Origin of the sequence: Streptomyces sp. BI87 (assembly GCF_025957665.1) — a bacterium.
In the GTDB taxonomy this organism is placed as follows: Bacteria; Actinomycetota; Actinomycetes; order Streptomycetales; family Streptomycetaceae; genus Streptomyces; species Streptomyces albidoflavus.
Genome location: NZ_CP110079.1, coordinates 6,433,317 through 6,487,410, shown reverse-complemented (window position 1 = coordinate 6,487,410; position 54,094 = coordinate 6,433,317). Strand labels below are relative to the sequence as shown.

The following is a 54,094-nucleotide window of genomic DNA, read 5'->3' as shown; positions in this document are numbered from 1 at the left end:
CTCGGCGATCTCGGCGGCCTCCGCGAAGAGGGCGTGGGCGCGGTCGTAGGCGCCGGTGTTGCGGTGCATCTGGGCGATGCCTTCCAGGGCCCAGACGGTGTGGCGGGCCTCGCCGCGCCGGCGGGCCTCGGCCAGCAGTTGTTCGTGGAGTTCCTCGACGGCCGCGTAGTCGCCCTGGATGCGGCCGGTCTCGGCGAGTCCGGCGAGGGAGTAGCCGCGGACGACGACGTCGCCGCCGCGCTCGCCCCACTCGGCGGCGAGGGCCAGCAGCCGGTAGGCGAGGCGGAAGGCGCCGCGCTGGCGGGCCAGGGTGCCGCCGCTCCACAGGGCCCAGGCCATGGCTCCGGCGTGGCCTGCCGCGCGGGCCGTGCGGTAGCTGGCCTTCCACGCCCGGTCGGCCTCGGCGGTCCTGCCGAGCCGCCGGCTGGCCTCCGCGACGGCCAGGTGGCAGCGGGCCGTCTCCTTCAGGTCCCCGGCCGCCTCGGCGGCGCGCAACTCCTCGACGCCACGGGCGAGCACGTCGGTCAGGGACGCGTTCACCGACAGGGCGCCGAGCGCCCCCTGGTACTCGGGCGCCGACGCCTTGCCCGCCCCGCCCGCCTCCGGGGTCGCCACCTGCTCCGCCAGACCTGCCATCAGGTCCACCTCCGGTCCACTCGCTGCCGATCTTGACACTGGCCAAGACGCCTGCGGGCGTGGGCGGTTCCGGCAACGGAGCGATCTCCTCCGCCATGGGGGCGGGGGCGTCCTCCTCAAGTGCTACGCGGGTGGTCCGGGTGGCACCGGAGGTGTACGGGCCGGGGGCGGAGGTACCTCGGCCCCGCTCACCCGGTGGCACCATCCGGCCGTGCCGCCGTGGGGCCCGCGTGGTCGACTGACCGGAATACGGTGGCGTGGCGCGCGCCCCGGTGCGGCTGAGGAGGGCGGGCATGGACGGGGCCGGGCGGGTCGCGGTGGTGACGGGGGCCGCGCGCGGTGTGGGGGCGGCGACGGCGCGGCGGCTGGCGGAGCGAGGGCTCCGGGTCGCGTTGCTCGGGCGGGAGCTGGCGACGCTGGAGGCGGTGGCGCGGTCGCTGCCCACCGAGTCCTGCTCGCTGGAGGTCGACGTGACCGACGAGGCGGCTCTGCGGGGCGCCGCCCGCAGCGTGGCCGAGCGGATGGGGCCGGCCTCGGTGGTGGTGGCCAATGCGGGCATCGCGGCGGCGGGGCCCTTCGCCACCACGGAGGCCGCGCTGTGGGACCGGGTGATCGCCGTCAACCTCCTGGGCAGCGCGGCCACCGCCCGCGCCTTCCTGCCGCAGCTCGTACGGACCCGGGGGTACCTGCTCCAGGTGGCGTCGACAGCGGCGTTCGGGTCGGCGCCGCTGATGAGCGCGTACTGCGCGTCGAAGGCGGGCGTCGAGTCGTACGCGCAGGCGCTGCGGACGGAGATGGAGCCCGAGGGGGTCGGGGTGGGGATCGCCTATCTGCACTGGACGGGCACCGGGATGATCGAGGGGCTGGAGGCCCATCCCGTGCTGCGGGAGCTGCGCGCGCACCAGCCGGGTCCGGGGAGCAGGGTGCACTCGCCCGAGCAGGTCGCCGGGTGGCTGGTGCGGGGGATCGAGCGGCGGGCGGCGAGCGTGTACGCGCCGTGGTGGCTGCGGCTGATCCAGCCTGTGCGGCCGGTGCTGCCGATGGTCGTCTCGCGCGTCTCCCGGCGGAGTCTGCGGGGGCTGTCGGCGGAGGAGCTGCGGGAGATGACCGGGGTGCTCGGGCCGGGCGGCCGGGCCGACTGGGAGGCGCGGGGGCCGGCGGGGCCGGTGGTCCCGGTCCGGCCGCCGCAGAGTTGAGCGGGCACGCGGGGGCCCGGTCCATACTCCTGGGTGAGATGGCGGCCCCGGGACGTGCCCGGAGGGCCGGCGGCAGGGGCGAAGGGGCGGGCCGGTGACGACGGGTGACCTTGCGGAACCGGCGGAACCCGCGGGTGGCGGCCGGGGACGGCGCGTGGCGGGGATCGTGGTGGCGGTGCTGGGCGGGCTCGTGGTGCTGGCGCTCGCCGCGACGGCGGTGCTGAGTGTGCGGATCGACGGCGACAGCATGGAGCCGACCCTGCACGACGGCGAACGGGTGCTGCCGCTGCCGGTGCGGTCGGGCGAGGTCGGCCGCTTCGACGTGGTCCTGATGCGGACCCCGGGACGGGACGTCCTGCTGGTCAAGCGGGTGGTGGCGCTCCCCGGCGACCAGGTGCGGATCGCGCCCGGGCCCCAGCAGGGCCACCAGCGGGTCCTGGTGCGGCGGGCGGGCGCCGAACGGTGGTACGAGTTCACGGTGCCGGGCGCGGCCGACGCCGGTCTGGTGACCCCGTGCTGCGCCGCCGACGGCAGGCGCTCGACGGTCCCGGCCGCGCGGACGGTGCCGAAGGGGAAGTTCTTCTTCCTCGGTGACCACGCCGACCGCTCGGACGACGCGCGGACCTACGGCTGGGCCGACCTGGACGCCGTCTCCGGCCGGGTGTGGATGCGGACGTGGCCGCTCTCGTCGGCGGGTCCTGTCGACGCCGGGGTGCGGCTGCGCCCCTCGCGCGAGGTGTGAGCGCGCCAGGTCAGCTGGTGGGTCCGGCGATCCGGGCGACGCATTCGGCGATGCGGCGGGCCGACTCCTGCGGGGTGGTGTCGGCCTGCATGACGTGGCTGGCGGTGAGGCGGACGGCCGCCTCGACGGCCAGGCCGCGGGAGGCGGGGTCGATCCCGGGCCAGGTCTCGGCGACGTAGGCGTCGGCGGCGCCCTCGGCGGTGACGAAGGCCGCCTCGGAGCTGGTGGTGAGGTAGCGCAGCAGGCCGCTGTCGATGCCGCCGGTGAGCATGGCGCGGACCAGTGGGTTGCGGGCGGCCAGGGTGAGGGTGAACTCCACGGCCTCGGCGACCGCCGCGCGCAGGTCGTCGCGGTGCTGGTCGAGGCGCTGTTCGATGCCGAGCATGCACCGCTCCACCTCGCGCTGGAACAGCGCCTCGCCCACGGCGTCCTTGGAGCCGAGTTCGTTGTAGACGGTCTGCCGGCTGACACCGACGGCGACGGCGAGCTGCGACATCCGCAGCCGCTCGAACCCCTTCTCTGCGACCAGTTCGTACGCGGCGTCCAGCAGCCGCTCGCGCAGCAGGGACCGCACCGTCTCCCGAAACCTCACCATCAGCCGATCCTACGACTCCTGCCGGCGCGCGGCGGCATCCCCCAACTACCGGGCGCACTAAGGCTGTTCGCGATCAAGGCGAGGGCGTCGGCCGCCGGAACCATCCCGTGCAACGGTATTGACACCTACTGACAAGGTGTCCAATTCTCAGACACGTAGCGCACGAATGTCATGTGCCGTGCACACCGGGGCGCGCCGGGCCTTTCCGCGCCTGCCCCGCCACGGCCACAGCCCGGTCCGCGCGGAGCGCGGCTGACGGACGGAGAGCACATGCGAGACGCATCCGGAGGCGTCACCCGCTGGCGCAGATCGGTGGTCCTGGCCGCGCCGGCGGGCCTGGCGGTGGCGGGGATGGCCGCGGCGATGCTCCAGGGCGCGCTGGCGGCCAACCTCTCCCTGACCAACGTCCCGTTCACACTGTCCTCGAAGACGGTCGCCGCGCCGGGCGGGATCGCGGCCGCGCTGACCACGGTGGACACCGGCAAGAACACCACCGCGACGTCCGTGGGCATCCCGAAGGCCGGACTCGACGGCATCTGCGTGCACGCCGCGCAGAAGATCGGGCTGCCGGTCGTCGGCGACCTCGGCACCTGGTCGCTGAACATCTCCTCACCGGAGGCGAAAACGCCGCTCACCACCGGCGATCTGGCCTCCGGCAAGGGGCTCCAGGCCAACAAGCTGGTGCTCGACGCACAGGCGGTGAAGGCCGCCCAGGCGAAGCTGAACGCCTCCGAGTCCAGTCCCAACGTCATCGGCGCGGCGGCCGACAGCCCCACCATGCGCGGGGCCGGCATCAAGGACGGCGTCCCCGGCCAGTTCGGCCTGGACGCCACCGGCGGCCTCACCGACATCCGGCACCTGCACGCCGACGCCAACGGCGCGACGCTCTCCGGAACCATCACCCTGCCCGACCTCACCATCGGCCTGGCGCACGGCGACAAGAGCTGCTGAGCCGCACGCCGCCACCCTCCGCATCCCGGCTCAGGCACTGCGAGGTCATCCATGACACCCGAAACCCCGGCCACCGCGAAGTCGCCCGGCCCGGCCGCCCGCGCCCGTACCACCTTCCGCACCTGGCGACGGTCACGGCCGTTCTGGGGTGCGCTGTGGACGGGGCTCGGCGGCTTCGTCATCCTCTTCCTCCCGCTGGCTCCGCTCGGCCGCATCCTCCAGGTGGGGATCGGCGGGGTGGCGGGGATGGCGGCGGGCGCGCTGCTGATGGCGATGGCCCTGCTGATCCTGCTGATGCCGGGGCAGCGGTACGCGGCGGGGATCGTGGCCGTCGTCGTCGGCGTGGCCTCGTTCCCGCTGACCAATCTCGGCGGGCTGGTGATCGGCATGGTCCTCGCCGTACTGGGCGGGTCGATGGCCTTCGGCTGGCTGCCGGAACGTCCCGAACGCAGGGCGGGACGCCACCTGTTCGCCCGTCGGCGGGAGCCCGGCGGCCGGTCGGCCGAGCCCGCCGCCTGACGGCACCTCTCCCCTCCCCCTCCGGGTGACCGCTCCCGGGCGGACACCCGCGACCGACTGGAGCCTCACCATGAAACTCAGCGACCCCTGGCGCTCCACCGCCTCCCGTCTCGGCCGTCTGCGTACGGCGGGGGCGCGGCAGGCCGCCGCCTGGAACGAGCGGATGCTGGCCGAGGACGCGGACGAGACCCGGCGCGGTACCCGCTGGGGCCGCAGCACGCTGGCCGCCCTCCCCGCGGTGGTCGCCATCGGCGCGCTCGGCAGCGCGCTGGCGGGCGGGGCGCTCGCCGCCGGGTTCAACGTCACCCACCAGCCGTTCACCCTGACCTCCAACGGCGTGGCCGGCGACGGGTTCGGGCTGATCGTCAACACGCCGGCGCTCGGCGGCCCCGACGGGAAGACCCGCACGGACACCGGGATGACGCGGGTCGGCTTCTCCGAGGCGCGGCTGGCGGGGCTGTGCGGCGTGGTCCACCAGAGCTTCGCGGGGCTGCCGTACAGCCTGCTGCTGACGGCGGGCCAGGAGGTGAAGGGCGGCTCGGACGGCGGTTTCACGCCCGACATCGCGGCGAAGAACCTGTACCTCCAGGCGACGGGGCTCAAGTCGCTCGGCACGACCCGGCTGGAGAACACCGTCATCGGCCAGTCCGCCGACCAGGTCGAGGTGGCGGGCGAGCCGCTGGCCGGGGCGCAGCCGGGCGGCTTCGGGCTGGGTTCGGCGGGTGGCGAGGGCGGGGCCTCCATCTCGCTGCGGGGCCTCGACGCCAGGGCGCACGCGGCGGAGATCGCCGGGTCGATGGAGCTGCCCGGGCTGAATCTGCGCGTCGTCCCGGGACCGGCGAGGTCGTGCTGAGCCGGGCGGTGGCGGACGGGGCCGCCACGGAGCGCGTACGGACGGAGGACGGCGGGGCGGGGTCCGCGGCCCGGGGTGCCCGGGTTCTGGCCGGGCTGGGGCGGGGGCGGGCCTGGTTCCGGTCGTTCCGGCGGACCCGGCCGTTCTGGGGCGGGGTGTGGCTGGTGGCGGGCGGGTGGACGGTGCTGAAGTTCTCCCTGGCGCCGATGCGGCTGGTGGTGAGCACCGGGTTCGACGGGATCGCCGGGTACCTGCTGGGCGGCGGGATGATCCTGAGCGGCCTGGTCCCGCTGGCCGCGCCGCAGCAGCGGTACACCTTCGGCATCATCGGGGCGGTCCTCGCGGTGGTCTCGCTGGTCGCCTCCAACCTGGGCGGGTTCCTGCTCGGAATGGTGCTGGGGGTGCTGGGCGGTTCGATGATGGTCGGCTGGGGGCCCAAGCGCCCCGCCCGCCGGGAACGCCGTACCGCCGCCCGTTCCGGTTCCGGTTCCGGGGAGGCGGCGTGAGGCGCCCGCGCCTGAAACGGGCGCTGTGGGTGGTGACGGTGCTGACCGTGGTGGCCGGGTCGGCGGTGGGCCCGGGCCGGGTGGCCGAGGCGGCCGGGTCGCTGTGGCGGGCGGAGCCGGCGCCGCCCGGCAGTGACGCGCCGTTCCTCCCCTCGCCGCAGCCGCTGCGCGTCACGATCGACGAGATGGTGGCCAGGTCGATGCGGGTGAAGAACGACGTGACGATCCGGCTCGCCGACGGCACCACCCGGGTGACGACCCGTTACACCTTCAGCCAGCTGGTGGTGAAGGACCACATGAAGGTGGTCCACCCCGGCAGCGACGGCGGGCCCGAGGTCACCATCGACGTGCCCGACCGGGGGGCGCTCGGCGGCTACGACGGGCTGTTCCAGCCGCAGGAGACGGTGATGTGGGGCGACATCCACCAGGTCTGCCTCAATGTCGTCATCCGCATCTGCGGCGTGCAAGGCCTGCTGAACGCCTTCGGTTCGGTGATCCCGCTGACCGCCGGAGCCTCGGACTTCGACGGGACGATCTACGCCATCCGCGCCACCGGCAACCGCCCTGGCCTCGGCAGCACCAACAACCCGGTGCACCTGCCCGGTTCGATCTCGGTGGCACCGTGAGCGGCCGGCCGGAGCGGCGCGAGGGACGGACCCACTGGCGCCGGACACCGCTGCTGACCGTCCCCGCGGCGGCCGCCGCCGGGGCGCTGCTGTGGCAGCTGGGGACGGGGGCGCTGGCGGTGGACTTCCGCGCTCAGGAGAAGCCGCTCCAGCTGACGACGAGCAGCCTGTACGGGACGGCCTACGCGGCGGCCACCGTGGACCAGCCGGTGACCCGGGCGGACGGGCCGGCGGGGAGCGTGCCGGTGCTGCGGATGGGGTTCCGGGAGGGCCGGGTGAACGGGCTCTGCCTGAGCCGGCAGCAGGAGGTGCTGGGGGTGCCGTACTCGATCGTGCTGGAGCTGGGGGACGACGACCCGGCGACGTGGGAGGTGCGGACCGGGGAGACCGTCATCGACCTGGTCTCGGCGGACGGGGTGCTCGACCTGGACGGTGTGGTCGACATCAATGTGAACGGGTCGGCGGCGGGGGCGGACGGGAAGGGCCCCTCGGGCGGTCTCGGCAGCGGGCCGGACCGGTTCGGGCTGCGGGCCGACTACGCCAAGTTCCACTCCATCGACGCCCTGACCCAGGACATCCAGATCCCGGGCTTCCTCACCACGCCGGGCCTGGCGATCCGGGTCGAGCCGGGCACGGTGCGCTGCCCGGAGGCGAGTCCGCCGCGCGGGACGCCGGTGGGGTGACCGGTCTGCTCAGGCGGCGTGCCGCCGGGCCGGCGCGGCCTCGGCGGGAGCGGCCTGAGCCGGTTCGTCCACCGGATCGGGGACCAGCCTCAGATGCCGTACCCGGCGCCGGGGCGGGCCGAGCATCAGCTCCTCGTACCAGCCGAGCGCGAGCAGGGCGCCGAGCAGGACGAGCGGCAGCAGAACGGCGACGAGGGCCACGGTGACTCCCTGGCGGTGTGGGGAGGGGGTACGGGGGCGGGTATCCCGAGGCCGAGGTTTCGAACGCGACGGCGGGTGAAGAAGGCGTGCCGGTCCGGTCACAGAGACGTTTCCCGGCCCGTCGGAAGAGGTCGGCGCGGGTGCTCCCCCCCCCGTACGCGGACCCCGGGTGAGACGCCCTCCGATGGCCGGGTCCGGCCGGGCGTGCTGTCCTCGGGGGCAAGGGCCGGAACCGCACCGTAGGAGCCGGCCATGGCAGAGAGGGAACGGGCGTGAGGCGGACACCATGGCGACCCGCACCGTGACTCGTGCGGGCCCCGCCGCGCCGGAGACCGTGTGGGAGAGGTACGCCCGGCCCGCCCTCTGGTCGCGCTGGGCCCCGCACATCAGGCGGGTGGAGACGGAGGCCGGCCGGATCGCGCCGGGGGTGTGCGGGCGGGTCTTCTCGTACGCCGGGGTACGGGTCCGGTTCACCGTGGAGCAGGTGGACGAGGAGCAGCGGAGGTGGACGTGGCGCGTCGGGCTGGGGCCGCTGGCGCTCCGGCTCTGCCACGAGGTGACGGCCGCGCCCGGGGGCGGCAGCGGCACCCGGCTGACCGTCTCGGGTCCGCTGCCCGTCGTGGTGCTGTACCGGCCGGTGGCGGCGTGGGCGCTCGGGCGGCTGGTGGCCGAGGGGCGCTGAACGGTCCGGGCCCCGGCCTGGACGAAGCGGCTGGCGGTGCCGGACTCCGAGCCCACGGCCCGCCCGAAGACGGCTGTCGTCGACCGGCTGATCGCCCATCGCGAGGTGCGCCTCCGGGAGAAGGCCCTGTGGCGGATGCGCGACGAGACCTCGGGCCGGGCGGAGGAGGTCCCAGGCGCGAACATCGGGGACCTGGACGTCGCCCGGACGCCACGGCCCGGTCAGGGCGAAGGGCGCCCGGCCCAAGGCCCTCCGCCGCGGGCAGGCTCGGTGAGGACTACGTGGTCGAGACCGTGTACGGGGATGCCGGTACCGCCCGGCCCCTGCCCCGCCTGCTGAAGGGCCGCACCCGCGGACGGGTGTCGTCTCCCACCGCCGGCCTGGTCCCGGCAAGATCGTCAGCCCACGCGACGTCTGACGACCTCGCGGTTCCAGTCGAAGGCGTCGTCGTCGTAGAAATTCTTCAGGTAGGCGAGGAGTTCCTGCCAGTCGGCCGTGGTCCGGGCGTTCTCGGGGTTCAGCTCCTCCACCGTGCCGTGGGTGAACACGCCGAGGTCCTCGCCGCGCATGTGCGCGACGCTGGCGGCCGGGCGGGCCGCGAGATGACGGGCCTTGGCGGCGTTGCGCGCCGTGCCGAAGTGCCACCGGCCGTGCAGGAAGTGACCGTCGGCGCCGCTGATCCGCGGTTCGCCCTTCGCGGTCACCGTGGAGAGGGCGAGCGTGCACATGCCGGTGAGGACCCCGGTGAGCTGTGGCGCCGTGATGGTGCGGCCCTCGACGATCGAGCGGAGGTGTGCGGTCGAGCCGGAGAGGGAGGAGTCGAGGAGGGACTGGAGCTGGTCGAGTTCTTCCGGGGTTTCGCGCATACGTCCATCGTCGGCCGTAAACCCGACACCCTCTGTCGCCGTTGATGAAGCAGCGGCGAGGTTGCTCCGCGCGGGTTGCGTCCGGTGCTGCCGTTGGTTGGTCCTGCTGCCAGGCCGCACGACGCGGTGTTCCCTGGTAGTGATCGAGCAGCCATGACGTGCCGCCGTGAGCCGCAGCGCATCGCGGTCTACTCGTCGAGCCGGAACGCTTCGGCGAACGGTGCCGTCCGCCAGCCCTGCCGAGGCCCGCGCGTCACGGGACCTCACGGGATGTCGCGCACCGCACCCTTGGCACCGGCCGCCTCCCCTGGCAGCGTGGGCGCATGACGGATGCCGATGTCCTGGCCGTGACGGGTCCGTGGCGGGTGGCGAACGCGAGGTGCTGGAGACCTTCCTCGAATTCCAGCGGGGTGTCGTGCGGCGCAAGGCCGCCGGGCTGACGGATGAGCAGGCACGGCAGCGCCACGTGCCCTCGTCGACCACGGTGGCCGGGCTGCTGAAACACCTGGCGCTGGTCGAGCACAACTGGTTCGTGCGCATCCTCGGGCAGCGGCCCTCGGCCCTGCCCGAGCCTGAGGTCTCGTTCGCGGTCGGCGAGGAGGAGACGGTCGCCGGACTGGTCGCCGCGTACGAGGCGGCCTGCGCCCGGTCGCGGGAGAGCGCGGCCGGGTACCCGCTCGGCCATGTGGTGCCGCACGAGGAGCTCGGCCAGGTGTCGCTGCGCTGGATTCTCACCCACATGATCGAGGAGACCGCCCGGCACGCCGGGCACGCGGACATCCTCCGGGAACTCACCGACGGCACGACCGGGACCCTCGGCTGAGCCCGAACCGGGCCCGGGGTCGGTGCAGTTCATCCTCCCCCCAGCCCTGCGACGCTCTATCATGACCGCATGATCCCCCTTCCTCCCGAGTTCGTCCGGACCACCGTGGCCCGCGAGAGCGACGCCGGGTCCGCGTGGCTCGCCGGGCTGCCGGGGATCGTGGCGGGACTGCTGGAGCGGTGGGAGTGCGTGCCCGAGGGTGAGGTGCTGCACGGCGGAGTCGGCCTGGTGGTCCCGGTGCGCAGGGCGGCGGGTGGTGCGCCCGGCGTGATCAAGGTGTCGTTCCCCCACCCGGGCAACGTCCACGAACCGGACGCCTTCGCCGTCTGGGGAGGACACGGAGCGGTGCTGCTGCACGAGCGGGACGACGCGCGGTACGCGATGCTGCTGGAGCGCGCCGGAGCGTCGAGCCTCGCCGAGGTCGCCGACGGGGACGAGGTGGCGAGGGTCGCGGGGCTGCTGAGCCGTCGGCTGGCCGTTCCGGCCCCGCCCGGCCTGCCCGGGCTGTGGGAGCACGCCGCCGGCTGGGAGGCGCAGCTGCTCAAGGACGCGGCCGAGGTGCCGCACGCGCTCCCCGGCCACACCCTGGACGCCGCCCTGGCGACGGTGCGCGAGGCGGCACGGTACCGGCAGGCCACCATGGTCCACGGGGACCTGCATCCCCGGAACATCCTGCGCGCCGACCGCGAACCCTGGCTGACCGTCGACCCGAAGGGCCTGGCGGGCGACCCGGCGTACGACGGCGGCACCCTGCTCAAGACACGCACGCCGGCGCTGCTCTCCTCGGCCGCCCCTCTCAAGGACGCCCACCGCGCCCTCGCGGTCTTCGCGGAGGCCGCCGGGCTCGATCGCGACCGGGTGGCGCGCTGGGCTCAACTCCTGCTCGTGCAGGCGCTGTTCTGGGGGCGTCGCCACGGCTTCAGGAGGGCGAGGGGCGGTCCGGAGCGGGACCGGCTGACGGGGTTCGCGGAGTGGCTCGCGGAGCGGCTGGGGAAGCGTACGGGGTAGCCGGGAGCCCGGCGGCCTACAACTCGGCGTCGGTCTCGCGCGTCACATGATCATCCACACCACTCCGTCCCGTTCCTCGCCCGTGAGCTCCTGTTGCTCAGATCCACCGCGGCCACGGCCGTGCTCACCGCGCTCGCGGCCGCCACACTGGTCCCCGTCGCTCCGGCCTCGGCGGCTGTCGGCGCCCCGTACAAGGGCGCCAACACCGCGACCGTCCAGGACGACTTCGACGGTGACGGGTATCGCGACGTCGCGATCGGTGCGCCGTGGGCGCCTTACGGCACGGTGGAGGGGGCGGGGGCGGTCGTCGTCCTCCACGGTTCGGCCTCCTCGGTCGGCCCAGCCCGGTACACCTATGTCACCCAGGCGACGGCGGGAGTTCCCGGGACTCCGGAGGCGCACGACGGGTTCGGGCAGAGCGTCACCTCCGCCGACCTGGACCGGGACGGGTACGCGGACCTGATCGTGGGGGACCCCGCGTGAGGACGCGGCGGGATTCGCGTCGCGGGGCACGGTCTCCGTGGTGTGGGGCGGCCCCGGCGGGCTGTCCGGCGGGGCGAGCATCGCGCCGCCGCCGGGGTACGGCGAGGGCAGGGAGTACTGCCATTTCGGGCGGGAGGTGGCCTCGGGCGACATGGACGGGGACGGCGCGCCCGAACTGGCGGTGGCCTCGCTCTGTGAGGCGGCCGCGTACACGGGGCCCTTCACCCGGGACGGCAAGCCGGTCTCGCGGTACCTGGAGGGGCGCCTCGGGGGCGTGCGGGGTGTGGCCATGGGTGACGTGGACCGTGACGGCCGGGCGGAGCGCTTCTGGCTCCTGGGGTCGACCCGGGACGACTACCGCGGGCCGGTGCGGCTCGACAACGGGCCCCCCGTCCCGGGCAAGCCACTCGCCAACGAGCCCGTGCGGCTGCCGCTGGCCGACGGTCACCGCGGCCGGGTCGGCGATGTGAACGGCGACGGCTTCGGTGACCTGGTCACGGGCATCGCGGAGGACCCCTCGGTGGCGGGATCGCCCGACGCGGCACACCTCGGCGGGGAGATCCAGGTGCTGTACGGCGGCCCTGACGGCATCACCGCCGACCAGCGGCCCACCGTGATCCACCAGGACTCCCCCGGCGTCCCCGGTGCGGCCGAGCGCGGTGACCTGTTCGGCGCCTCACTCAGCCTCGGCGACGCCGACGGGGACGGCATCGCCGACGTGCTCGTGGGCGTGCCCGGCGAGGCGATCGGGAAGCTGGAGTGGGCGGGGGCGGCGGTCCTCCTGCGCGGCGCCAAGAGCGGTCTGAGCGGGGCGGGTTCGGTGGCGTACAACCAGAGCACCACCGGGATCCCGGGGGCGGCCGAGAAGGACGACGCGTTCGGCTCCACCGTGCACCTGGCCGACCTGACCAAGGACGGAAGGGCGGAAGCACTGGTGGGTGTCCCAGCGGAGAACAGTGACGGGTGCGTCTGGAGCGCGCGGGGCTCCGCCGCCGGACCGGTCACCGCCGGCTCCGTCAACCTCTGCGGCAAGAGCTTCGGGATCACCGGCCGCGGCGACCACCCGAAGGCCCACTTCGGTGCCGCGCTGCCGGGTGCCCACCGCAGCGTGTGACCCACTCCCCCGGCCGCGGCGTCCAGGCATCGTGGCCGGGGGCCACCTGCCCTATCTGCCCACGCCGTTGATCATGTTGGCGGTGGAGACCAGGGTGTGGTGGATGGTCGGGGCGGCGGAGGTTCCGGCGAGGAGGAAGCCGAGGAGGACGCAGATGATCGCGTGCGAGGTCTTCAGTCCGCCGCTGCGGATGAAGATCACCGCCAGGATCAGGAGCAGCAGCGCCACGGAAACGGAAATCGCCATCGGAAGTCTCCTCACCGCCACGCCGACTCCGTGGCTGTCGGCGGCCAGTGTGGCGCGCGGTGAGCGGCGGGCGGGTGAACGGCATGGCCGCCGTCCGGGTGACTGACGATCCGTGACGGGTCAGCGCACCGAGGGTGACCGTTGGGCCGGGGGCTCGGCGGCGGTCAAGTCGGTCCGGTGGGAGCCGAGTTCGGACCAGTCGACGGTGCGGTCGCACCAGCGGTCGAGCAGCACCCGGTCGTGTCCGACGGCGAGCAGCGCGGCGCCGGTCTCACGGCGGTACTCCTCGACGACGCCGACCAGCGCGGCGGTGGTGGAGGCGTCGAGCATCGCGGTCATCTCGTCGCAGACGAGGTAGCGCGGGCGGAGGATCAACGCGCGGGCGAGGCAGGCGCGTTGGAGCTGGCCGTCGCTGACCTCGTGGGGGCGGCGACCGAGCAGGTCGCCTCCGAGGCCCACCCTGTCGGCCGTCTCGGCTGCCTTGTCGGCGGCGCCCTCCGGGCGGCCGGTGGCGCGCAGGGGTTCGGCGATGAGGTCGACGAGGCGCAGGCGGGGGTCGGCGGACTGGCGGGGCTGCTGGAAGACGACGCCGAAGGCGGTGCGCTGGGCGCGTGGGGCGCGGTGGCGGTAACCCCGGGCGGGTGCGCCGTCGATGACGACGCGGCCGGAGTCGGGCCGGTGGAGCAGGGCGGCGACGCGGGCGAGGGTGGACTTGCCGCAGCCGCTGGGGCCGAGGAGGCCGACGGCCTCGCCGGGGGCGAGGGTGAGGGTGACGTCGCGGACGACGGGGGCGCGGCGGTCGTATCCGGCGGTGAGGGAGAGGAGTTCAAGCACGGGGGGCCTCCGCGGCCTGGGGCGGGTGGACGAGGTCGGCGGGGGCCGTGTGGGGGTGGTGGCAGGCGAGTCCGCCGGTGAGGGGCGGCTGCGCCGAGCAGGCGGTGTCGGCGTGGGCGCAGCGGGCGGCGAAGGCGCATCCTTCGGGCAGTGCGGCGAGTTCGGGCGGCCGGCCGGGGACGGGGCGGAAGGCGCGTTCGGGGAGGGCGTCGAGGAGGCCGCGCGCGTAGGGGTGGCGGGGGCCGGGGGTGCCGAAGAAGGCAGCCGCGTCGGCGATCTCGACGAGGCGTCCGGCGTACATGACGGCGACCCGGTCGGCGATGCGGGCGGCGGCCGCCAGGTCGTGGGTGATCATCAGCAGGGCGCGGGTGGAGCCGGTGTGGCGGCGGAGTTCGTCGACGGTGCGCTCGACCAGGTCGCGGTCGAGGCCGGTGGTGGGTTCGTCGGCGAGGAGCAGCGGGGCGTCGCCGACGAGGGCCAGCGCGGTGGCGGCGCGCTGGGCGAGACCGCCGGAGAGTTCGTGGGGGTGCCGGTCGAGGTGGCCCGCGGGGAAGGAGACGCGGGCGGCAGCGGCCTCGGTGGCGGTGCGCAGGGCGTCGCGGCCGCGGGTGCCGGTGAGGCGGCGGACGGTCTCGGTGAGGTGGGCGCGGACGGTGCGCACCGGGGTGAGGTGGGCGGCGGGGCTCTGCGGGACGAGGCCGACGCGGCGGCCGCGTACGGTGCGGGCGAGGGTGGCCTCGTCGGCGGCGATCAGGTCGGTGGCGGGGTCGTCGCCGGCCCCGGCGAGCAGGGCGGACCCGGTGGTCTCGGCGTTGCCGGGGAGCAGGCCGAGGAGGGCGGAGGCGAGGACGGACTTGCCGCAGCCGCTCTCCCCGACGAGGGCGAGGCACTCCCCCGCGGCGAGGTCGAAGGAGACGTCGGTGACGGCACGGACGGGGGCGCTCTCGCGCATCCGGAACCGCACGGTGAGGCCGCGTACGGACAGGACGGTCACAGCATCAGCTCCGATCGGCGCCGGGGGTTGAGCCGTTCGCGCCAGGCTCCGGCGAGCCCGGCGATGGCGAGGGTCGGCACGATGATGAACAGGCCCGGGAAGAGGGTGGGCCACCAGTCGCCGGCCAGCAGGGTGCCGCGGGCGCTCTGCACGAGGGTGCCGAGGCTGGCCTGATGGGTGGGCAGGCCCAGGCCCAGGAAGGAGAGGGCCGATTCGTGCCAGATGGCGTGCGGGATCATCAGGACGGCGGCGAGTCCGGCCTGCGGGAGGACGCCGGGGATCAGGTGGCGGCGGGCGAGCCGGAGGCGGGAGGCGCCGCCGGAGACGGCGGCGTCGATGTAGGGGCGGGCGCGCAGGGAGAGGATCTCGGCGCGGACGATGCGGGCGGTGGAGACCCAGTGGGTGAGGCCGACGGAGACGACGACGGGCCACACGCCGGGGCGGAAGAGGGCGACGATGAAGATGCCGAGGAGGAGGTGGGGGACGGAGGAGAAGGCGTCGACGCAGCGCATGACGAGCCGGTCGGTCCAGCCGCCGAGGGCTCCGGCGGCCGCGCCGACGGCGGTGCCGAGGACGGTGGCGACGAGGGCGGCGACGACGCCGACGAGGAGGGAGACTCGCAGGCCGTAGACGCAGCGCAGGAGCAGGTCGCGGCCGACGTCGTCGGTGCCGAAGGGGTGGTCGAGGGAGGGCGGGAGGAGTTTCGCGCCGAGGTCGACGGCCTGTTCGTCGAGTCCGACGATGGGTGGGACGAGGAGGACGGCGAGGACGAAGCCCGCGACGAGGGTGGCGCTGATCCGCAGTTTCCAGGTGCGGGCGGTGCGGGCGACGCGGCCGGGGGCGGTGGGCAGGGCGAGGTCAGCCATCGAAGCCCACTCTCGGGTCGGCGAGGCCGTACAGCAGGTCGGCGACGAGGTTGCCGAGCAGGACGGCGGCGGTGGCGAGGACGGTGGTGGCGGCGAGCAGCGGGAAGTCGACGGCGGTGGCGGCCTGCACGGTGGCGGCGGCGATGCCCGGCCAGCTGAAGACGGTCTCCACCAGCAGGGCGCCGGTGATGAGTTCGGGGACGCGCGAGCCGATGAGGGTGAGGACGGGGAGCAGTCCGGAGCGCAGGGCGTGGCCGAGGAGCACGGTGCGTTCGGCCAGGCCCCGGGCGCGGGCACCGCGTACCGGGTCCTCGTCGAGGGCGTCGCCGACGCCCTGGCGGACGTAGAGGGCGAACCACGGGAGCTGGGAGGCGGCGAGGACGGCGGCGGGGAGGATCACGTGGGTGGTGAGCTGTCCGGCGGTGACGGTGGTGCTGCCGGTGTCGGTGAGGCCGCCGGCCGGGAGCCAGCCGAGCTGGAGGGCGAAGAGCCAGACGGCGAGCAGGCCGAGCCAGAAGGTGGGCGCAGCCTCCAGGGTGTACGCGAGGGAGGTGACGGCCCGGTCGACGAGGGAGCCCCGGCGGCGCGCGGCGAGGACGCCGAGGGTGGTGCCGACGAGCACCGCGGTGACGAAGGCGAGGGCGGCCAGCAGGACCGACCAGCCGATGCGTTCGGCGATGACGTCGGCGACGGGCTGGCGCATCACGGCGGAGTGGCCGAGGTCGCCGGTGAGCGCGCCGGTGATCCACTCCCACCAGCGGACGGCGAGCGGCTGGTCGACGCCGAGGTTGGCGCGGAGCTGGTCGAGGTTCTCCTGCGAGGCGGTGAGGCCGGCGGTCCCGGCGTACGCCTTGACGGGATCGAACGGGGAGGCGTCGGCGACGGCGAAGACGGCGAAGGTGACGGCCAGCAGGACGGGGACGGCGAAGAGCAGCCGCCGCCCCGTCATGCGCGCCATGGGTATCCAGGGCAGGCCGGGCCGGGCCTTGTTCACTTGGCGGGCTTCCAGTCCTCGACGTTCCACCAGGGGCCGGAGGCGAGGCCGTGGTCGTGGGGTTCGACCTGGGTGGTGAGGGTGCCGAAGCGCTTGTCCACGACGTAGACGTGGTCGATGTGGGTGAGGAAGGTGTAGCCGGGGTTCTTCACCAGTTCGCGCTGGACGGTGTCGTAGGCGGCCTGGCGCTCGGCGTGCTGCCCGCTGCGGCGGCCCTTCTCCAGGGCCTTGTCGACGGCCGGGTTGTCGTAGTGCGCCATGTTGTTGAAGCCGTCCCCGGCGAGGGAGGACTTCAGCAGGGTGTACTGGTCGAAGTCGGGGTCGGCCGGGGAGCCGCCGCCGGCGAGGACGGCGTCCTCGGGCATCCGGGGCTGGATGACCTCCCAGGTGCCGGCCTGGACCTTGACCTCGACGCCGAGCTTCTTGGCGTCGGAGGCGTAGGCGAGGGCGTGGTCCTGGCGGAGCTTGTCGCCGGAGAGGTACCAGAGCGGGAAGGCGGCGCGGACACCGTTCTTGGCGCGGACGCCGTCCTTGCCCTTCTTCCAGCCGGCCTCGTCGAGGAGTTCGGCGGCGGCCTTCAGGTCGTGGGCGCGTTCGGTGCCCCCGGTGAACCAGGGGCTGTCGGTGGGGACGGGCCCGTAGGCGGGCTTGCCGGCGCCGTCGAGGATGGAGTCGACCATCGCCTTCCGGTCGACGGCGAGGTCGAGGGCGCGGCGGATGTCGGTGTCGCCGGTGACCTTGTTGCCGGTGGGCAGGGTGACGACGCGGTAGTCGAAGCTCTTGGCGGCGTAGGTGGCGGTGGTCTCGTCCTTGAACGCCTTGGCGAGGTTGGGCGGGAGGATGGCGCCGTCGAGGTCGCCGGAGCGCAGCCGGGTGGCGCGCACGTCGTCGTCCTTGATGATGGCCATGGTGAAGTTCTTGATCTTCGGCGCGCCGCCCCAGTAGTCGGGGTTGGCCTTGAAGGTGAGCTTCTCGCCCTTGGACCAGCTGACCAGTTCGTAGGGGCCGGTGCCGATCGGCTCGGTGGTGAAGTCGCCGGTGTTGACGTCCTGTTCGCCGGCTATGTGGGCGGGGGCGATGGGCAGGACGGTGCGCTCGGCGAAGGGCGCGTAGGGGTACTTGAGGTGGAAGACGACGGTGTGGTCGCCCTTGGCCTCGACGCTCTTGACGGCGTCGAGTTCGGTGCGGCTGGCGTTGTTGGTCTTCGGGTCGAGGATCGTCTCGTAGGTGAAGACCACGTCGCGGGCGGTGAAGGGCTTGCCGTCGGTGAAGGTGACACCCTCGCGGAGCTGGAAGGTGTAGGTGCGGCCGTCCTCGGAGATCTCGGGGAGGGCGGTGGCGAGGGCGGGCTTGAGGTCGAGCTTCTCGTCGTGGGTGAGGAGCCCGTCGAAGATCTTGGAGTTGCCGTCCTTGCCGTAGCCGAGGAGGGGGCTGAGGCTGTCCGGTTCGTAGGCGATGCCGACGACGGCGGTGTCGGTGGCGGAGCCCTTGGCGTCGGTGCCGCCGCCGGGGGCGGAGCAGGAGGTGGCGGCGACGGTGAGGGCCGCGGTCGCCGCGAGGGTTCCGGCCAGACGTACGGGTCGGCGGTCGGTCCTGCTCGTCATGCGCATTCCACCCCAGGTCGTGGACCCTTTTGAAGATCCTCGGTTATTGCGTCCGATGCGCAATTATGCATGAGTGGCACGAGGACCGAAACGCCCGGCCCACCTGGGGTTTTCGGTGGGCCGGGCGGTACGCCGGGAGGCAGGGCGGGTGGGCCGGGTCAGGGGGCGGGCAGCTCCGCGAGGCGGGCGACCTCCTCGCCGTGGCGCCCGGCGCCGCCGAAGGCGACGGAGTCGCCCTTGGCGCGCTTGAGGTAGAGGTGGACCGGGTGTTCCCAGGTCATGCCGATCCCGCCGTGGAGCTGCAACGCCTCCTCGGCGGCGCGGACGGCGACCGGCGAGGCGTACACCTGGGCGACGGCGACGGCGAGTTGGGCCTCGGCGGGGCCGCCCTCGCCGGTGGCGAGGAGGTCGGCGGCGGCGGTCGCGGCGGGGCGGATGCCCGCGACGTCCAGCCAGAGCTGGGCGAGGCGGTGCTTGAGCGCCTGGAACGAACCGAGCGGCCGGTTGAACTGGTGGCGGTCCTTCAGATGCCGGACGGTCTCGGTCAGGCACCATTCGGCGAGGCCCAGCTGCTCGCTCGCCAGCAGTCCGGCGCCGGAGAGCAGCCCGGCCCGTACGGCGGGGGCGGCGTCGGCGGCCGGGGCGAGCAGGGTGCCCCGGGCGCCGTCCAGCTGTACGGCGGCGAGGGGGCGGGTCAGGTCGAGGGCGGTGAGCGGGGTGACCGCGACACCCGGCGCGCCAACCGGGACGGCGTACAGGCCCGAGTCGGCGGCGACCAGCAGCACATCGGCCCCGGCGGCGTCGGCGACCGAGCGGACGGTGCCGTGGAGGGCGCCGCCGTCGGTGGTGATCTCGGGCATCGGGTCGCCCGGGGCGGTGGTGAGCGGGACGGCGAGGACGGCGACGGTCGTCCCGGCGGCCACCTCCGTGAGCAGGGCGGAGACCTCGGCGGTGCGCTCCGGGAGGGCGAGCAGCGTGGCCGGGGTGACGACGGCACCGGTCAGGTAGGGCACGGGTGCCACCGCGCGGCCCACCTCCTCCACCACGACGGCGGCTTCCCGGTGGCCCGCGCCCTGGCCGCCGTCGGCCTCGGGGACGAGCAGCCCGGCCAGGCCCATGGAGCCGGTGAGGGTCTTCCACAGCTCGCGGTCGTACGGGGCTCCGCTCTCGGCGCGGGCCAGCACCCGGTCGGCGGCCGAGTGGGTGGTGAGCAGGGAGCGGACGGCGGCCCGCAGGTCGTCCTCGGTCTCGGTGGCGAGCAGGGAGGGGGTGGCGCTCATCGGGCGAGGTCCTTCCAGGCGACGTCCTTGTCGGTACGCGGTTCGGTGGGCAGCCCGAGGACGCGTTCGGCGACGATGTTCAGCAGCACCTCACTGGTCCCGCCCTCGATGCTGTTGCCCTTGGAACGCAGGTAGCGGTAGCCGGGGCCGCGACCGGTGAAGTTGACCAGTTCGGGGCGGCGCATCGTCCAGTCGTCGTACAACAGGCCCTCTTCGCCGAGGAGTTCCACCTCCAGGCCGCTGATCTGCTGGTTGAGGCGGGCGAAGGAGAGCTTGAGGCCGCTGCCCTCGGGGCCCGGCTGGCCCACGGCGAGCTGCTGGCGCAGGCGTTCGCCGGTGAGGCGGGCCACCTCGGCCTCCACCCAGAGCGTGATCAGCCGCTGGTGCAGGGCGTGGGTGCGCCGTTCCGGGCGCTCGCGCCAGGTGCGGGCGAGCGGCGCGATCATACCGCTCTCGCGTCCGCCGGTGCTGCCGCCGATGGAGACGCGCTCGTTCATCAGCGTGGTGCGGGCGACCTGCCAGCCCTCGCCCACCTCGCCGAGGCGGTGGGAGTCGGGGATGCGGACGCCGGTCAGGAAGACCTCGTTGAACTCGGCCTCGCCGGTGATCTGGCGCAGCGGCCGCACCTCGACGCCGGGGTCGGTCATGTCGCAGAGGAAGTAGGTGATGCCCCGGTGCTTGGGCTGCGCGGGGTCGGTGCGGGCGATGAGGATGGCCCAGCGGGCGAGGTGGGCGCTGGAGGTCCACACCTTCTGGCCGGTCACGGTCCACACGCCGTCGTCACCGAGGACCGCGCGGGTGGAGAGCGCGGCGAGGTCGGAGCCGGCGCCCGGTTCGCTGAAGAGCTGGCACCAGACCTCCTCGCCGAGCCAGAGCGGCCGCAGGAAGCGCCGCTTCTGCTCCTCGGTGCCGTAGGCCAGGATGGTCGGCGCGGCCATGCCCAGGCCGATGCCGATCCGCCGGGGGTCGTTGTCCGGGGCGCCGGCGGCGGCCAGTTCGGCGTCGACCACCGACTGGAGGCTGCGGGCTGCGCCGAGGCCGCCGAGCCCCTCCGGGTAGTGGACCCAGGCCAGTCCCGCGTCGAAGCGGGCGGCGAGGAAGTCGGCCCGGGAGGTGGTGGCCGGCGGGTGCTCGGCGAGCAGGGCGCGGGTACGGGCGCGGAGGTCGTCGGCGTCGGTCATGCGGCCGCTCCTTCCGGGAGGACGACGAGGCGTCCGGTGGTGGTGCCGCCGGCGACGCGCTGGACGGCGTCGGCGGCCCCGGCCAGCGGGACGCGGTCGCTGACCAGGGGCTTGACGGCGCCCTTGGCGGCGAGTTCGGTGAGGGCGGCGTGGCAGGCGCCGATGGAGGCGGGGTCCTTGACCGCGTACAGGCCCCAGTGGAGGCCGAGGATCGAGTAGTTCTTCACCAGGGCGTGGTTGAGGGCGGGGGCGGGGATGGTGCCGCTGGCGAAGCCGACGACGATGATCCGCCCCTCGAAGGCGACGCACTTGGCGGACTTGGTGTAGGCGTCGCCGCCCACCGGGTCGTAGACGACGTCGGCGCCCTTGCCGCCGGTGGCCTCCTTGACGGCGGCGACGAGGTCGGTCTCGCGGCGGTCGATGACCAGGTCGCAGCCGAGTTCCTCCGCGACGCGCACCTTGTCGGGGCCGCCGACCACACCGATGACACGGGCGCCCGCGGCCTTGCCGAGCTGGACGGCGGCGCTGCCGACACCGCCCGCGGCGGCGTGCACCAGGAGCGTCTCCCCTGCCTGGAGGTGCGCCCGGCGGTGCAGGCCGAACCAGCCGGTCTGGTAGCCGATGTGCAGGGCGGCCACCTCGGCGTCGTCGAGGGCGTCGGGGGCGGGCAGCAGCCGGGCCTCGTCGGCGAGGGCGTACTCGGCGAAGCCGCCGTGCGGCAGGGCGGTGGTGGCGAGCACCCGGCGCCCGTCCTCGGTCTCGCCGCAGATCTCCACGCCCGGGGTGAACGGGAGCGGCGGGCGGACCTGGTACTGGCCCCGGCAGAGCAGGGCGTCGGGGAAGTTGACGTCGGCGGCCCGGACCTTGAGGCGGACCTGCCCGGGGCCCGGCTCGGGGCGGGCGGTGTCGGCCAGGGCCATCACCTCGCGGGGCTCACCGTTCCGGTGCACTTGCCATGCCTGCATTGCGGGCCTCCACTGCGGTACGTGTCGCGGGCTTCTGGGTCCGGCACGAGCCTCGCGCCCCGGGCGGGCGGCGCGGTCGGCGCACACCGGACTCCCGCCGCATACTAAGCGGTCGCTTGGCCCAGGGGAACCGTTCTCGCCCACCGATCACCGGCGGGTGCCCCTCATCGCGCGGACTTGGGCCGCGCCCGTACGTGCATGCGCTCCCCCTGCGGGCCGAAGAGGCTGAGCACCTCGGCCGGGTGGTCGCCGATGGCGCCGAACCAGTGCGGCAGACGGGTGTCGAACTCGGCGGCCTCGCCCTCCCCCAGCTCGAAGTCGTGCTCGCCGAGGAGCAGCCGGAGCCGGCCGGAGAGCACGTACAGCCACTCGTACCCCTCGTGGGTGCGCTGTTCCTCGACGGGGTCGCACGCCTCCCCCGGGCGCAGCACCCACTTGAACGCCTGGAGGCCGCCGGGGCGGCGGCTGAGCGGGATGACGGTGCGGTTGCCCTGTTCGATGGGTTCCAGGCGGACCCTCGGGTCACCCGCCGGGGGCGCGCCGACCAGGCGGTCGAGGGGGACGTCGTGGGCGGCGGCGATGGGCAGCAGCAGCTCCAGGCTGGGGCGGCGGTTGCCGGACTCCAGGCGGGAGAGGGTGCTGACGGAGATGCCGGTGGCGGCGGAGAGCCCGGCGAGGGTGGCGCCGCGTTCCTTGCGCAAGGCGCGCAGGCGCGGGCCGACGCCGGCGAGGACGGTGTCGGTGTCGGCCGGGGGCGGGGCGGGCTCGGGCAGGGCGGGGCGGTGTGCGCGGGGGCTCATGGAGCCATGGTGCCGCATCGGCAAGGGGGCGTGCCGGTACGGCAAGCGGGCACGGGCCGCCCGGGGCTCAGCAGGGGAAGAGTTCGAAGGTGACGGCGGGCCTGCCGCCGAAGCGGTCGGCGGCCTGCCGGACGCCCTCGGTGAGGAGGTTGCGGCAGTACTGCTCGGGGTCCTCCTCGGTGAGTGCCTCGACGTAGGTGCGGTGGGCGAGCAGGGACCGGATGCCACGTTCGAGGCCGGGTTCCGCGTCCACGGCGTGGGTGGGCCGGTCGCTGCCGAAGACGCCGACCCAGCGGACCCCGTCCCACGGGACCAGGCCCTCGGCGCCCAGTTCGGGGAAGATCCACCGGTTGCCCGCGTCGGCGGCGGCGTCCAGCGCGGCGCGGCCGACGGCGACGTGGTCGGGGGTGTTGCGGTAGGTGCCGCCCCAGGTGTCGCGGTGGTTGAGGGTGATGACCAGTTCGGGGCGGTGGCGGCGGATCGCGGCGGCGATGTCGCGGCGCAGCGCGGGCCCGTACTCGATCACGCCGTCGCGGTGGTCGAGGAACTCCACGGAGCCCACCCCCACCACCTCGGCCGAGGCGCGCTGCTCGGCCTCGCGCAGCGGGCCGCTGATGGCGGGTTCGAGGCTGTCGATCCCGGCCTCGCCACGCGTCGCCAGGACGTAGGCGACCTCGCGGCCGCCGTCGGTCCAGTGGGCGACGGCGGCCGCGCAGCCGTACTCCAGGTCGTCGGGGTGGGCGACGACCGCGAGGGCGCGCTGCCAGTCCTCGGGCATCGGGGCGAGCTGTTCGGCCATGGGGCCAGCCTAGGGGGCATCTGACGAATCCCGCACGGCGCCCACGGCGCCCGGCACGCACTCTCGACACACCGGGCGAAAGCCCCAGTACGTCCAGTACGAGAGCTTCCTCCCGGCGCGCCCCGTCGGCGCCCGGACTCAGGCCCGGTCGCGGGCGAGGGCGAGGAGGCGGTCCAGGACGCGGGGGCCGCCGGCGCGGACGCCGTCGTGCTCGAACTCGTTGGTGACCCAGGGGCGCAGGCCGCGGATGGCGGCGGCGGTGCGCAGCGAGTCGGCGGTGTCGACGTACATGTCGTCGTGGTAGACGGCGGCCGCGGCGGGCACCTCGTTGGCGGCGAGCCGCTCCGGGTCGTAGAGCGGGGTCCAGTCGGTGCGGGCGGCGAGGAGGCCGGCGGTCTCGCGCAGCGGGCGCAGGGCGGGGTCGGCGGTGAACTGCCAGGGGTGGATGGTCTCGCCGGTGAAGAGGACCGGCTCGTCCCCGGCGAGGGCGCGGGCCGCGTCGAAGCGGGGGAACTCGCCGCGCACCCGCTCGGCCGACCAGGCGGTGGGCCGCTGGTCCTGGGCGTAGATGGCCTCGTGGAGGAGGGCGTAGAGGGGGTTGGCGGCGTAGGAGAGGTGGGCGCGGACCTGTTCCTGGAAGGCGTCGGAGAGGGCGTGGCCGCCGGGGACGCGGACGAAGGCGTCCTCCAGGAGGAAGTGGAGCTGGTGGCTGCCGTCGCCGGAGCCGAGCAGGATGCCGAGCGACTGGAAGGCCTCGGCGGTCAGCAGGTAGCCGCCGGGGAGTTCCACCGGCTGCTCCAGCAGGTGGGCGGCGATGCGGCGGGCGCGCTCCACGTCCTGCGGGTAGCGGGCGTAGTGCGCCTCGTTCTTGCGGGTGACGCGGGGATAGGCGGCGCGGTAGACGTCGTCGGCGTGGGCGTCGAGGGAGGGGAGGCCGCCGGTGAACAGGGCGGTGGCGACGCCTTCGGGGGCGGTGGAGAGGTAGGTGGTGGTGCAGAAGCCGCCGAAGCTCTGGCCGAGGACGGTCCAGGGGGCGCCGCCGGTGAGGCCGGGGCGGATCGCCTCGCAGTCACGGACGATGGAGTCGGCGCGGAAGCGGGCGAGGTAGTCGGCCTGCTCCTCGGGGCCGCCGCGCAGCGGGAGGGTCTGGCGGTTGGCCGGGGTGGAGGCGCCGGTGCCGCGCTGGTCGAGGAGGAGGACCCGGTACTCGGTGAGGGCGCGGCCGAGCCAGTGCGGGCGGCCGACGAGGCGGTGGGCGCCGAAGCCCGGGCCGCCCTGGAGGTAGAGGAGCCAGGGCAGCGGCATGCCCTCGCGTTCGGCGGCGACCACCTCGCGGCCGTACAGCTCGATCCGCTCGCCGTCGGGCTCGTCGTGGTCCAGGGGCACGCTGAAGCGGTGGTCGGTGAGGACGACTCCGGGCTGGCGGTAGGTGGCGGTGCGGGTGTCGGTCACGGTCTCTCCCCTGCGGGTGGTGCGGTGGTGCGGGTGGTGCCCCGGGCCCAGTTCAGCACAGGGCCGCCGGGCGCGGCCGGACGGGTGCCACCGGGCGGCGGGGGCGGTGGGGCGCGGCTAGCGTGAACGCATGATCCGCTTCGAGGACGTCTCCAAGCGCTACCCGGACGGCACCGTGGCGGTCGACGGGCTCTCCTTCGAGGTGCGCCGGGGTGAACTGGTGACGCTGGTGGGCCCGTCGGGGTGCGGCAAGACGACCACGATGATGATGGTCAACCGCCTCACCGAGCCGACCTCGGGCCGCGTCCTGGTCGACGGGGAGGACGTCATGGCCGTCGACCCGGTCCAGCTGCGCCGCCGTATCGGCTACGTCATCCAGCAGGTCGGCCTCTTCCCGCACCGCACGGTGCTGGACAACACGGCGACGGTGCCGACGCTGGCGGGGTGGAAGCGGGGCAGGGCACGGGCCCGCGCGAAGGAGCTGCTGGAGCTGGTGGGGCTGGACCCGGCCGAGTTCGCCGGCCGTTATCCGGCGCAGCTCTCGGGCGGTCAGCGGCAGCGGGTCGGGGTGGCGCGGGCGCTGGCCGCGGACCCGCCGGTGCTGCTGATGGACGAGCCGTTCGGCGCGGTCGACCCGGTGGTGCGCGAGCGGCTGCAGAACGAGTTCACCGCCATCCAGCGCTCGCTGGGCACCACGGTGCTGCTGGTCACCCACGACATCGAGGAGGCGGTCCGCCTCGGCGACCGCATCGCCGTCTACGGCCGGGGGCGCATCGAACAGTACGACACCCCGGCGGCGGTGCTCGGCCACCCGGCGGACGGCTACGTCGCGGAGTTCGTCGGCGCCGACCGAGGGCTGAAACGGCTCTCGGTCACCGCGATCGAGCCGGGCGACGTGGAGGAGCCCCCGGTGGCGCGGACCGACGAGGACGCACGGCGCGCGGCGGCCCGGCTGCGCGAGCACGAGGCCCGGTGGGCGGTGGTGCTGGACCCGGAGGGGAACCTGCACGGCTGGGTGGGGCTGGACGAGCTGGCCTCGGCGCGCGAGGGACGGCCGGTGCGGGAGCTGGCCCGGCGGATGGGGGCGTGGGTGCCGGTGGGGGTGCCGCTGAAGCAGGCGTTCGGGGTGATGCTCCAGTACGACGCGGGGTGGGTGGCGGTGCTGGACGGGGACCGGTTCCTCGGCGTGCTGACCCCGGCCAAGCTGCACGAGGCGCTGCGCCGCTCGGTGGAGTCGGACGCGAAGGGCGTGCCGCGCGGCGAGGTGGACTTCGACTCGGTGACGGACGCCTGAGGTTCAGGAGCCGAGCAGCCCCTTCTCCTCCAGGTAGGCGCGGGCCACGTCCTCGGGCAGCCGCCGCCAGCTGTCGACCTGCCGGTTGAGGCCGGCGAGGTCGGCGGTGGTGAGGACCGGGGCGAGGGCGTCCAGGGCGCGGGCGACCCGCCGGCTCCCGGCGCGGGCGCGATTGACGACGGGGACGACGGCGTCGGCGTTCTGGAGCTTCTTGTCGTCCTCCAGCAGGACCAGGCCGAAGGCGTCGAGGGTGGCGTCGGTCGTGGTGGTGAGCACCATCTGGTCCTGCCCGCTCTGCACCGCCCGCTTGGCCTGGGTGGTGCCGACGCCCTTGGGGTCGACGGCGGTGACGTCGATGCCGTACGTCTTCTCCAGCCCCGGTTGGCAGTACGGCCGGGAGACGCACTCGTCGCCCGCCGCGAGGCGGACCGGGACGCCGGAGGCCCCGAGGTCGCTGAGGGTGCGCAGCGAGTGCTCGGCGGCGAACGCACGCGTGACGGCGAAGGCGTTCTGGTCGACGGCCTTGCCGGGGGCGAGGACGGTGAGGCCGCGCGGGGCGGCGAGGCGGCGCAGCGCCTTCATGGTGGTGGCCAGGTCGGGCGAGCCGACGGGTTCGGCGTCGGGCCCGTTCTCCTTGGCGTTGAGCCAGTCGGCGAAGGTGGCGGCGTACTCGGGGACGACGTCGACGCGGCCGCTCTCCAGCGCCGGTTCGTACAGCTCCCGGTTGGCGACGGTGATGAGCTCGGTCTCGTAGCCGGCGCGGCGCAGCAGCAGCGCGTACATCTGGGCGAGGAGGTCGGACTCGGTGAAGCCGGCGGAGCCGACGGTCAGGCGGGAGCTGTCGCCGGGCGGGGCGGTGACCTCGCCCTGGTCCTCCAGGCTGGGCCCGGTGGCGCAGGCGGCCAGGAGGGTCAGCAGCAGCACGGCGAGGAGGGCGCGGGCGCGCATCAGGTGATCCCCCGGGCGCGCAGCGGGGAGAGCCGTTCGGCGAGGACGAAGACGCCTTCCACGGCGAGGGCGAGGGCGGCGACGAGGACCGCTCCGGCGACCACCTGCGGGGTGCTGGCGAGGTTGAACCCGGCGGTGATGATCCGGCCGAGGCCGCCGCCTCCGGCGAGCGCGGCGATGGTGGCGGTGGCGACGAGCTGGGTGGCGGCGATCCGGACGCCGGTCATGACCATGGGCAGGGCAAGGGGCAGTTCCACGCCGGTCAGCACCTGGCGTCCGGTCATCCCCATGCCCTTGGCGGCGCGGACGGTGTCGCGGTCGACGCCGCGCATCCCGACGTAGGCGTTGGTGAGCAGCGGCGGGACGGCGAAGAGGACGAGGGCGACGACGGTGGGGCCCTCGCTCCAGCGGCCGACCGGAGTGAGCAGAAGCAGCACGAGGACGGCGAAGGTGGGGACGGCGCGGCCGATGTTGGCGAGGTTGACGGCGAGGGCGCCGCCCTTGCCGAGGTGACCGAGGACCAGGGCGACGGGCAGCGCGATCAGGCAGCTGACGGCGAGGCAGACCACGGTGAGGACGAGGTGTTCGGTGAGCCGCTGGGCAATGCCGCCGTCGCCCGACCAGTGGGCGGTGTCGGTGAGCCAGCGCCAGGCTTCGGTGAGGGTGTTCACGAGCCGGCCGCCCTGGTCCAGGGGGTGAGGAGCCGCTGCACGCCGAGGAGGAGCAGGTCGGCGGCGACGGCGATGACCACGCAGAGCACGGAGGCGGTGAGGACCTGCGCCTTGAAGTAGGTGTTCATCCCGGCGTAGATGAGGTTGCCGAGGCCGCCGAAGCCGACGATGGCGCCGATCGTGACCAGGGAGACGGCGGAGACGGTGGCGATCCGCAGTCCCGCCATGGCGGCGGGGAGCGCCAGCGGCAGCTCGACGGTGAGCAGCAGCCGCACCGGCCCGTACCCCATGCCGCGCGCCGCCTGCCGGGTCTCCTCGGGCACGGCGCGCAGCCCGGCGAGGATGTTGCGGACCAGCAGCGTCAGCGAGTAGAGGACGAGCCCGGCGACGACCAGCGAGGCGGAGAGGCCGTAGACCGGGAGGAGCAGCGAGAACATCGCCAGCGAGGGGATCGTGTAGAGGATCGTCGTCACGGCGAGGACCGGGCCTGCCGCCCAGCTCCAGCGGCGGGAGAGGACGGCCAGCGGCACGGCGAGGGCCAGCGCGAGGGCGACGGGCACGGCGGTGAGCTGGAGATGTTCGAGCACCGCGTCGAGGAGGATGTGCCGGCGGGTGCTCAGGTACTCGCCGCAGATCCAGGTGTTGCGGGCCAGGCAGTCGTCCGGCGCGGGCGGGCTCATCGGTCCATTGGACCGCCGCCGCCGGCGGGTGGCGCCCCGGGTTGGCCCGGGCGGGTGCCTCGTACCCCGCCGGGCGTGTGTGCGAGAACGCCGGGAGCCCGCGCCCGCCGGGGGCGCACCGGGCGGCGCGCGATGTGCCGGGGTGCGCTCGCCCGGGGGAGGGAGAGGGGCCCGACCTCCGGTTTTCCCGGCGCGGCAGGGGTACACCAGGGCGTGACCGGATGGCGTTGTTCGGCTGTCCGTGGGACCTCAGGTATCGCCATGGGCGCGGCGTGGCATACCCCTCCCGTCCCCGGTGGGGCGTCGTGAAGGACACGCCTGATCCGCGTGAGCACATCCAGGACCGACAGAAGGGCCCGCCGCCGTGAGCACAGAAGCCGTACCCGCCGCACCCGAACCCGCTGAGGTGCCGACCTGCCCGTTCGACTTCGCCGACGGGCTCGACTTCGACCCGGCGCTGCTGGCGATGTTGCGGAGCGAGCAACGGGTGGCCCGGGTCCGGATGCCGTACGGCGAGGGTGACGCCTGGCTGGTGACGCGGTACGAGGACGTACGTACCGTCACCACCGACCGCAGGTTCAGCCGCAACGCCGTCACCGGCAAGGACTTCCCCCGGATGACCCCGGAGCCGATCGTCCAGACGGGGGCCATCAACCTGATGGACCCGCCGGAGAGCAGCAGGCTGCGGCGGCTGGTGCGGCAGTCGTTCGCCCCGCGCCACCTGGAGCGGATGCGCGGCCGCACCCAGTCGGTGGTGGACGGGCTGCTGGACGCCATGGCGGAGAGCGGTTCGCCCACCGACCTCTTCGCCCACCTGGCGCTGCCGCTGCCGCTGGTGACGATCTGCGAGGTGCTGGACATCCCGGAGGCCGACCGGCACTGGCTGCGGGCGCACGCGATGACCATGATGAACATGAAGCCGGCCGGGAAGGAGGCCGCGGTCCGCGCCAAGGGCGAGCTGCGGGAGTACTTCGCGCGGCTCACCGCCGAGCGGCGCCGCTCCCCCGGCGCCGACATGATCAGCACCCTGGCCACCGCCCGTGAGGGCGGCGAGATGCTCGGCGAGGACGAGCTGACGGTGATGGCGATGGTGCTGCTCATCACCGGCCAGGACACCACCACCTACCAGCTCGGCAACATCTCCTACCTGCTGCTGACCCGCGACGACGTCCGCGAGCGGCTGCGCGGCGAGCCGGACTCGCTGCCGCGCGTCCTGGAGGAGCTGCTGCGCCACATTCCGTTCCGCAAGGGCGTGGGCATCCCGCGGATCGCCACCGAGGACGTGGAGCTGGGCGGCGCCCTGATCCGTGCCGGGGACACCGTGCACGTCTCGTACCTGACCGCCAACCGTGACGGCGAGAAGTTCGAGCGGCCCGACGAGATCGACCTCGACCGGCCCTCCGTCCCGCACATGACCTTCGGCTGGGGCTCGCACCACTGCCTCGGCTCGCCGCTGGCGGTGATGGAGCTGGAGATCGCCCTCTCCACACTGCTGCGGCGCTTCCCCGACCTGGCGCTCGCCGTGGAGCCCGGCGAGGTCGAGTGGAACGCCACCTCCATCTGGCGCTACCCGCTCGCCCTGCCCGTCACCTGGTGACGCCCTTCCCCCTCGCGCTCGCGCGGCCCCGCGCCTTCGCGCCCCCCAAGACGCGTTCGCGCGCCCTGAAGAGATGACGAGAATCCCATGGCCGTTCTCTGCCGTCCCGCCGTTGCCGTCCCGCCGCACGTCATCACCATGGAGGAGACCCTCGACCTGGCCCGCAGCACCCACGCGGGCCACGACCAGCTCGGCCTGGTGCTGCGGCTGATCCGCAACACCGGTGTCGCCACCCGGCACCTGGTCCAGCCCATCGGCGAGACCCTCGCCCACCCGGGCTTCGAGGCCCGCAACAAGGTCTACGAGCGTGAGGCCAAGGCCCGTGTCCCGCAGGTCGTCCACCAGGCGCTCGCCGAGGCCGAGCTGACCGCGCAGGACATCGACCTGATCGTCTACGTCTCGTGCACCGGCTTCATGATGCCCTCGATGACCGCCTGGATGATCAACTCGCTGGGCTTCCGCTCCGACACCCGCCAGCTCCCCATCGCCCAGCTGGGCTGCGCGGCGGGCGGCGCGGCCGTCAACCGGGCGCACGACTTCACCAGAGCCTATCCGGGCAGCAACGTCCTGATCGTGGCCTGCGAGTTCTGCTCCCTGCTCTACCAGCCCACCGACCTGGGTGTCGGCTCGCTCCTCTCCAACGGGCTGTTCGGCGACGCGGTGGCCGCCGTCGTGGTGCGCGGCGAGGGCGGCACCGGCCTCAGCCTGGAGCGCAACGGCTCCCACCTGGTCCCCGACACCGAAGAGTGGATCTCCTACGCGGTGCGGGAGACGGGTTTCCACTTCCAGCTCGACAAGCGGGTGCCCGGCACCATGTCGATGCTGGCGCCCGCCCTGACCGCACTCTCCGCGCAGCACTCGTGGAACGTCGGCGAGCTGGACTTCTACATCATCCACGCGGGCGGCCCCCGCATCCTCGACGACCTCTGCACCCACCTGGAACTGCCGTCCGAGATGTTCGCGCAGAGCAGGGCGACCCTCACCGAACGGGGCAACATCGCCAGCTGCGTCGTCCTGGACGCCCTCGACCGCTACTTCGCCTCGGGCAAGGCCACCGAGGGCGCCCGGGGCATGCTCGCCGGCTTCGGGCCGGGCATCACCGCCGAGATCTCCCTGGGCACCTGGGCCACCGGCCGGAACCGCCCGGCCGCCCTGACCGGCGCCGAGGCACGCCGCCGGGCCTGAGCCCGGACAGAGGGCACGGCCCGCGGTGAGGTTGGCGCCATGAGCAACCTGGAACGCGAGGCCGTGCCCGCTCGCCGGCGGCCGGGACGGCGTCCTCGGCGAGCGGGTGCGCGAACTGCTGCCGCCGGGCGTGGGCCACCGGGTGATCGGCGCCTGAACCTTCGTCGACCACTACGGCCCCGACCACCTCGCCGACGAGCCCGGCATGCGGGTACCGCCTCTTCCGCACAGCGGCCTCCAGACCGTCCGCCGGCTGCACCAGGGCGAGGCCCCGCGTGCGGCCTGACAGCAGGGCCAACCGCATCACCGCTCATCAGTCAACCGCGCACACATGAACACGTCCCGGTGTTCGCCCCTCACCTGTTGTCCTCCGCGCAGCACCGGACGCAACCCGCGCGGAGCAACCTCACCGCTGCTTCATCAATGACGACAGAGGGTGTCGGGTATACGGCCGACGATGGACGCATGCGCGAAACCCCAGAAGAACTCGACCAGCTCCAGTCCCTCCTCGACTCCTCCCTCTCCGGCTCGACCGCACACCTCCGCTCGATCGTCGAGGGCCGCACCATCACGGCCCCGCAGCTCACCGGGGTCCTCACCGGCATGTGCACGCTGGCCCTCTCGACGGTGACCGCGAAGGGCGAACCGCGGATCAGCGGCGCCGACGGGCACTTCCTGCACGGCCGGTGGCACTTCGGCACGGCGCGCAACGCCGCCAAGGCCCGTCATCTCGCGGCCCGCCCGGCCGCCAGCGTCGCGCACCTGCGCGGCGAGGACCTCGGCGTGTTCACCCACGGCACGGTGGAGGAGCTGAACCCCGGGAACGCCCCGACCACGGCCGACTGGCAGGAACTCCTCGCCTACCTGAAGGACTTCTACGACGACGACGCCTTCGACTGGGACCGCGAGGTCGTCTACTACCGGCTGAACCCGCACTGGATGACCGTCTACGCCCCCGACCTCGACAAGCTCACCAGCACCTGATGCCGGGCCGTCGACGAGGGCCCGTACCCGCGCGTACGTGGGCGCGGGACCGGTCGACGGCGCGCCGTCGCGCACCGCCGGCGCCGTGACGACGGCTTCGCCCGCGCGCTGGCGCGGGTGGACGAGATCGGCGCGTACCGGCTCGGCGGGTTGAAGCTGTCGCAGTTGGAGAACGCGTCACGGGTGCTCGCGCGGGCGTGGCCGCCCTCCGGACAGGTACGCCGTACAGGGGGACCGTCGATCCCTGGATCACCGCTGCCTTCATCGGCCCCTCGGCCTGCGACACCGTTGTGGGGAAGACGGCGGACCGGTGGTCCGCCCGCACCTTGCCGGAAGGAACCCGCCATGACGCGCATCGCCCTGATCACCGGTGCCAACCGCGGCCTGGGCCGCAGCACCGCCCTGCACCTCGCCGAAGCCGGCACGGATCTGATCCTCACCTACCGTTCGCACGCCGAGGAGGCCGAGACCGTGGTGGCCGAGGCCCGGAAGCTGGGCCGCACGGCGGTCGCCCTGCGGCTGGACACCGCGGACACCGCCACGTTCCCCGCCTTCACCGAGGAGGTCCGGGCGGCACTCGCCGGGCGGTGGAGCCGCGACCACCTCGACATCCTCGTCAACAACGCCGGGCACGGGGTGCAGGCGGCGTTCGAGAAGACCACCGAGGAGCAGTTCGACGGGCTGATGGATGTCCACGTCAGGGGTGTCTTCTTCCTCACGCAGGCGCTGCTGCCGCTGATCGGGAACGGCGGACACATCCTCAACGTCTCCACCGGCCTGACCCGCTTCATCGCCGCGCCCACCTCCGCGTACGCGGCGGCCAAGGGCGCCGTGGAGGTCCTCACCCGCTACCTCGCGAAGGAACTGGGGCCGCGCGGCATCGCGGTCAACGCGCTCGCACCGGGTGCCACCGGCACCGACTTCGGCGGCGGTGGCGTTCGTGACGACCAGGAGACGCGCGGCGTACTGAGCGGCGTCACCGCCATGGGCCGCCCCGGCGAGCCCGAGGACATCGGCGCCGCGGCCGCCGCACTGCTCGGCGAGGGCACCTCCTGGATCACCGGGCAGCGCATCGAGGCGTCGGGCGGCATGCTGCTCTGAGCCCTACTCGCACATCACCGACGCCCCGACCTCGCGTACGGGGCAAGAGGGAGACCGGAGCCGTGGACCGAGCGCAACTCGCCGACTTCCTGCGCACCCGCCGGGAGGCCCTGCAACCGGAGGACGTGGGGATGCCCCGCGGGCCGCGGCGCCGGACCGCGGGCCTGCGCCGGGAGGAGGCGGCGGCGCTGAGCGGCATGTCCACCGACTACTACAGCCGGCTGGAGCAGCGGCGCGGGCCGCAGCCGTCGGAACCGATGCTCGCGGCCATCGCACGGGGCCTGCGCCTTTCGCTCGCCGAACGCGACCACCTCTTCCGCATCGCCGGGCACAACGCCCCCTCGCGCCCCGGCGATCTGCGCTCGGACCACATCACGCCCGGCCTGATGCGCATCCTCGGACGACTGGACGACACCCCCGCGCAGGTCGTCAGCGACGTGGCGGAGACCCTCGCCCAGACCCCCATGGCCGCGGCGCTCCTCGGTGACCAGACACAGTTCACCGGCCCCGAACGCAGCCTCACCTACCGGTGGTTCACCGAGCCCGCCGCCCGGCTGCTGTATCCGCAGGAGGACCACCCGCTGCACAGCCGCTACTTCACCTCGGGCCTGCGCGCCGCCTACTCCCGGCAGGGAGCGGGCGGTCGCGCCGAGGAACTGCGTGACCTCCTCCTGGACCGCAGCGAGGAGTTCGCCTCGCTGTGGAGCGCTCACGAGATCGACGTCCCCCGCGTCGACCCCAAGCGCTTGCGCCATCCGGAACTGGGCGTGCTCACCCTGCAGTGCCAGGTGCTGCTGGACCCCGAACAGAACCAGACGCTCCTGGTGTACACGGCCGCCCCGGGGTCGGCGGACGACGAGAAGCTGCGGCTGCTGCCGGTACTGGGAACACGCCCCGTGGGCACCTGACCGGTCCTGCCGCGCCTCCGCGTCGGAGACCTCGCCCGCGCCGAGGGGCGGCAAGCCCTCTCAGAACGCCCCCCGGTCGGCGAGGCCGGTCACCACGTCGCGGACCGCGTGCAGGGCGGGGTTGTCGTCGCCCGCCCGCCAGGCCGCGACGAGTTCGACCGGCTCTCCCTCGACCCCCACCACTGGGCGCAGCACGACGCCGTCCAGCTTGAGCGCCTCCGCCGCCCGGGGTACCAGGGCGAGCCCCAGCTCCGCGCGGACCAGCGCGAGGATCGTGTGCACCTGGCTGAGGTAGTGCACGTAGCGCGGGACGACTTCCGCCCGGCGGAAGACCCCGACCAGCACCTCGTAGAAGTAGCGGGCCTCGGCGGGTGAGTACATGACGAACGGTTCTCCGTCGAGGTCGCTGATGTGAGGAGTGCGGTCCGGTGCGGCGAGCGGGTGGCCGGCGGGCACCGCGACCAGCAGGGCCTCGCGGTGGAGCGGGTGGTGGGCGATCCCGGTTCCGGGTACCGGCGGGCGGACCAGCCCGAGGTCCAGCTCTCCGGAGCGCAGCTCCTCCAGCTGCGCCCCGGAAACCCGCTCCCTCAGTACCAGTCCGACGCCGGGCAGCTCGGCGTGGACGGCCCCCACGATGCCGTCGAGGACGGAGTGCGCCGCCGAGGCGGTGAAGCCGAGTGCCACGGTCCCGACCTCGCCTTCCAGCGTCCGTCGCACCGACAGCGCCGCCTGCTCCGACAACCCGAGGATGCGCCGGGCATCGCCGAGGAAGGCCTGTCCCGCCGCGGTGAGCCGGACGGACCGTCCGGCCCGGTCGAACAACTCGACACCCAGCTCACGCTCCAGGAGCTGGATGCGCCGGGACAGCGGCGGCTGGGTCATCGACAGCCGCTCCGCCGCCCGTCCGTAGTGCAGCGTCTCGGCGACGGCCACGAAGCTTTCCAGCTGACTCAAGGTGAACATCGATCCATTATGCGCATCGATCGATACGTAAGAAGTGTTGGACGTGCATCAGTTTCGTTCCTATGGTCATCGAAATCGCTGTTCTGCACGTCTGCGGAAGGAAACGCTCATGCCCACCCACACCCCGACCGAGCTTGCCGAACGCCTCGGCTCCGGGCTGCTGTCGTTTCCCGTCACCCACTTCACGCCCGACCTGGCGTTCGACGAGACCGCCTACCGGGACAACATCGCCCGCATGAGCAAGTACGACATCGCCGCCCTGTTCGCGGCCGGCGGGACCGGGGAGTTCTTCTCCCTGACCCCGCAGGAGGTCGGCACCGTGCTGCGGGCCGCCGTGGAGAGCGCCCCCTCCGGCACGCCCATCCTCGCCCCGGCCGGGCACGGCACCGCCCAGGCGGTCGCCATGGCGCGCGACGCCGAGGCGGTCGGCGCCGACGGTGTCCTGCTCTTCCCGCCGTACCTGACCGAGGCGTCCGCCGACGGCCTGACCGCCCATGTGCGGGCGGTCTGCGAGGCGACCTCGCTGGGCGTGGTCCTCTACAGCCGCGCCAACGCCGTCTACACCGCCGACACGGTGGCCGCGCTCGCCGACGCCTGCCCCAACCTGATCGGTCTCAAGGACGGGGTCGGTGACCTGGAGCGGATCACCCAGATCCGGTCGCGGCTCGCAGACCGCCTGGTGTACATAGGCGGCCTGCCGACCGCGGAGACGTTCGCGCTGCCCTACCTGGAACTGGGTGCCACGACCTACAGCTCCGCCATCTTCAACTTCCTCCCCGACTTCGCTCTGGCCTTCTACGACGCGGTCCGGGCACGGGACCGGGCGAGGGTGCAGGAGATGCTCGACCGCGTGGTACTCCCCTACACCGCGATCCGCGACCGCAAGCCGGGCTACGCGGTCAGCATCGTGAAGGCCGGCATGGATCTGACCGGACACCCCGCCGGCCCGGTACGGCCGCCCCTGACCGACCTGGACGACACCGAGCGCGAACTGCTCGCCGAGGTCATCGAGGCCTCGCGCCTCGCCGTCGTCTGACACGCGTCCCCCGCCAAGGAAAGGAGCCACCCGTGTCCACTCTTCCCCCGGCCGCCCCCACCGGCGCGATGGTCATCGGGGCCCGCCCCGTCATCGGTGCGGGCGACGAGATCCGGTCCGTCGACCCCCGCACCGGGGAGCCCCTCGAACCCGGTTACCGGACCGCGTCCGCCGAGCAGGCCGACCACGCCTGCCGACTGGCGCGAGAGGCCGCGACCACCTACCGGACGACCGCCCCGGAACAGCGCGCCGCCTTCCTCGACCGCGTCGCGGACCTGCTCGACGAGGAGCGGGACGCGCTGGTGGAACGAGCCCACGCGGAGACCGCGCTGCCCCTCGCCCGGCTCACCGGCGAGGCCGGGCGCACCAGCGGACAGTTGCGCCTGTTCGCCGCCGAGTTGCGGGCCGGCGTGTGGCAGGGGGCCCGTGTCGACCGGGCGCTGCCGGACCGCCGTCCGCTGCCCCGCGCCGACATCCGGCAGCGCCGGACGGCCGTCGGTCCCGTCGTGGTCTTCGGCGCGAGCAACTTCCCGCTGGCCTTCTCCACCGCCGGGGGCGACACCGCCTCGGCACTGGCCGCCGGGTGCCCGGTGATCGTCAAGGCACACCAGGCCCACCTGGGGACGGCCGAGCTGGTGGCACGCGTCGTCAGCCGGGCCGCCGCCGAGACCGGCATGCCCGCAGGAGTCTTCTCCCAGCTCGTCGGCAGCGGCACGGAGCTGGGGAGCAGGCTGGTCCGCGACCCCCGGGTACGCGCCGTCGGATTCACCGGTTCCCGCTCCGGGGGCCTGGCGATAGCGGCCGCGGCAGCCGCCCGGCCCGTGCCGATCCCCGTGTACGCGGAGATGAGCAGCATCAACCCGGTGCTGCTCCTGCCCGCCGCCCTCAAGGCCCGGGGCGCGGAACTGGGGGCCGCCTTCGCCGGATCGCTCACCCTGGGAGCCGGGCAGTTCTGCACCAACCCGGGGCTCGTCCTCGCTGTGGACGGGCCCGGCCTGGACGCCTTCGCCACGGCGGCCGCCGAGTCCGTCGCCGCGGACCCCGGAGCCACGATGCTCACCCCCGGCATCGCCCGCCACTACGCTGCCGGTGGCGACGCCCTGGCGGGCCGGCAGGGTGTCGAGGAGACCGGTCGTGGTGGCCGGAGCGACAGCGCGGCCTGCGGCCGGGCCCGCCTGCTGACCGTGGACGGCGCGCGCTTCACCGAGGATCCCGCCCTCCAGACAGAGGTCTTCGGCGCGACGTCGCTGATCGTCCGGTGCGCGGACCTCGACGAACTGACGGCCGCCCTGCACGCGCTGGAAGGACAGCTCACGGCCACCGTGCACGCCGACGACGCCGATCTGCCGCTCGCCGGGCGCCTGCTGCCCCTGCTGGAGGAGCTCGCCGGGCGCGTGCTCTTCAACGGCTGGCCCACCGGCGTCGAGGTCGGCCACGCGATGGTGCACGGTGGCCCCTTCCCCGCCACCACCGACCCGCGCAGCACGTCCGTGGGAACCCTCGCCATCGAGCGGTTCCTGAGGCCCGTCGCCTACCAGGACGTTCCCGACGCCCTGTTGCCGGAGGAACTGCGCGACGCCAATCCCCTCGGCGTGTGGCGCCGCCTCGACGGCGTGCCCAGCCGGGCCCCGCTCACCGACGACCGCTGAGTCCGCTTGTCCCGGCCGGGAGTAACGCCTCCCGGCCGGGCCCGAACCGCCCGCGAACGCATTCCTTCCAGTGTCGTGAGGACGAAATGACACCACGACGGCTTCCGCCGCTTCCCGACGGCCACGGCGACCGGACCGCGCGGCCGACGCGCGCCCTCTCCCCGCACCGTCCCACCGCCTTTCCGACCGCTCCCGTAGCGCTGCTGCCGCGTGACGCGCTCTGTGGGAGGTACCACCATGGCGACTCCTGATCTGCGTCACCCCGACCGGACCGCCGCCGAGCGGCCGCTCCCGGCGGCGAAACCCTCCGGGCAGAAGACACCGGGCCGTACCTTCCCCCGTGAGTCGCTGGTGGCCGGCGTCAAAGCGGCCGTGGGGATCATCGGCCTCTTCGTGGTGTGGGAACTGCTGGTCCTGGTCATCGACCCGGCGGACTATCTCTTCGTCGGCCCGCTCTCCGCCTTCGCCGAGCTGTTCGAGCGCCCCGGCTACTTCGCGGAGAACACCTTCGTCACGCTCCAGGAGGCGCTCGCCGGATTCGCGCTCGGCACGGCCCTCGGTGTGCTGTGCGGTGCCGCCCTGCACTACTCGGCCACCGCACGCAGTTTCCTCTATCCCGCGCTCATCGCGATCGACACCATCCCCAAGGTCGCGCTGGCCCCGCTGTTCATCGTGTGGTTCGGGTTCGGCTTCGAGTCGAAGGCGTTCGTCGCCATGGCCATCGCCTTCTTCCCCCTGGTGATCAACACCTACGACGGCCTGAGTTCGGTCCCCCACGAACTCCAGGAACTGGCCCGCATCAACCGGGCCTCCCCCTGGAAGAAGATGGTGAAGATCGACTTCATCTACGCGATTCCCTCCATCTTCTCCGGAGCGAAGATCTCGATCTCCCTCGCGGTGGGCGGGGCGGTCGTCGGGGAGTTCATCGCCGGCTCGAAGGGGCTCGGGTACGTCATCCTCCTCGCCAACAGCCAGGTGGACCTGCCGTCGATGTTCGCGGCCTTCATCGTCCTCGCGGCCATCGCCCTGACCTTGTTCTTCCTCGTCGACTACGCGGGCCGGAAGCTGGCCCCGTGGAAGAACCACGCCAAGTGACCACGGGATCGGAGGCTGGAAATGCGTAGAACCCTTCGCAGGGCCGTCGCTCTCGCCGGCGCGACGGTGCTGGCCGGGCTGTCCGGATGCGCGGGCGGTGGCGGGAAGGACTCGATGTCCCTGATGCTCGACGTGGGGTACCTGCCGAAGCACGCGCCGTTCATCTCGGCCGCCAAACGCGGCTTCTTCAAGGCCGAGGGCATCGACCTCACGGTCATGCCGGGATCCGGTTCGACCAACACGGTCACCTCGGTGGTCGCAGGCAGGGTCGACGCGGGCTGGGCCGACTTCGGCGCCACCGTCACCAGCCAGGGCAGGGGCGCCAAGGTCAAGCAGGTCAACCTGCTCCAGGCCAGGTCCGCCTACGCGGTCGTCGCCCTCGCGGACTCCGGGATCAGGAACTGGGAGGACCTGCGCGGCAAGACGGTCGCCACCGAGGGCGGCGGCGCGATGACCGCGATGTGGCCGCTCGCGCTGAACAAGCTCGGCTTCGACAAGAGCGACGTGGACGTCATCCCGGCGTCCAGCGCCTCGAAGATCCCCGGCCTGCTGGCCGGCCAGTGGGACGCCAACCTCGCGCTGCACGTCTCCGACGAACCGGCCATCGACGCCCTCGGGCGGAAGGCCGCCGTCCTGAAATGGTCCGACCTCGGCATCGACCTCTACGGCAACGGCATCGTCATCTCCGACGAGAAGCTCAAGGACGACCCCGAACAGGTCCGGAAGTTCAACCGAGCCATGCAGAAAGGTTTCCTCTGGGCCTGCCAGAACCCACGCAAGGCGGCCGAGGACTTCCGGACGGAGGTCTCCGGATACGAGACGAGCACCATCACCCTCGCCATCGACGCGCAGTGCGGCCTCAACTGGGGCAAGCGCGAGGCCGCCGCCCGGTACGGCGTCATGGACGACACCGGAGTCCGCCAGGCCATCGACGTCGCCCGGAAGTTCCTCGGCCTGCCGCAGGAGAGCGGCCTGTCGCCCGAGGACGTGTACAGCAACTCCTACCTCGAGCCGCTGGGCTCCGACGAGACGATCAAGGCCCCGTAAAGGCCGGATGGGGAGTCACATGAACAACGAGTACGCCATCTCGGTCAACAACGTGGGGAAGACCTACCGCTCGCGAAGGGGCCAGGAGAACACCGTCCTCAGAGGACTCGACTTCCACGTCGAGCCCGGCCGGTTCGTGTCGATCGTCGGGCAGTCGGGCAGCGGCAAGACCACGCTGCTCAAGACGATCTCCGGCCTCCAGGAGCCCACCGAGGGCGAGATCCTCGTTCAGGGCCGCCCGATCCAGGAGGGGATCGAGGACATCGCGATGGTGTTCCAGAGCCCCGTGCTCCTGCCCTGGCGCAACAACCTCGACAACGTGCTCCTCCCTCTGGAGTTCCGCGGCGCCCGGACCGACGAGGCCCGCGCGTACGCCATGGAACTGCTGGAGATGGTCGGGCTGGGCGGAAAGGCCAAGAACTACTCCTACGAGCTCAGTGGCGGCATGCAGCAGCGCGTCGCCATCTGCCGGGCCCTGGTATCCCGACCCAGACTGCTGCTCATGGACGAGCCCTTCGGCGCGCTCGACGCCATGACCCGGGACTCGATGAACTTCGAGATCCAGCGCATCTGGCAGAACACCGGATGCAGCGTCCTCTTCGTGACCCACAGCATCCCCGAGGCGGTCTGGCTCGGGGACCGGGTGGTGGTCGTCGGCGACCGCCCCGGCCGGATCATCGCCGACATCCCCATCGACCTGCCGCGGCCCCGGGGCAAGGAGCACCGGTACTCCGCGGACTTCTCCGACTACACCTCCGAGATCGAATCGCACATCGGCGTCGTGGCCGGCATCAGCTGACCACCCCCGCCAGGCACCCACGACCGTGAACCGCTGACGAAGGAGCACCATGCTGAGGATCACTGCTGACGCCACACGGGTGGAGAAGGAATTCGGCCTCGACGCGCGCAAGAGCCTGCTGTTCTCCGCGATCCGACTCGACTCCCACCCCTTCGTCGCTCCGCTGATCGCGGAGACCGGTGCGGAGCACCTGCTGCTCGTGCGCCAGCAGGAACAGGGCAACGCCCTGTCCGCCGGCGTCCCGAAGGACCGGATGCGCTTCTACGCCCCCTGGGTCACGATCGACCCGCGCATCGTCGCCGACACCCCCGCCGCCGAGTCCCTGGCCGACCTGGTGCGCGAACTCGCCGACGGCGGCCCGGTGGCCCTCGCCGCCGATGTCGTCCACGCCCACCAGCTCGCACTGTCCGGTTCCGTCGAACTCGTCTTCGCCGACCAGGACCCGACACCGGTCGCCGCCTACGAGATCGATCCGGCCGAGGTGCTGGCCACCTTCGCTCGGTGGCGTGAGACCGGCGTACGGACCGCGCGCCGGCTCATCGCGGACGTCCCCCACCTCTCGGGCCTCGCTGAGGAGTTCACCTCCGGCGAGGACAGCCGCTTCTCGGCGCTGAAGGAGCTCGCCGCGGACCGCTCCCTCGACTCGGTGCTGCTCGCGGCGACCCCCAACTTCACCGAGGCGACCGGACGCCCCCAGCCGGACGGCGCGGTCGCCCTGTGGCTCGACGGTCCCGAACGCCTCCTGGTGCTGCTCCCCGAGGGCGCCGACGGTCTGCCGGGCGCCCCCGTGGGCCGGTACCCCTCCGTGGGGGCGGCCGTCCGGGAACTGGCGTCCGGGACACGGACGGGCGTCGAGGAGGAGTGGATCAGCGTCGGCCTGGCCCGCGAGCTCACGCGCGAGGGGGCGGAGCTGGTCCCCGTCTCGGCCGCCCTGGGCCACTGGCGGGACGTCCGCGACCACGAGGACCTGGCCTTCCAGGTGGTGGCCGCACGGGCCAGCGTCTTCGCCATCGAGGAGGCCCTGGCCTGGGCGGAGCAAGGGCTCGACGCCGGGCGCTCCTTCAGCGAGCTGGACATCGACGCGGTCTACCTCGACAAGATCGCCGAGTTCCGCACGGCCCACGAGATCCCGTTCGGCATCGAGCCGTACTTCACCAACCTGCACTCCTCCAACCGCATGCTCTTCCCCGGCCCCCCGGTCGACCACCCGGTCGACGAGGAGACGACCTGCGTGCAGCTCGACGCCGGGGTACGCGTCGTCTTCGACGGCGTCAACGTCGCCACCTCCGACATGGCCCGCTCGCTGCCGCGCACCGAGGCCGCGAAGGAGGCGTACCGCTTCTTCTTCGACGTGGTGCGCGAGGGGATCATCGGGCAGCTGCGCCCCGGCGCGGTGTGCGAGGACGTGCACGAGGGGACCTTGCGCTACCTCGCCCCGCACCTGGAGCGGATGGTCGCCATCGGCATGCTCGGCACGGACGTCGACTTCAACACGGAGTACCGCAAGCGCAACGTGGGCCACCTCATGGGCAAGCAGGAGTCCTTCGCCAATGAACTGCGGCCCGGCTACAAGCACGTGCTCCAGGTCGGTTCCTACGGTGCCGCGGAGATCCCGTGGCGTTACGGGAACGCGGCGATCGGCACCGAGGACCTCTGGTACATCGGCCGGGACCGCACCTATGTCCTCAGCAAGCGATGACGGACCTCTGGCCGCACCGAACAAGGAGACGCCATGACCACCGTGCGAGAACGCCTGAAGGCGCTGTCGATCGAACTGCCCGACCTCGGCCCTCCCAGGTACGCCTATGAGGCGACCTCGCGCTGGGGCGACGTCCTGTACGTCTCGGGCCAGATCTCCCGGACCGCGTCGGGCGAAGTCCTCCGAGGCCGGCTGGGAGAGGACGCCACACCGGCCGACGGGGTGCTCGCCGCACGCACCGCCGCGCTGAACCTCCTGGCCCGTATCGAGCAGTCCATCGGCCTCGAACAGGCCCGCGTCCTGAAGCTCAACGCGTGGGCGGCGAGCGCACCGGACTTCGTGGACCAGCCGACCGTGATCGACGGCGCCTCGCACCTGCTGATCGACGTGCTGGGCGACCACGGCCGACACGCCCGTACCGCCCTGCCGACCCAGGCCCTGCCCCAAGGCGCGCTCGTGGAGCTCGACGCCACGGTCGCCGTGCTCGGCTGAAAGCCCACACACCTGGGCCCCCGCTGCACACGGCACCGTGCCACCTGCGGCTCACTGGGCACCCTCCGGAGTTCGTGCCCGATCGACGCGCCCCGGAGGGTGCCCGCCCACGGAACCTTGCCGCTCGCCCGGGGCCTGCGCACGGCACGCGACGGTGCACCACCGGTGTGGGGAGAGGGCCTTGACCGTGCCCGGCGAAGGCTTCCACCCGGACTTCCGCGACGGCTCCGGCCACCCCGCGGCCCCGCTCCACACCCGACTGCACCACATCCGGGCCGACTCCCTGGACACCGGTACCGCGCAGACCGAGGGGGATGCGCCGGTTCGCGGCGGTCAGCGGCAGGACCGTCGGCTCCGAGAAGCTCCGGATGGGCCAGACCCACGTCGCCTCCTCCTCCGACCACCACCACGGGGAGTCCGAGACCGCCCTCTACGTGCAGAGCGGCCACCCGGAGTTCGTCTTCGTGGACGGCCACGGCGACCAGGCCGAGGAGGTGTGCCTGCGCACCTCCCCCCGCGACTACATCTTCGTGCCGCCGTACGTGCCGCACCGCGAGGAGAACCCCGACCCCGCCGAGGAGGCGGTGGTCGTGATCGCCCGCAGCACCCAGGAGGCGATCGTGGTCAACCTGCCCCACCTGTACGCCGTTTCCGAGGACGACTGACCCGCCGGCGGGCCCGGCCGGGGCCTCACTCCCCCCAGCAGGATCCGTACCGCCGGGCCAGCTCGCCCGCCTCCTCGTCCGTCAGCAGGCGGGCCGGCCGGTCGCCGAGCGCGAGCAGGAGGGCGGAGACCTCCTCGATCTCGACGGCGGCGTCCACCGCCGCCCGGACCGAGACACCGGAGACGACCGGGCCGTGGTTCTGGAGCAGGGCGGCACGCAGCGGGAACGGCAGCCGTTCCAGCTCCTCCGCCTGGCCGGGGTCGCCGGGCGGCGCGTAGGGCAGGAGGGGCGTCTGGCCGACCCGCATCACGAAGTACGGCGTGAGCGGCGGGACGGCGCTCCGCCCGGACCACGGCGGCAGGCAGGAGAGCGCCGCGGCGTGCCGGGAGTGCAGGTGGACGACGGCCCGGGTCGCGGCGTCGCGCCTGTACAGGGCCGTGTGAAGCGGGAACTCCTTGGACGGCCGCGGGCCTTCGAGGTGGGTGCCGTCCTGGTCCAGGACGCTCAGGCCGTCCGGGTCGAGCCGGGAGAGGTCCGCCCCGGTCGGGGTGATGTACAGCAGGCCGCCGTCGCGGACGCTGAGGTTCCCGGAGCTGCCGGGGCTCAGGCCGAGGGCGGCGAGGTGTGCTCCGGCGGCCGCGAGGCAGGCTCGCACGTCGCTCATACGAGGGCGCTCCATGCTTCGGTGAAGATGTCGGTGCCGCCGAAGTTGCCGGACTTCAGGGCGAGGTCGATCTTCCGGCCGCCGCCGGTCCCGGTCTCGGCGCGGGCCCAGGTGACGCCCGGCGCGAGGGGCGCGCCGATGGCGAGGCCGCGTACCTCCAGTGCGGTGACCACCGCGCCGGAGGTCTCGCCCCCGGCGACCAGCAGGCGGCGGGCGCCGTCGTCGACGAGGGCGACGGCGAGGGCGGCGAGCGCCTCCTCGATCAGGACGGAGGCGGGCGCCTCGCCCGGCGGGGTGGTGCGCTCCAGGTCGGCGAGGTCGTCGACGGCGTAGAAGAGCGGAGGGCGCGCCGGGTCCAGCCGCCACTGCTCGCGGGCGAAGGCGGCCCGGCCGGCCACGGTGGCGGGGAGGTCCCGGCGCAGGGCGGCGACGTCCAGCTTGCGGTGCGGCAGGCGGGTTGGCCGGCCCCGCCTGACGCTTCCCCCGGCACGACGTCCGGGCCGCCCGCCTACCCCGCGACCGACCGCGCCGTCATCATCCCGAACCCCGCGGTGTACTCCTTGATCGGGCGGTAGAAGGAGTGGGTCGCCTCGTAGGGGCCCGCCGCGCCGTGGGCGGCGAGCCAGGTGCGTACCTCATGGGCGGAGTTGCCCGCGTCCTCGGCCGTCCGGTCCGGGGTCGTCGCGTCGGCGGGGGTGAGGTCGCCGGAGGTGAAGGTCGCCCTCGGGGCGCGGTCCCCGTCGGGGTTGAGGTCCTGGATGGGGGCCGTGCCGGCGGCGAACGCCTTCGCGGTGTCGATGACCCGTTGCCGGCGGGCGTCGCGTGCGGCGGCCGTAGAGGAGCATCGCCCGGGCCGCGTCGTCGGCGGTGGCCCACTGGGGCCGGGGGGTCGTGGGAGAGGCCGCCGGAGCCGATGACGGGGACCCGCTCGCCGTCCAGTCCCGCGACGTGGTCGCCGATCGCCTCCCCGAGCTCGCGCACCCGGCGCGTGGTGACGAAGGGCCTGGCGACGCCGTTGACGAAGACGGGGATGACCGGGACCGTGTCGATGCCGTCGAAGAGGATCTCCAGCGGCTGGACCGCGCCGTGGTCGACCTCCGACGATGCGGGCGGTCGCCGAGGATCTCGGGCCCGGGCTGATCCCGCACCGCCGACGCCCGGGGTCCGCGAGGTGCGGCGCCGGAAAGTCTGCCCCTGACGCCGCCCCTGCGGGCATTCCCGGAACGGGCCCGGGCGGCTAGGAAGGGAGAGCCTTCATCGAGCAGAGGGGGACACATGCGTGCCCGGAACGAGGACAGCAGCTCCAGAGCCGACCGGGGCGCACGGCGTCCGGGGGCCCGGCCCGGCGCCCTGCCCCCGCTGACCGCGCTCCAGCAGGCCGCCGGAAACGCGGCGGTGACCCGCGCCGTCCAGCGTGCCCGGGAGGAGGCGGGCGGCGCGGAACACGCCGCCCGGGACGCGGCACCGGTCCAGCGGCGGGTCTCGGTGCGCGACGCCATCGGCTCCCCCGGTCGGCCGCTCGACTCCCACGTCCTCGAACGCTCCGAGCAGGCGTACCAGATGGACTTCAGCCATGTGCGGGTGCACGACAACCCGGTCGCCCAGCGCTCGGCCGAGGAGCTGGACGCCCTCGCGTACACCTCGGGCCCGCACATCGTCCTCGGGAAACGGGACGTCAGCGACCAGGTGCTGTACGAGGAGGTCGACCACGTCCGGCAGCAGATGCTGGGGCCGGTGCCCGGCACCGACAACGGCAAGGGGGAGAAGGTCTCCCGCCCGGACGATCCCTTCGAGCGGAGCGCCGGCGCCAACGGCCGCAGGATGGCGCAGGGTGCGGCCCCTGACCTCTCCCTGCCGGGGCCGCCCTCGCGTACGCCGGACGCGGCCGCCCCCGTCCAGCGCGCGGACCGGCCCGGTCCCTCGCGCGCGGCCGCACCGCGCGCCGCCGCCCGCCTGGCGCAACTCCTCGTCGGCGGCGGCCAGGAGATCAAGGACAAGCAGGTGCGCGGCGCCCTGCACCGCCGGGTGCGCGGCGGGCCGAGCCTCACCGCCGACGAGCTCCAGGCCATCAGGGCGGTGGAGGCCGAGGAGCCAGGATGGCTGAAGACCGTGGGCCTGTGCGGCCTCGCCGAGGCACAGGCGTACATCGCGGCGGGCGACTTCCACGACTGGCTCGAGCAGCCGGAGGGCATGCGCCTGCTGGTGGCGACCTTGCGCTGGCAGCAGGAGGCCGCCGGCCGCGCCGAGGGGAATCCGCCGTCGAGGGACCGCCGGTCGGACTACCAGATGGGCCGCCACATGGCGATGCACGGCGAGGACACCCCGCAGGCCGAGAAGGAGCAGCTGACCGCCGAGCGGAACGAGCAGATCTTCGAGACCTTCGTCAACACCCTCGCGCCGCCCGGCATCAGCGACTCCGTCCCGGACGCCGACAAGCACCGGGAGCGCGTCGCGCGCGGCACCGAGCTGCTGACCAAGATCTTCCTGCTCCTCAAGGAGGGGCTGAAGGTCTTCAACCCGGACTCGGGCCTGCACGAGGACTTCCGGGACGACGTCGCCCACGCGCTGGCCTACGGCGGCCGCGTCAACATCCGCATCCCCCAGCTGGCGGACGGGCAGCACGGCTACGAGCTGCCGCAGTGGCTCCGCATCACCAAGGAGGACCGCAAGCCCTGGGAACCCAGGTCGACGCCGGCGAAGCCGGTGTACCGGCGGGCGTTCGGCACCCACCACATGGAGATCGACGAGAACCACGGGACCACCAAGGGTGACTTCGTGGAGAAGGGCGAGATCGGGGCCACCCTCCAGAACTGGGTCGACCCGCACAGCCACCTCTACGGCTTCCCGCTGGCCATCAACGGCCTGGGAAACCAGGACTACCACGGCGACACCATCCTCCCCAACGAGTCGTACGGGCACGCCTTCATGGGCTACAAGCCGCCGACCGGGAAGCGGGACGGGGCCCTCCAGGTCGGGATCGAGACCGCCGGCCCCGGCGGCCGGACCCCGGACGGCTACGAGCACGGTCTGACGAGCAGCGAGAAGAACAACAACCCGGTGAGCCAGGTCGGCGGCCACAAGGACGACAAGCCCGGGGGCAACGCCCCGCTCAGCGCGAACCAGCGCCTCGTCGACCTGAACGAATTCGGCGACTGGGTCCAGAGGCTGAGGGATCTGGAGGCGCAGTGGGACGCGGCGCTGGCGGCGGTGGAGACCCCTGAGCAGCGCACGGCCCTGTACCGCGACCTGATCGGCAGGCGGACCAACATCGGCACATGATCACGGCAGCGGTCGCCCTTCCCCGTCCCGGTCCGGCCTCAGAAGTTGTCGAGGGCGGAGACGAGACTGGCGACGGTGACGGTGCTGAAGTCGGAGGCGATGACCAAGTCGTCCGCCTGGAAGGCCACGGCGAAGGAGACGGCGACGCAGATCCAGGCGACGGCTACCCGCAACGCCCCGATCCGCCTCCGCCTCGTCCGCGACCGCTCCCTCTCCTGAGTAGGGGGTGCGGGGGTGCGGGGGCGCAGTGGCGAACCGGCTGACCGCACGGCGACACTGAGCCACTCACACCCGACCCCGAGGAGCCCCCATGAGCCGCCGCCTGGCCGCGTACGCCCTGTGCCTGGAGGACGATCGGGTCCTGCTGGCCCAGCATCGTTCCGGGAACTGGACGCTGCCCGGGGGCGGGGTCGAGGCCGGGGAGGACCCGTTCGACGCCGTGACGCGGGAGTTGGCCGAGGAGACCGGGCTCGTCGGGGTGGTCGAGCGGCTGCTGGGGGTGGACTCGCGGCTGATCGCGGCGGCCGAGCGGACAGATCCGAGCGGGGGCGACCACCAGAACATCGGCGTCTTCTACGAGGTGCGCGTCAGCGGCGGCGATCTACGGCCCGAGGCGAACGGGGACACGACCGCGTCGGTCTGGGTCCCGCTGCCCGAGGTGGGCGGTCTCCGTCGTTCCTCGCTGGTCGACGTCGGTCTGGCGCTGGTCCGGCACCGGCCCGCGTCCGGCCACGTCCCGCCGGTCCCGGTAGACGGGCGGCTGCTCCACCACTGACGGCGGGAGACCCGCACCCGGCCGGGGTGCCGCTCACTTGCCGAGCCGCTTCGCCGCCGCCGCGCGCCGGGCGAAGAGCTCGTCCTGGGAGCCGCGCATCTCCTGGAGGGCGCTCTTGCGCTCCCGGCGTGCGAGACGGTCGAGGTACAGGTGGCCGCCGAGGTGGTCGGTCTCGTGCTGGAGGCAGCGGGCGAAGTAGCCGCGCCCCACGATCACCAGGGGCCGGCCGTCCTTGTCGCGGCCCCGGGCGACGGCGCGGTCCAGGCGGGGGACGACACGGTAGGGACCCGGCACCGACAGGCAGCCCTCGGGTTCCTCCACCAGGCGGCGGTCGGCGGCGGGTACGTCGTCCAGCACCGGGCTGGCGAGGTGGCCGACGTGCCGTGCCCACCCCGGGAGCGGTACCCGGACTGCCGGTCGCGGGCGCCGCGCCCCCCATTCCGATCCGTTCCACGGCCAACACCAACTACCTGCTCCTGGGGCAGCTCCTGGAGCAGGTGACCGGCATGACCGCCGAGCGGTGCGTCGCCCGGGAGGTCATCGAGCCGGCCGGCCTGAGGGAGACCGGGTTCCCCGACGGGCCGTACGTCGAGGGGCCGCACTCGCGTCTGTACGAGGCGTGGTTCGGGATGATCGATCCGCCGCGCGACTACAGCGTCTTCGACATGTCCTGGGTGGGGCCTTCGGCCTCGCTGATATCGACCGTCGCGGACCTCAACCGCTTCTACCGTCTGCTGCTGGCCGGAGAGGTCGTCAGCCAGGCGTCGCTGGCGCAGATGCGGCGGGCCGTCCCGGTCCTCTCGCAGGAGGGCAAGGTGATCGACTACGGGCTCGGACTGTATCCGCTGGAGGCTCCGGGCAGGGCCGTCCTCTGGGGCCACGGCGGTACGGTCTGGGGCGGCGGGACCCTGGCGGCGAGCAGCGCCGACGGCAGGCGCCAACTGGCCGTGGCGGTGAACCTCCAGAGGTGGAGCCGCCTCGACGCCGCGGGCCGTCCGCAGCCCCATGCCGTCGACGAGGCCCTGGAAGCCTTCCACCGCCTGGCGATGTACGGCTGACCCGGAAACCGGAGGGCGGAACGGGACCGGGCGGGGGCCGCGGATCAGTAGGGTGGTCCGCATGTCGACCAGGCTGAGTTCCACCAAGACCCGTGCCGCGCTGCACACATCGGCGCGTACCTCTGCCCAGTTGCTGCTGGTGGCCGTCGCCGTCACCGCCGGGTTGTGGCTGGTGGGCCAGATGTGGTCCGTGGTGTGGCCGCTCGTGGTCGGCCTGCTGCTCACCACGCTCACCTGGCCGCCGGCTCGTTTCCTGCGCAACCGCTCCTGGCCGCCCGCCCTCGCCGCCTCGGTCGTGACCGTGTTCGCGCTGGTGGTGGCGGCGGGCATCGTCGCGCTGATCGCGGTGCCGGTGGCCTCCGAGTCCGGAACCCTGGCGGACGGGGTGATCGCCGGTGTCGAGCAGTTGCGTACCTGGGCGGCCGGGCCGCCGCTGAACATCGGCGACGCCGAGATCACCAAGGCGATGGACGCCGGCATCGAGCGGCTCCAGAACAGTCTCGGTTCCACGGTGTCCACGGTGGCGACCGGCGTGGGCACGGTGGTCCACGGAGTCGTCGTCGCCGTGATCGCCGTCTTCCTGATGTTCTTCTTCCTCAAGGACGGCCCGCGGTTCCTGCCGTGGCTGACCCGTCAGCTGCCGGGCCGGCTCGCCGTCGACATCCCGGCCGTCGCCGAGCGCTGCTGGGACACGCTGGGGGCGTTCATCCGCTCGCAGGCGCTCGTCGGCCTGATCGACGCGGTCTTCATCGGCCTGGGCCTGTGGATTCTGGGCGTGCCGCTGGTGCTGCCGCTGTCGGTGCTGACCTTCGTCGGCGCGTTCGTACCGATCATCGGTGCGTTCTTCGCCGGGTTCGTGGCGGTCCTCATCGCGCTGGTCTCCAACGGCCTGACCGACGCCCTGATCGTGCTCGCCATCATCATCGTGGTGCAGCAGCTGGAGGGGAACGTCTTCCAGCCGATGATCCAGAGCCGCGGACTCGGCCTGCACGCGGCGGTGGTCCTCCTCGCCGTCACCCTCGGCGGCAGCCTGGCGGGCGTCGTCGGCAGCCTGCTCGCCGTCCCGGCCGCCGCCCTGATCGGGGTGGTCTGGCGCTACATCCGCGAACAGCTGGCCGATCCCCCGCACGAGCCGCGCCCCGACGAGCCGGAGGGCGCCACGGCCGCCTGACGGAGGCGGTACGCCGAGGCGTTCCACGCCAAGGAGGCCGGGCCTGTACGGGCCCGGCCCCTTGCGTGTACGGGCCCCGTCAGGGAGCGGGCGGTGCCTCGGGCAGGGGGATCTCGCGGACGATCCGGGCGGGGTTTCCCACCGCCACCACGTTGGCCGGCAGGTCCTTGGTGACGACGGCTCCGGCGCCGACCACGGTGTTCTCCCCGATCGTCACCCCGGGGCAGACGATGACGCCGCCGCCGAGCCACACGTTGTCGCCGATGGTGATCGGCTCCGCCGCCTCCCACTTGGCCCGCCGCGCGACCGGGTCGACCGGGTGGGTCGGCGTCAGCAGCTGGACGTGCGGGCCGAACTGGACGTCCTCGCCGATGGTGATGGGCGCGACGTCGAGGAGGACCGCGCCGAAGTTGACGAAGGTGCCGCGCCCGATGGTGATGTAGGTGCCGTAGTCCACCCGCAGCGGGGGCCGCACGTCCACGTCCTCGCCGACGCTGCCGAGCAGTTCGACGAGGAGGGTCCGGCGGGCCTCGGGGTCGTCGGACGGCGAGGCGTTGAACCGTTCGCTGATCTTCGCGGAGCGCGCCGCGTCGGCCTGGATCTCGGGGTCGTCGGCTTGGTACAGCTCACCGGCGAGCATGCGTTCTTTCTGACTGGCCACTACGGTCCCTTCGCTGTGACAGTGACAGCCCCACTCTGCCCTCCGGCGGTGCCCGGGGGTGCTGCCGTTGCGGAAGCGGGCGTGCCGTCCACCGGGACGGGCGCGTACGCGCCGGGGCGACGTGCCGCTCAGCCGCCGGCCCCGTCGAGGTCGAGCGTCATGAAGGTGCTGTGGGGGTCGGGACGGTACGAGCCGAAGGGCGGGCACGGGACGAAGCCGTGCTTGGCGTACAGGGCGCGGGCCGGGGCGAAGAAGGGGGCCGAGCCGGTCTCCAGGCTGAGCCGGCGGTGACCCCGGGGCCGGGCCTCCGTGACGATGTGGGTGAGCAGGGCGGTGGCGACGCCGCCCCGGCGGCGGGCGGGGTCGGTCCGCATCGACTTCAGCTCGGCGTGGCCGGGGCCGATCCCGGCCAGCGCGCCGCAGCCCAGCAGGGCCCCCTCCTCGTCGAGGGCGGTCCAGAAGGCGATGCCGGGGCGGCGCAGACCGTCGAGGTCCAGGGCGTGCTTGCTCTCCGGCGGGGAGAGGGACCGCATCTGCGCCACGTGGGCTTCGAGGAAGGCGACCACGTCGGGCCCGAACGTGGTGTCCTCGGTGATCCTCATGCGGTGGGCCCCTCCCGGTGGCGTGCGGACCGGCGGCCGGCGCGGGTTCGCGGCACCTTGGTATCACGCGCCAGATCCGCCCGGACGGGCCGCCCCCGGGGTGTGGCGCAGGAGGGGCCGCGCTCCGGGAATGGCGGCGCCACCTGGAGCGTTACCCGCTCTGAGAGGCCCTGGGCGCCGCGAGGGCGGCCGGGCGCATGTCGATGCCAGTCGGGAGCACAGCGTATGGACACCGGAACGCAGAAGGCCGTACTCGCCGGAGGCTGTTTCTGGGGCATGCAGGACCTCATCAGGAAGCAGCCGGGAGTCGTGTCGACGCGGGTCGGCTACACCGGCGGGGACACGCCGAACGCCACGTACCGCAACCACGGCGACCACGCCGAGGCGATCGAGATCCTGTACGACCCGGCGCGCACCAGCTACCGCGATCTGCTGGAGTTCTTCTTCCAGGTCCACGACCCGAGCACCCGCGACCGGCAGGGCAACGACGTCGGCCGCAGCTACCGCTCGGCGATCTACTACGCCGACGAGGACCAGTTGCGCACGGCGCGCGAGACCATCGCCGACGTGGAGGCGAGCGGGCTGTGGCCGGGGCCGGTGGTGACCGAGGTCGAGCCGCTGGGCGACTTCTGGCAGGCCGAGCCGGAGCACCAGGACTACCTGGAGCGCTACCCGAACGGCTACACCTGCCACTTCCCGCGGCCGAACTGGAAGCTGCCGCGCCGGGCCCAGACCGCCTGAGCCACAGCACATCTTCACCGGACCAGAGGGCCGGGGTCCCCGTGAGGGACCCCGGCCCTCTCGCGTGCGCGTGCGCGTCGGCGCAGGTCAGGGGGTTGCCGCTGCCTCCCGGGAGAGCAGACGGGTCAGCGCGCCGCCGGCGGTCGCCAGCTCCTCCCAGGTGCCCTCCTCCACGATCCGGCCGTCCTCCAGGACGGCGACGCGGTCGGCGCGACGCACCGTGGCGGGCCGATGGGCGATGACCAGCGTGGCGCGCCCGGGTGCCGTGGCGGCGAGGGCGGCGGCGAGGTCCGCGTCCCCGGTGTGGTCCAGGTGGGCCGTGGTCTCGTCCAGGACCAGCACGCGGGGTGCGGCGACCAGGGCCCGCGCGAGGGCGACCCGGGCCCTTTGTCCGCCGGAGAGCGTGGCACCCCGCTCCCCCACGGCCGTACCCAGCCCGTCGGGGAGTCCGGCCGCGATGATGTCGACGCCGCAGGCGCGGACGGCGCGGTCCAGCGCTTCCGGCGGGGCGTCGGGGGCGGCCAGCAGCAGGTTCTCGGCAAGGGTGCCGTGGAAGAGGGGGGCTTCCTGGCCGACGACGGCGACGGCGCTCCGCAGCTCGGCGTCGGCCAGGTCCCGCAGGGCGACCGGTGGCCGCCCGTCCTCGGGGACGAGAGTGACGGTGCCCTCCTGCGGGTCCCAGTAGCGGGCCAGCAGGTGCGCGCAGGTGGACTTGCCCGCGCCGGAGGCGCCGACCAGGGCGACGGTCTCGCCCGGTCGGACGGTGAGGTCCACCCCGTCCAGCACGGGCGTGCCTCCGTACCCGAACCGCACGCCGTGCAGGCGGAGGCCGAGGGGACCCTCGGGCAGCGGGCGCGGCGTGCTCGGCGCGGGGGCACCGGCGGGGGCGTCGGCGGCGGCGCGGACGCGGGCGGCGGCGGCCCGCAGGCTGCCGGCCTGGCCGAGCGAGGCGGCGGCGTCGGCGACGGGGGCGAGGGCGCCGAGCGCCAGCGCCATGGCGGCCGGGGTCCAGGCGCCGTGCAGGCGGCCCTCGACGGCGCTGTGGCCGGCGACGGCGACGACGCCGATCACGGCGGCCACCACCAGCAGGTCGCGGAGGGCGGCGGCACCGGCCTCCCAGGACTGCTCGGCCCGTTGCGCGCGGGCCAGCCGCCTCCCGTACGCCCGCAGCCGGGCGCGCCGGCGGTTCAGCGCGCCGGAGGCGAGGAGTTCGCGCAGTCCGTCGACACTCTCCACGGTCTCGGCGGAGAGGTCGGCGAGGGCCGCGCGGGTGCGGGCTCCGCGTGCGGCGCGGCCGCGTCCGTCGAGGACGGGCAGGGCGAGCAGGAGCACGGCGGCGGGCAGGACGAGGGCGAGCAGCCAGGGTTCGCGGGTGCCCAGCAGGGCCGCCGATGCGGTGAACACGGTGCCGGTGGCGAGGAGTTGAGCGAGGGCGTGGGCGTAGAAGAACTCCAGCGCCTCGACGTCGCCCAGCGCGGTGGAGGCAAGGTCGCCGCTGCGGCGTCCGGCGATGCGGGCGGGGGCGCTGCGGGCGATCCCGTCGAAGACGCGGACCCGCAGGAGGGCGAGGACCCGGTAGGCCAGGTCGTGGGAGAGGTCCATCTCCCGCCAGGTGGCCAGTGCGCGCACGGCGACCAGGGCGACGAGCAGCGCCACGGTACCGGCCGAGGGGGGCCGCCCGTCGATGACGGCGGTCCCGACGGTGTGGGCGGCGAGGGTGACCAGGGCGACGAGGGCCGCCTGGTCGACGAGGGCGGCCGCACAGGTGCGGGCGGTCATGGCGCGGTGGGCGGCGAGCACCGGCAGCAGCGAGCGCAGGGCCTTGTGGGTG

Annotated in this window: 57 protein-coding genes and 5 pseudogenes (2 of these 62 only partly in view); 34 read left to right on the top strand and 28 right to left on the bottom strand. The window is 73.6% G+C overall.

Annotated elements, in window-relative coordinates; translation table 11 throughout:
- Nucleotides 1-636, bottom strand: the 5' portion of a protein-coding gene (locus tag OIM89_RS29170) for a tetratricopeptide repeat protein (RefSeq protein ID WP_047467485.1). 525 nt of this gene lie to the left of the window's left edge; the window shows 636 of its 1,161 coding nt (coding positions 1-636); it begins with the start codon at nt 634-636; the stop codon falls past the left edge of the window.
- A 293-nt stretch (nt 637-929) separates the two neighbouring features.
- Here OIM89_RS29170 and OIM89_RS29165 point away from each other — a divergent pair, with 293 nt between their 5' ends.
- A complete protein-coding gene (locus tag OIM89_RS29165; RefSeq protein WP_264491739.1) occupies nt 930-1,832 on the top strand; it encodes an SDR family oxidoreductase in 903 nt (300 codons plus the stop codon).
- Nucleotides 1,833-1,986: 154 nt separating this feature from the next.
- Nucleotides 1,987-2,574 (top strand): signal peptidase I, encoded by a 588-nt coding sequence (lepB, locus tag OIM89_RS29160; protein ID WP_030699009.1) that lies wholly within the window; start codon nt 1,987-1,989, stop codon nt 2,572-2,574.
- 10 nt (nt 2,575-2,584) lie between these two features.
- Here the strand turns inward: lepB and OIM89_RS29155 are convergent, their stop codons facing one another.
- Nucleotides 2,585-3,169: a TetR/AcrR family transcriptional regulator gene (locus OIM89_RS29155; protein ID WP_030699008.1), complete on the bottom strand. Its 585-nt coding sequence runs from the start codon at nt 3,167-3,169 to the stop codon at nt 2,585-2,587.
- A gap of 270 nt (nt 3,170-3,439) precedes the next feature.
- Between OIM89_RS29155 and OIM89_RS29150 the strand changes: the two genes are divergently transcribed.
- From OIM89_RS29150 to OIM89_RS29125, 6 genes are all read left to right on the top strand, one after another.
- Entirely contained in the window at nt 3,440-4,120 is a 681-nt protein-coding gene (locus tag OIM89_RS29150; RefSeq protein WP_047467487.1) for a DUF6230 family protein, read from the top strand.
- A 51-nt stretch (nt 4,121-4,171) separates the two neighbouring features.
- Complete coding sequence (locus tag OIM89_RS29145; protein ID WP_151170292.1) at nt 4,172-4,639, top strand: DUF6114 domain-containing protein; 468 nt, start codon at nt 4,172-4,174, stop codon at nt 4,637-4,639.
- Between the two features lie 70 nt (nt 4,640-4,709).
- Entirely contained in the window at nt 4,710-5,492 is a 783-nt protein-coding gene (locus tag OIM89_RS29140) for a DUF6230 family protein (RefSeq protein WP_195731378.1), read from the top strand.
- Entirely contained in the window at nt 5,486-5,998 is a 513-nt protein-coding gene (locus tag OIM89_RS29135) for a DUF6114 domain-containing protein (protein ID WP_030699004.1), read from the top strand. The genes OIM89_RS29140 and OIM89_RS29135 overlap by 7 nt, the downstream gene beginning before the upstream one ends.
- Nucleotides 5,995-6,624, top strand: coding sequence for a hypothetical protein (locus OIM89_RS29130; protein WP_030699003.1), 630 nt, complete (start codon nt 5,995-5,997; stop codon nt 6,622-6,624). Before OIM89_RS29135 ends, OIM89_RS29130 begins: the two co-directional genes overlap by 4 nt.
- Entirely contained in the window at nt 6,621-7,307 is a 687-nt protein-coding gene (locus OIM89_RS29125; protein ID WP_217466273.1) for a DUF6230 family protein, read from the top strand. Before OIM89_RS29130 ends, OIM89_RS29125 begins: the two co-directional genes overlap by 4 nt.
- Nucleotides 7,308-7,316: 9 nt before the next feature.
- Here the strand turns inward: OIM89_RS29125 and OIM89_RS29120 are convergent, their stop codons facing one another.
- Nucleotides 7,317-7,508 (bottom strand): hypothetical protein, encoded by a 192-nt coding sequence (locus tag OIM89_RS29120; RefSeq protein WP_047467494.1) that lies wholly within the window; start codon nt 7,506-7,508, stop codon nt 7,317-7,319.
- A gap of 286 nt (nt 7,509-7,794) precedes the next feature.
- On the opposite strand from OIM89_RS29120, the gene OIM89_RS29115 reads away from it, so the two are divergent.
- Together OIM89_RS29115 and OIM89_RS29110 are read left to right on the top strand one after the other, a co-directional pair.
- Entirely contained in the window at nt 7,795-8,190 is a 396-nt protein-coding gene (locus OIM89_RS29115; RefSeq protein WP_030699000.1) for an SRPBCC family protein, read from the top strand.
- Nucleotides 8,191-8,202: 12 nt separating this feature from the next.
- Nucleotides 8,203-8,605 (top strand): annotated as a pseudogene (locus OIM89_RS29110) (site-specific integrase); the annotation flags it as partial.
- Here the strand turns inward: OIM89_RS29110 and OIM89_RS29105 are convergent.
- On the bottom strand, nt 8,589-9,056 hold the full coding sequence (locus OIM89_RS29105) for a pyridoxamine 5'-phosphate oxidase family protein (protein WP_226964909.1): 468 nt from the start codon (nt 9,054-9,056) through the stop codon (nt 8,589-8,591). The pseudogene OIM89_RS29110 and the gene OIM89_RS29105 overlap by 17 nt on opposite strands.
- Nucleotides 9,057-9,414: 358 nt before the next feature.
- Between OIM89_RS29105 and OIM89_RS29100 the strand changes: the two genes are divergently transcribed.
- From OIM89_RS29100 to OIM89_RS29085, 4 genes are all read left to right on the top strand, one after another.
- Nucleotides 9,415-9,879: a DinB family protein gene (locus OIM89_RS29100; RefSeq protein ID WP_226964910.1), complete on the top strand. Its 465-nt coding sequence runs from the start codon at nt 9,415-9,417 to the stop codon at nt 9,877-9,879.
- A gap of 69 nt (nt 9,880-9,948) precedes the next feature.
- Entirely contained in the window at nt 9,949-10,887 is a 939-nt protein-coding gene (locus tag OIM89_RS29095) for an aminoglycoside phosphotransferase family protein (RefSeq protein ID WP_226964911.1), read from the top strand.
- A 93-nt stretch (nt 10,888-10,980) separates the two neighbouring features.
- Nucleotides 10,981-11,370 carry an FG-GAP-like repeat-containing protein gene (locus OIM89_RS29090; RefSeq protein ID WP_226964912.1) on the top strand — a complete coding sequence of 130 codons (390 nt, stop codon included), beginning with the start codon at nt 10,981-10,983 and terminating at the stop codon, nt 11,368-11,370.
- Nucleotides 11,371-11,410: 40 nt separating this feature from the next.
- The gene (locus OIM89_RS29085; RefSeq protein ID WP_226964913.1) at nt 11,411-12,484 is read left to right on the top strand and encodes a VCBS repeat-containing protein; all 1,074 of its coding nucleotides are present in this window, start codon (nt 11,411-11,413) and stop codon (nt 12,482-12,484) included.
- Between the two features lie 51 nt (nt 12,485-12,535).
- Here OIM89_RS29085 and OIM89_RS29080 read toward each other — a convergent pair whose 3' ends face one another.
- The 12 genes from OIM89_RS29080 to OIM89_RS29025 form a co-directional block, all read right to left on the bottom strand.
- The gene (locus OIM89_RS29080; protein WP_023420815.1) at nt 12,536-12,730 is read right to left on the bottom strand and encodes a hypothetical protein; all 195 of its coding nucleotides are present in this window, start codon (nt 12,728-12,730) and stop codon (nt 12,536-12,538) included.
- Between the two features lie 120 nt (nt 12,731-12,850).
- Nucleotides 12,851-13,564, bottom strand: a complete 714-nt coding sequence (locus OIM89_RS29075; RefSeq protein WP_151170286.1) for an ABC transporter ATP-binding protein — start codon at nt 13,562-13,564, stop codon at nt 12,851-12,853.
- Complete coding sequence (locus OIM89_RS29070) at nt 13,557-14,558, bottom strand: ABC transporter ATP-binding protein (RefSeq protein ID WP_226964914.1); 1,002 nt, start codon at nt 14,556-14,558, stop codon at nt 13,557-13,559. The genes OIM89_RS29075 and OIM89_RS29070 overlap by 8 nt, the downstream gene beginning before the upstream one ends.
- Nucleotides 14,555-15,424: an ABC transporter permease gene (locus tag OIM89_RS29065; RefSeq protein WP_030698994.1), complete on the bottom strand. Its 870-nt coding sequence runs from the start codon at nt 15,422-15,424 to the stop codon at nt 14,555-14,557. The genes OIM89_RS29070 and OIM89_RS29065 overlap by 4 nt, the downstream gene beginning before the upstream one ends.
- Nucleotides 15,417-16,382 carry an ABC transporter permease gene (locus OIM89_RS29060; RefSeq protein WP_030698993.1) on the bottom strand — a complete coding sequence of 322 codons (966 nt, stop codon included), beginning with the start codon at nt 16,380-16,382 and terminating at the stop codon, nt 15,417-15,419. The genes OIM89_RS29065 and OIM89_RS29060 overlap by 8 nt, the downstream gene beginning before the upstream one ends.
- 32 nt (nt 16,383-16,414) lie before the next feature.
- The gene (locus OIM89_RS29055) at nt 16,415-18,022 is read right to left on the bottom strand and encodes an ABC transporter substrate-binding protein (protein ID WP_175457376.1); all 1,608 of its coding nucleotides are present in this window, start codon (nt 18,020-18,022) and stop codon (nt 16,415-16,417) included.
- Nucleotides 18,023-18,180: 158 nt separating this feature from the next.
- Nucleotides 18,181-19,302: an acyl-CoA dehydrogenase family protein gene (locus tag OIM89_RS29050; RefSeq protein WP_226964915.1), complete on the bottom strand. Its 1,122-nt coding sequence runs from the start codon at nt 19,300-19,302 to the stop codon at nt 18,181-18,183.
- On the bottom strand, nt 19,299-20,483 hold the full coding sequence (locus tag OIM89_RS29045) for an acyl-CoA dehydrogenase family protein (protein ID WP_030698990.1): 1,185 nt from the start codon (nt 20,481-20,483) through the stop codon (nt 19,299-19,301). Before OIM89_RS29045 ends, OIM89_RS29050 begins: the two co-directional genes overlap by 4 nt.
- Complete coding sequence (locus tag OIM89_RS29040; protein WP_264491738.1) at nt 20,480-21,448, bottom strand: NADPH:quinone oxidoreductase family protein; 969 nt, start codon at nt 21,446-21,448, stop codon at nt 20,480-20,482. The genes OIM89_RS29045 and OIM89_RS29040 overlap by 4 nt, the downstream gene beginning before the upstream one ends.
- Nucleotides 21,449-21,612: 164 nt before the next feature.
- The gene (locus OIM89_RS29035) at nt 21,613-22,248 is read right to left on the bottom strand and encodes a helix-turn-helix domain-containing protein (protein ID WP_037665549.1); all 636 of its coding nucleotides are present in this window, start codon (nt 22,246-22,248) and stop codon (nt 21,613-21,615) included.
- 67 nt (nt 22,249-22,315) lie between these two features.
- Complete coding sequence (locus OIM89_RS29030; protein WP_030698987.1) at nt 22,316-23,047, bottom strand: PIG-L deacetylase family protein; 732 nt, start codon at nt 23,045-23,047, stop codon at nt 22,316-22,318.
- A 138-nt stretch (nt 23,048-23,185) separates the two neighbouring features.
- Nucleotides 23,186-24,499, bottom strand: coding sequence for an alpha/beta fold hydrolase (locus OIM89_RS29025; RefSeq protein ID WP_175457379.1), 1,314 nt, complete (start codon nt 24,497-24,499; stop codon nt 23,186-23,188).
- Nucleotides 24,500-24,629: 130 nt separating this feature from the next.
- On the opposite strand from OIM89_RS29025, the gene OIM89_RS29020 reads away from it, so the two are divergent.
- The gene (locus tag OIM89_RS29020) at nt 24,630-25,793 is read left to right on the top strand and encodes a betaine/proline/choline family ABC transporter ATP-binding protein (RefSeq protein WP_030698985.1); all 1,164 of its coding nucleotides are present in this window, start codon (nt 24,630-24,632) and stop codon (nt 25,791-25,793) included.
- A gap of 3 nt (nt 25,794-25,796) precedes the next feature.
- On the opposite strand, the gene OIM89_RS29015 is transcribed toward OIM89_RS29020, so the two are convergent.
- From OIM89_RS29015 to OIM89_RS29005, 3 genes are read right to left on the bottom strand one after another with little or no spacing between them, the layout of a single operon-like run.
- Nucleotides 25,797-26,741 (bottom strand): ABC transporter substrate-binding protein, encoded by a 945-nt coding sequence (locus tag OIM89_RS29015; RefSeq protein ID WP_151170282.1) that lies wholly within the window; start codon nt 26,739-26,741, stop codon nt 25,797-25,799.
- Nucleotides 26,741-27,412, bottom strand: a complete 672-nt coding sequence (locus OIM89_RS29010; RefSeq protein ID WP_030698983.1) for an ABC transporter permease — start codon at nt 27,410-27,412, stop codon at nt 26,741-26,743. The genes OIM89_RS29015 and OIM89_RS29010 overlap by 1 nt, the downstream gene beginning before the upstream one ends.
- Nucleotides 27,409-28,092, bottom strand: a complete 684-nt coding sequence (locus OIM89_RS29005) for an ABC transporter permease (RefSeq protein ID WP_030698982.1) — start codon at nt 28,090-28,092, stop codon at nt 27,409-27,411. The genes OIM89_RS29010 and OIM89_RS29005 overlap by 4 nt, the downstream gene beginning before the upstream one ends.
- A 364-nt stretch (nt 28,093-28,456) precedes the next feature.
- On the opposite strand from OIM89_RS29005, the gene OIM89_RS29000 reads away from it, so the two are divergent.
- From OIM89_RS29000 to OIM89_RS28975, 6 genes and pseudogenes are all read left to right on the top strand, one after another.
- A complete protein-coding gene (locus tag OIM89_RS29000) occupies nt 28,457-29,689 on the top strand; it encodes a cytochrome P450 (RefSeq protein ID WP_030698981.1) in 1,233 nt (410 codons plus the stop codon).
- Nucleotides 29,690-29,776: 87 nt separating this feature from the next.
- Nucleotides 29,777-30,874 (top strand): type III polyketide synthase, encoded by a 1,098-nt coding sequence (locus OIM89_RS28995; RefSeq protein ID WP_030698980.1) that lies wholly within the window; start codon nt 29,777-29,779, stop codon nt 30,872-30,874.
- 39 nt (nt 30,875-30,913) lie between these two features.
- Nucleotides 30,914-31,142, top strand: a pseudogene (locus OIM89_RS28990) (pirin family protein); the annotation flags it as partial.
- 197 nt (nt 31,143-31,339) lie between these two features.
- A complete protein-coding gene (locus OIM89_RS28985) occupies nt 31,340-31,858 on the top strand; it encodes a pyridoxamine 5'-phosphate oxidase family protein (protein WP_175457380.1) in 519 nt (172 codons plus the stop codon).
- A 345-nt stretch (nt 31,859-32,203) separates the two neighbouring features.
- Nucleotides 32,204-32,959 carry an SDR family NAD(P)-dependent oxidoreductase gene (locus OIM89_RS28980; RefSeq protein ID WP_175457381.1) on the top strand — a complete coding sequence of 252 codons (756 nt, stop codon included), beginning with the start codon at nt 32,204-32,206 and terminating at the stop codon, nt 32,957-32,959.
- A gap of 62 nt (nt 32,960-33,021) precedes the next feature.
- Nucleotides 33,022-33,867, top strand: coding sequence for a helix-turn-helix transcriptional regulator (locus OIM89_RS28975; protein ID WP_226964917.1), 846 nt, complete (start codon nt 33,022-33,024; stop codon nt 33,865-33,867).
- Between the two features lie 60 nt (nt 33,868-33,927).
- Here OIM89_RS28975 and OIM89_RS28970 read toward each other — a convergent pair whose 3' ends face one another.
- Nucleotides 33,928-34,830: a LysR family transcriptional regulator gene (locus tag OIM89_RS28970; protein WP_030698976.1), complete on the bottom strand. Its 903-nt coding sequence runs from the start codon at nt 34,828-34,830 to the stop codon at nt 33,928-33,930.
- Nucleotides 34,831-34,939: 109 nt separating this feature from the next.
- Between OIM89_RS28970 and kdgD the strand changes: the two genes are divergently transcribed.
- From kdgD to OIM89_RS28930, 8 genes and pseudogenes are all read left to right on the top strand, one after another.
- Complete coding sequence (gene kdgD, locus OIM89_RS28965; protein ID WP_030698975.1) at nt 34,940-35,866, top strand: 5-dehydro-4-deoxyglucarate dehydratase; 927 nt, start codon at nt 34,940-34,942, stop codon at nt 35,864-35,866.
- A 32-nt stretch (nt 35,867-35,898) separates the two neighbouring features.
- Nucleotides 35,899-37,515, top strand: coding sequence for an aldehyde dehydrogenase (NADP(+)) (locus OIM89_RS28960; RefSeq protein WP_226964918.1), 1,617 nt, complete (start codon nt 35,899-35,901; stop codon nt 37,513-37,515).
- Nucleotides 37,516-37,752: 237 nt separating this feature from the next.
- The gene (locus OIM89_RS28955) at nt 37,753-38,610 is read left to right on the top strand and encodes an ABC transporter permease (RefSeq protein ID WP_030698973.1); all 858 of its coding nucleotides are present in this window, start codon (nt 37,753-37,755) and stop codon (nt 38,608-38,610) included.
- Nucleotides 38,611-38,631: 21 nt separating this feature from the next.
- On the top strand, nt 38,632-39,657 hold the full coding sequence (locus OIM89_RS28950) for an ABC transporter substrate-binding protein (protein WP_226964919.1): 1,026 nt from the start codon (nt 38,632-38,634) through the stop codon (nt 39,655-39,657).
- Nucleotides 39,658-39,676: 19 nt separating this feature from the next.
- The gene (locus OIM89_RS28945) at nt 39,677-40,456 is read left to right on the top strand and encodes an ABC transporter ATP-binding protein (protein WP_151170278.1); all 780 of its coding nucleotides are present in this window, start codon (nt 39,677-39,679) and stop codon (nt 40,454-40,456) included.
- 49 nt (nt 40,457-40,505) lie between these two features.
- Complete coding sequence (locus OIM89_RS28940) at nt 40,506-42,155, top strand: M24 family metallopeptidase (protein ID WP_151170277.1); 1,650 nt, start codon at nt 40,506-40,508, stop codon at nt 42,153-42,155.
- 33 nt (nt 42,156-42,188) lie between these two features.
- Nucleotides 42,189-42,647, top strand: coding sequence for a RidA family protein (locus tag OIM89_RS28935; protein WP_030698969.1), 459 nt, complete (start codon nt 42,189-42,191; stop codon nt 42,645-42,647).
- A gap of 181 nt (nt 42,648-42,828) precedes the next feature.
- Nucleotides 42,829-43,312, top strand: a pseudogene (locus OIM89_RS28930) (cupin).
- Nucleotides 43,313-43,337: 25 nt separating this feature from the next.
- Here the strand turns inward: OIM89_RS28930 and OIM89_RS28925 are convergent.
- The 3 genes from OIM89_RS28925 to OIM89_RS30090 form a co-directional block, all read right to left on the bottom strand.
- Complete coding sequence (locus tag OIM89_RS28925; RefSeq protein ID WP_047467524.1) at nt 43,338-43,976, bottom strand: class II aldolase/adducin family protein; 639 nt, start codon at nt 43,974-43,976, stop codon at nt 43,338-43,340.
- Nucleotides 43,973-44,374 carry a nucleotide-binding domain containing protein gene (locus tag OIM89_RS28920; RefSeq protein WP_239655741.1) on the bottom strand — a complete coding sequence of 134 codons (402 nt, stop codon included), beginning with the start codon at nt 44,372-44,374 and terminating at the stop codon, nt 43,973-43,975. The genes OIM89_RS28925 and OIM89_RS28920 overlap by 4 nt, the downstream gene beginning before the upstream one ends.
- A gap of 136 nt (nt 44,375-44,510) precedes the next feature.
- Complete coding sequence (locus OIM89_RS30090) at nt 44,511-45,026, bottom strand: hypothetical protein (protein WP_413747430.1); 516 nt, start codon at nt 45,024-45,026, stop codon at nt 44,511-44,513.
- A gap of 225 nt (nt 45,027-45,251) precedes the next feature.
- Here OIM89_RS30090 and OIM89_RS28915 point away from each other — a divergent pair, with 225 nt between their 5' ends.
- Entirely contained in the window at nt 45,252-47,255 is a 2,004-nt protein-coding gene (locus OIM89_RS28915) for a DUF4157 domain-containing protein (protein ID WP_226964920.1), read from the top strand.
- A gap of 38 nt (nt 47,256-47,293) precedes the next feature.
- Here OIM89_RS28915 and OIM89_RS28910 read toward each other — a convergent pair whose 3' ends face one another.
- Nucleotides 47,294-47,428, bottom strand: a complete 135-nt coding sequence (locus OIM89_RS28910) for a hypothetical protein (protein WP_257380833.1) — start codon at nt 47,426-47,428, stop codon at nt 47,294-47,296.
- Nucleotides 47,429-47,565: 137 nt separating this feature from the next.
- Between OIM89_RS28910 and OIM89_RS28905 the strand changes: the two genes are divergently transcribed.
- Nucleotides 47,566-48,030, top strand: coding sequence for an NUDIX hydrolase (locus OIM89_RS28905; protein WP_030698965.1), 465 nt, complete (start codon nt 47,566-47,568; stop codon nt 48,028-48,030).
- Between the two features lie 33 nt (nt 48,031-48,063).
- On the opposite strand, the pseudogene OIM89_RS28900 reads toward OIM89_RS28905, so the two are convergent.
- Nucleotides 48,064-48,414 (bottom strand): annotated as a pseudogene (locus tag OIM89_RS28900) (peptide deformylase); the annotation flags it as partial.
- Between OIM89_RS28900 and OIM89_RS28895 the strand changes: the two are divergent.
- A pseudogene (locus OIM89_RS28895) lies at nt 48,411-49,088 on the top strand (serine hydrolase domain-containing protein); the annotation flags it as partial. The pseudogenes OIM89_RS28900 and OIM89_RS28895 sit on opposite strands and share 4 nt — an antisense overlap.
- A gap of 61 nt (nt 49,089-49,149) precedes the next feature.
- The gene (locus OIM89_RS28890) at nt 49,150-50,259 is read left to right on the top strand and encodes an AI-2E family transporter (protein ID WP_226964921.1); all 1,110 of its coding nucleotides are present in this window, start codon (nt 49,150-49,152) and stop codon (nt 50,257-50,259) included.
- A gap of 79 nt (nt 50,260-50,338) precedes the next feature.
- Here the strand turns inward: OIM89_RS28890 and OIM89_RS28885 are convergent, their stop codons facing one another.
- A complete protein-coding gene (locus OIM89_RS28885) occupies nt 50,339-50,899 on the bottom strand; it encodes a sugar O-acetyltransferase (protein ID WP_047467535.1) in 561 nt (186 codons plus the stop codon).
- 149 nt (nt 50,900-51,048) lie between these two features.
- Nucleotides 51,049-51,522 (bottom strand): GNAT family N-acetyltransferase, encoded by a 474-nt coding sequence (locus tag OIM89_RS28880; protein ID WP_047467536.1) that lies wholly within the window; start codon nt 51,520-51,522, stop codon nt 51,049-51,051.
- A 225-nt stretch (nt 51,523-51,747) separates the two neighbouring features.
- Here OIM89_RS28880 and msrA point away from each other — a divergent pair, with 225 nt between their 5' ends.
- Nucleotides 51,748-52,263 carry a peptide-methionine (S)-S-oxide reductase MsrA gene (gene msrA / locus OIM89_RS28875; protein ID WP_030698959.1) on the top strand — a complete coding sequence of 172 codons (516 nt, stop codon included), beginning with the start codon at nt 51,748-51,750 and terminating at the stop codon, nt 52,261-52,263.
- Nucleotides 52,264-52,350: 87 nt separating this feature from the next.
- On the opposite strand, the gene OIM89_RS28870 is transcribed toward msrA, so the two are convergent.
- On the bottom strand, nt 52,351-54,094 hold the 3' portion of the coding sequence (locus OIM89_RS28870) for an ATP-binding cassette domain-containing protein (protein WP_226964922.1). Its footprint extends 41 nt past the window's final position; 1,744 of the gene's 1,785 nt are visible here — the last part of the coding sequence; its start codon lies off the right edge, out of view; the stop codon is at nt 52,351-52,353.

Coding starts and splice junctions, on each gene's coding strand:
- OIM89_RS28985 (WP_175457380.1), top strand. CDS start 31,340: ATGCGCGAAACCCCAGAAGAACTCGACCAGCTCCAGTCCCTCCTCGAC.
- OIM89_RS28885 (WP_047467535.1), bottom strand. CDS start 50,899: ATGCTCGCCGGTGAGCTGTACCAAGCCGACGACCCCGAGATCCAGGCC.
- OIM89_RS28980 (WP_175457381.1), top strand. CDS start 32,204: ATGACGCGCATCGCCCTGATCACCGGTGCCAACCGCGGCCTGGGCCGC.
- OIM89_RS29145 (WP_151170292.1), top strand. CDS start 4,172: ATGACACCCGAAACCCCGGCCACCGCGAAGTCGCCCGGCCCGGCCGCC.
- OIM89_RS28950 (WP_226964919.1), top strand. CDS start 38,632: ATGCGTAGAACCCTTCGCAGGGCCGTCGCTCTCGCCGGCGCGACGGTG.
- msrA (WP_030698959.1), top strand. CDS start 51,748: ATGGACACCGGAACGCAGAAGGCCGTACTCGCCGGAGGCTGTTTCTGG.
- OIM89_RS28925 (WP_047467524.1), bottom strand. CDS start 43,976: ATGAGCGACGTGCGAGCCTGCCTCGCGGCCGCCGGAGCACACCTCGCC.
- OIM89_RS29155 (WP_030699008.1), bottom strand. CDS start 3,169: ATGGTGAGGTTTCGGGAGACGGTGCGGTCCCTGCTGCGCGAGCGGCTG.
- OIM89_RS29150 (WP_047467487.1), top strand. CDS start 3,440: ATGCGAGACGCATCCGGAGGCGTCACCCGCTGGCGCAGATCGGTGGTC.
- kdgD (WP_030698975.1), top strand. CDS start 34,940: ATGCCCACCCACACCCCGACCGAGCTTGCCGAACGCCTCGGCTCCGGG.
- OIM89_RS29015 (WP_151170282.1), bottom strand. CDS start 26,741: ATGCGCGCCCGCGCCCTCCTCGCCGTGCTGCTGCTGACCCTCCTGGCC.
- OIM89_RS29040 (WP_264491738.1), bottom strand. CDS start 21,448: ATGCAGGCATGGCAAGTGCACCGGAACGGTGAGCCCCGCGAGGTGATG.
- OIM89_RS29020 (WP_030698985.1), top strand. CDS start 24,630: ATGATCCGCTTCGAGGACGTCTCCAAGCGCTACCCGGACGGCACCGTG.
- OIM89_RS29050 (WP_226964915.1), bottom strand. CDS start 19,302: ATGAGCGCCACCCCCTCCCTGCTCGCCACCGAGACCGAGGACGACCTG.
- OIM89_RS28955 (WP_030698973.1), top strand. CDS start 37,753: ATGGCGACTCCTGATCTGCGTCACCCCGACCGGACCGCCGCCGAGCGG.
- OIM89_RS29045 (WP_030698990.1), bottom strand. CDS start 20,483: ATGACCGACGCCGACGACCTCCGCGCCCGTACCCGCGCCCTGCTCGCC.
- OIM89_RS29105 (WP_226964909.1), bottom strand. CDS start 9,056: ATGCGCGAAACCCCGGAAGAACTCGACCAGCTCCAGTCCCTCCTCGAC.
- OIM89_RS28905 (WP_030698965.1), top strand. CDS start 47,566: ATGAGCCGCCGCCTGGCCGCGTACGCCCTGTGCCTGGAGGACGATCGG.
- OIM89_RS29065 (WP_030698994.1), bottom strand. CDS start 15,424: ATGGCTGACCTCGCCCTGCCCACCGCCCCCGGCCGCGTCGCCCGCACC.
- OIM89_RS28935 (WP_030698969.1), top strand. CDS start 42,189: ATGACCACCGTGCGAGAACGCCTGAAGGCGCTGTCGATCGAACTGCCC.
- OIM89_RS29095 (WP_226964911.1), top strand. CDS start 9,949: ATGATCCCCCTTCCTCCCGAGTTCGTCCGGACCACCGTGGCCCGCGAG.
- OIM89_RS28940 (WP_151170277.1), top strand. CDS start 40,506: ATGCTGAGGATCACTGCTGACGCCACACGGGTGGAGAAGGAATTCGGC.
- OIM89_RS29060 (WP_030698993.1), bottom strand. CDS start 16,382: ATGGCGCGCATGACGGGGCGGCGGCTGCTCTTCGCCGTCCCCGTCCTG.
- OIM89_RS29005 (WP_030698982.1), bottom strand. CDS start 28,092: ATGAGCCCGCCCGCGCCGGACGACTGCCTGGCCCGCAACACCTGGATC.
- OIM89_RS29080 (WP_023420815.1), bottom strand. CDS start 12,730: ATGGCGATTTCCGTTTCCGTGGCGCTGCTGCTCCTGATCCTGGCGGTG.
- OIM89_RS28970 (WP_030698976.1), bottom strand. CDS start 34,830: ATGTTCACCTTGAGTCAGCTGGAAAGCTTCGTGGCCGTCGCCGAGACG.
- OIM89_RS28995 (WP_030698980.1), top strand. CDS start 29,777: ATGGCCGTTCTCTGCCGTCCCGCCGTTGCCGTCCCGCCGCACGTCATC.
- OIM89_RS28915 (WP_226964920.1), top strand. CDS start 45,252: ATGCGTGCCCGGAACGAGGACAGCAGCTCCAGAGCCGACCGGGGCGCA.
- OIM89_RS29055 (WP_175457376.1), bottom strand. CDS start 18,022: ATGACGAGCAGGACCGACCGCCGACCCGTACGTCTGGCCGGAACCCTC.
- OIM89_RS28890 (WP_226964921.1), top strand. CDS start 49,150: ATGTCGACCAGGCTGAGTTCCACCAAGACCCGTGCCGCGCTGCACACA.
- OIM89_RS29140 (WP_195731378.1), top strand. CDS start 4,710: ATGAAACTCAGCGACCCCTGGCGCTCCACCGCCTCCCGTCTCGGCCGT.
- OIM89_RS29030 (WP_030698987.1), bottom strand. CDS start 23,047: ATGGCCGAACAGCTCGCCCCGATGCCCGAGGACTGGCAGCGCGCCCTC.
- OIM89_RS28880 (WP_047467536.1), bottom strand. CDS start 51,522: ATGAGGATCACCGAGGACACCACGTTCGGGCCCGACGTGGTCGCCTTC.
- OIM89_RS29165 (WP_264491739.1), top strand. CDS start 930: ATGGACGGGGCCGGGCGGGTCGCGGTGGTGACGGGGGCCGCGCGCGGT.
- OIM89_RS29035 (WP_037665549.1), bottom strand. CDS start 22,248: ATGAGCCCCCGCGCACACCGCCCCGCCCTGCCCGAGCCCGCCCCGCCC.
- OIM89_RS29115 (WP_030699000.1), top strand. CDS start 7,795: ATGGCGACCCGCACCGTGACTCGTGCGGGCCCCGCCGCGCCGGAGACC.
- OIM89_RS28945 (WP_151170278.1), top strand. CDS start 39,677: ATGAACAACGAGTACGCCATCTCGGTCAACAACGTGGGGAAGACCTAC.